General features: G+C 71.3%; 41 protein-coding genes and 1 pseudogene (1 of these 42 running past the window's edge). 15 read left to right on the top strand and 27 right to left on the bottom strand.

Features of this window, described 5'->3' with window-relative positions:
- A partial coding sequence (locus tag ACFVH5_RS21090; protein WP_385835163.1) for an alpha-1,4-glucan--maltose-1-phosphate maltosyltransferase occupies positions 1-2,009 on the bottom strand: 2,009 nt, incomplete at its 3' end.
- A 68-nt stretch (positions 2,010-2,077) separates the two neighbouring features.
- Positions 2,078-2,368 (bottom strand): DUF5133 domain-containing protein, encoded by a 291-nt coding sequence (locus tag ACFVH5_RS21095; protein ID WP_385835198.1) that lies wholly within the window; start codon positions 2,366-2,368, stop codon positions 2,078-2,080.
- A 310-nt stretch (positions 2,369-2,678) separates the two neighbouring features.
- Between ACFVH5_RS21095 and ACFVH5_RS21100 the strand changes: the two genes are divergently transcribed.
- Positions 2,679-3,191 carry a pep a2 gene (locus tag ACFVH5_RS21100; RefSeq protein ID WP_385835164.1) on the top strand — a complete coding sequence of 171 codons (513 nt, stop codon included), beginning with the start codon at positions 2,679-2,681 and terminating at the stop codon, positions 3,189-3,191.
- Positions 3,192-3,334: 143 nt separating this feature from the next.
- On the opposite strand, the gene ACFVH5_RS21105 is transcribed toward ACFVH5_RS21100, so the two are convergent.
- The 5 genes and pseudogenes from ACFVH5_RS21105 to ACFVH5_RS21125 form a co-directional block, all read right to left on the bottom strand.
- Complete coding sequence (locus tag ACFVH5_RS21105; protein ID WP_385835165.1) at positions 3,335-6,358, bottom strand: glycosyl hydrolase; 3,024 nt, start codon at positions 6,356-6,358, stop codon at positions 3,335-3,337.
- Positions 6,359-6,534: 176 nt separating this feature from the next.
- Positions 6,535-7,131 carry a hypothetical protein gene (locus tag ACFVH5_RS21110; RefSeq protein ID WP_385835166.1) on the bottom strand — a complete coding sequence of 199 codons (597 nt, stop codon included), beginning with the start codon at positions 7,129-7,131 and terminating at the stop codon, positions 6,535-6,537.
- 61 nt (positions 7,132-7,192) lie between these two features.
- Positions 7,193-9,106 (bottom strand): AMP-dependent synthetase/ligase, encoded by a 1,914-nt coding sequence (locus ACFVH5_RS21115; RefSeq protein WP_385835167.1) that lies wholly within the window; start codon positions 9,104-9,106, stop codon positions 7,193-7,195.
- A gap of 129 nt (positions 9,107-9,235) precedes the next feature.
- A pseudogene (locus ACFVH5_RS21120) lies at positions 9,236-10,066 on the bottom strand (ThuA domain-containing protein); the annotation flags it as partial.
- 44 nt (positions 10,067-10,110) lie between these two features.
- Entirely contained in the window at positions 10,111-12,306 is a 2,196-nt protein-coding gene (locus tag ACFVH5_RS21125) for an RICIN domain-containing protein (protein ID WP_385835168.1), read from the bottom strand.
- A 361-nt stretch (positions 12,307-12,667) separates the two neighbouring features.
- Here ACFVH5_RS21125 and ACFVH5_RS21130 point away from each other — a divergent pair, with 361 nt between their 5' ends.
- Complete coding sequence (locus ACFVH5_RS21130; RefSeq protein WP_385835169.1) at positions 12,668-13,510, top strand: alpha/beta fold hydrolase; 843 nt, start codon at positions 12,668-12,670, stop codon at positions 13,508-13,510.
- Between the two features lie 52 nt (positions 13,511-13,562).
- Here ACFVH5_RS21130 and ACFVH5_RS21135 read toward each other — a convergent pair whose 3' ends face one another.
- Positions 13,563-14,372, bottom strand: coding sequence for an NPP1 family protein (locus ACFVH5_RS21135; RefSeq protein WP_385835170.1), 810 nt, complete (start codon positions 14,370-14,372; stop codon positions 13,563-13,565).
- A 172-nt stretch (positions 14,373-14,544) separates the two neighbouring features.
- Here ACFVH5_RS21135 and ACFVH5_RS21140 point away from each other — a divergent pair, with 172 nt between their 5' ends.
- Both ACFVH5_RS21140 and ACFVH5_RS21145 read left to right on the top strand, forming a co-directional pair.
- Entirely contained in the window at positions 14,545-16,341 is a 1,797-nt protein-coding gene (locus tag ACFVH5_RS21140; protein WP_385835171.1) for a glycosyltransferase family 39 protein, read from the top strand.
- Between the two features lie 109 nt (positions 16,342-16,450).
- Positions 16,451-17,365: an endonuclease/exonuclease/phosphatase family protein gene (locus tag ACFVH5_RS21145; RefSeq protein ID WP_385835172.1), complete on the top strand. Its 915-nt coding sequence runs from the start codon at positions 16,451-16,453 to the stop codon at positions 17,363-17,365.
- Here the strand turns inward: ACFVH5_RS21145 and ACFVH5_RS21150 are convergent.
- Entirely contained in the window at positions 17,335-19,083 is a 1,749-nt protein-coding gene (locus ACFVH5_RS21150) for an acyltransferase (protein ID WP_385835173.1), read from the bottom strand. The two genes, ACFVH5_RS21145 and ACFVH5_RS21150, sit on opposite strands and share 31 nt — an antisense overlap.
- Before the next feature lie 175 nt (positions 19,084-19,258).
- On the opposite strand from ACFVH5_RS21150, the gene ACFVH5_RS21155 reads away from it, so the two are divergent.
- Positions 19,259-19,903 (top strand): DUF6629 family protein, encoded by a 645-nt coding sequence (locus ACFVH5_RS21155; protein WP_385835174.1) that lies wholly within the window; start codon positions 19,259-19,261, stop codon positions 19,901-19,903.
- Between the two features lie 601 nt (positions 19,904-20,504).
- Here ACFVH5_RS21155 and ACFVH5_RS21160 read toward each other — a convergent pair.
- From ACFVH5_RS21160 to ACFVH5_RS21180, 5 genes are all read right to left on the bottom strand, one after another.
- Positions 20,505-22,772 (bottom strand): M4 family metallopeptidase, encoded by a 2,268-nt coding sequence (locus tag ACFVH5_RS21160; RefSeq protein ID WP_385835199.1) that lies wholly within the window; start codon positions 22,770-22,772, stop codon positions 20,505-20,507.
- A gap of 385 nt (positions 22,773-23,157) precedes the next feature.
- On the bottom strand, positions 23,158-24,162 hold the full coding sequence (locus ACFVH5_RS21165; RefSeq protein ID WP_385835175.1) for a helix-turn-helix domain-containing protein: 1,005 nt from the start codon (positions 24,160-24,162) through the stop codon (positions 23,158-23,160).
- Positions 24,163-24,282: 120 nt separating this feature from the next.
- Positions 24,283-28,107 (bottom strand): S8 family serine peptidase, encoded by a 3,825-nt coding sequence (locus tag ACFVH5_RS21170; RefSeq protein WP_385835176.1) that lies wholly within the window; start codon positions 28,105-28,107, stop codon positions 24,283-24,285.
- A 145-nt stretch (positions 28,108-28,252) separates the two neighbouring features.
- Positions 28,253-29,203, bottom strand: coding sequence for a TauD/TfdA dioxygenase family protein (locus tag ACFVH5_RS21175; RefSeq protein ID WP_385835177.1), 951 nt, complete (start codon positions 29,201-29,203; stop codon positions 28,253-28,255).
- Positions 29,204-29,250: 47 nt separating this feature from the next.
- The gene (locus tag ACFVH5_RS21180) at positions 29,251-29,955 is read right to left on the bottom strand and encodes a TetR/AcrR family transcriptional regulator (RefSeq protein WP_385835178.1); all 705 of its coding nucleotides are present in this window, start codon (positions 29,953-29,955) and stop codon (positions 29,251-29,253) included.
- 203 nt (positions 29,956-30,158) lie between these two features.
- Between ACFVH5_RS21180 and ACFVH5_RS21185 the strand changes: the two genes are divergently transcribed.
- Entirely contained in the window at positions 30,159-31,685 is a 1,527-nt protein-coding gene (locus ACFVH5_RS21185; RefSeq protein ID WP_385835179.1) for an APC family permease, read from the top strand.
- Positions 31,686-31,715: 30 nt separating this feature from the next.
- Entirely contained in the window at positions 31,716-33,374 is a 1,659-nt protein-coding gene (locus ACFVH5_RS21190) for an amidohydrolase (RefSeq protein ID WP_385835180.1), read from the top strand.
- Positions 33,375-33,419: 45 nt separating this feature from the next.
- On the opposite strand, the gene ACFVH5_RS21195 is transcribed toward ACFVH5_RS21190, so the two are convergent.
- On the bottom strand, positions 33,420-33,893 hold the full coding sequence (locus tag ACFVH5_RS21195) for a carboxymuconolactone decarboxylase family protein (protein WP_385835181.1): 474 nt from the start codon (positions 33,891-33,893) through the stop codon (positions 33,420-33,422).
- Between the two features lie 194 nt (positions 33,894-34,087).
- Positions 34,088-34,570: a MarR family winged helix-turn-helix transcriptional regulator gene (locus tag ACFVH5_RS21200; protein ID WP_385835182.1), complete on the bottom strand. Its 483-nt coding sequence runs from the start codon at positions 34,568-34,570 to the stop codon at positions 34,088-34,090.
- Positions 34,571-34,775: 205 nt separating this feature from the next.
- Between ACFVH5_RS21200 and ACFVH5_RS21205 the strand changes: the two genes are divergently transcribed.
- Positions 34,776-35,744 (top strand): alpha/beta hydrolase, encoded by a 969-nt coding sequence (locus ACFVH5_RS21205; protein WP_385835183.1) that lies wholly within the window; start codon positions 34,776-34,778, stop codon positions 35,742-35,744.
- Between the two features lie 218 nt (positions 35,745-35,962).
- The gene (locus ACFVH5_RS21210; RefSeq protein ID WP_385835184.1) at positions 35,963-36,454 is read left to right on the top strand and encodes a MarR family winged helix-turn-helix transcriptional regulator; all 492 of its coding nucleotides are present in this window, start codon (positions 35,963-35,965) and stop codon (positions 36,452-36,454) included.
- 6 nt (positions 36,455-36,460) lie between these two features.
- Here ACFVH5_RS21210 and ACFVH5_RS21215 read toward each other — a convergent pair whose 3' ends face one another.
- The 5 genes from ACFVH5_RS21215 to ACFVH5_RS21235 form a co-directional block, all read right to left on the bottom strand.
- Positions 36,461-38,218 carry a PP2C family protein-serine/threonine phosphatase gene (locus ACFVH5_RS21215; protein WP_385835200.1) on the bottom strand — a complete coding sequence of 586 codons (1,758 nt, stop codon included), beginning with the start codon at positions 38,216-38,218 and terminating at the stop codon, positions 36,461-36,463.
- Positions 38,219-38,520: 302 nt separating this feature from the next.
- Positions 38,521-38,904 (bottom strand): STAS domain-containing protein, encoded by a 384-nt coding sequence (locus ACFVH5_RS21220; RefSeq protein ID WP_385835185.1) that lies wholly within the window; start codon positions 38,902-38,904, stop codon positions 38,521-38,523.
- 245 nt (positions 38,905-39,149) lie between these two features.
- Positions 39,150-41,672 carry a SpoIIE family protein phosphatase gene (locus ACFVH5_RS21225; RefSeq protein WP_385835186.1) on the bottom strand — a complete coding sequence of 841 codons (2,523 nt, stop codon included), beginning with the start codon at positions 41,670-41,672 and terminating at the stop codon, positions 39,150-39,152.
- 91 nt (positions 41,673-41,763) lie between these two features.
- Positions 41,764-45,765 (bottom strand): HAMP domain-containing protein, encoded by a 4,002-nt coding sequence (locus tag ACFVH5_RS21230; RefSeq protein ID WP_385835187.1) that lies wholly within the window; start codon positions 45,763-45,765, stop codon positions 41,764-41,766.
- A 490-nt stretch (positions 45,766-46,255) separates the two neighbouring features.
- Positions 46,256-47,134: an RNA polymerase sigma factor SigF gene (locus ACFVH5_RS21235; protein ID WP_385835188.1), complete on the bottom strand. Its 879-nt coding sequence runs from the start codon at positions 47,132-47,134 to the stop codon at positions 46,256-46,258.
- Between the two features lie 493 nt (positions 47,135-47,627).
- Between ACFVH5_RS21235 and ACFVH5_RS21240 the strand changes: the two genes are divergently transcribed.
- The 3 genes from ACFVH5_RS21240 (at position 47,628) to ACFVH5_RS21250 (ending at position 50,102) form a co-directional block, all read left to right on the top strand.
- On the top strand, positions 47,628-48,491 hold the full coding sequence (locus ACFVH5_RS21240) for a SigB/SigF/SigG family RNA polymerase sigma factor (protein WP_385835201.1): 864 nt from the start codon (positions 47,628-47,630) through the stop codon (positions 48,489-48,491).
- A 95-nt stretch (positions 48,492-48,586) separates the two neighbouring features.
- On the top strand, positions 48,587-48,865 hold the full coding sequence (locus ACFVH5_RS21245) for a DUF5133 domain-containing protein (RefSeq protein WP_385835189.1): 279 nt from the start codon (positions 48,587-48,589) through the stop codon (positions 48,863-48,865).
- A 292-nt stretch (positions 48,866-49,157) separates the two neighbouring features.
- Entirely contained in the window at positions 49,158-50,102 is a 945-nt protein-coding gene (locus ACFVH5_RS21250) for an anti-sigma factor RsbA family regulatory protein (RefSeq protein ID WP_385835190.1), read from the top strand.
- A gap of 88 nt (positions 50,103-50,190) precedes the next feature.
- Here ACFVH5_RS21250 and ACFVH5_RS21255 read toward each other — a convergent pair whose 3' ends face one another.
- Positions 50,191-50,763: a Dps family protein gene (locus ACFVH5_RS21255; RefSeq protein ID WP_384808306.1), complete on the bottom strand. Its 573-nt coding sequence runs from the start codon at positions 50,761-50,763 to the stop codon at positions 50,191-50,193.
- 75 nt (positions 50,764-50,838) lie between these two features.
- Entirely contained in the window at positions 50,839-51,006 is a 168-nt protein-coding gene (locus ACFVH5_RS21260) for a DUF5670 family protein (RefSeq protein WP_385835191.1), read from the bottom strand.
- A gap of 275 nt (positions 51,007-51,281) precedes the next feature.
- Between ACFVH5_RS21260 and ACFVH5_RS21265 the strand changes: the two genes are divergently transcribed.
- Both ACFVH5_RS21265 and ACFVH5_RS21270 read left to right on the top strand, forming a co-directional pair.
- Positions 51,282-51,653, top strand: a complete 372-nt coding sequence (locus ACFVH5_RS21265) for a PRC-barrel domain containing protein (RefSeq protein ID WP_385835192.1) — start codon at positions 51,282-51,284, stop codon at positions 51,651-51,653.
- Positions 51,654-51,886: 233 nt separating this feature from the next.
- Positions 51,887-52,405, top strand: a complete 519-nt coding sequence (locus ACFVH5_RS21270; protein ID WP_385835193.1) for an ATP-binding protein — start codon at positions 51,887-51,889, stop codon at positions 52,403-52,405.
- Positions 52,406-52,492: 87 nt separating this feature from the next.
- Here the strand turns inward: ACFVH5_RS21270 and ACFVH5_RS21275 are convergent, their stop codons facing one another.
- Complete coding sequence (locus ACFVH5_RS21275; protein ID WP_385835194.1) at positions 52,493-52,927, bottom strand: ATP-binding protein; 435 nt, start codon at positions 52,925-52,927, stop codon at positions 52,493-52,495.
- A gap of 287 nt (positions 52,928-53,214) precedes the next feature.
- On the opposite strand from ACFVH5_RS21275, the gene ACFVH5_RS21280 reads away from it, so the two are divergent.
- Positions 53,215-53,391, top strand: a complete 177-nt coding sequence (locus ACFVH5_RS21280; protein ID WP_210893339.1) for a hypothetical protein — start codon at positions 53,215-53,217, stop codon at positions 53,389-53,391.
- Positions 53,392-53,506: 115 nt separating this feature from the next.
- Here ACFVH5_RS21280 and ACFVH5_RS21285 read toward each other — a convergent pair whose 3' ends face one another.
- The 3 genes from ACFVH5_RS21285 to ACFVH5_RS21295 all read right to left on the bottom strand — a co-directional run.
- The gene (locus ACFVH5_RS21285) at positions 53,507-55,249 is read right to left on the bottom strand and encodes a dolichyl-phosphate-mannose--protein mannosyltransferase (RefSeq protein WP_385835195.1); all 1,743 of its coding nucleotides are present in this window, start codon (positions 55,247-55,249) and stop codon (positions 53,507-53,509) included.
- Between the two features lie 99 nt (positions 55,250-55,348).
- Complete coding sequence (locus ACFVH5_RS21290; protein ID WP_385835196.1) at positions 55,349-57,403, bottom strand: RICIN domain-containing protein; 2,055 nt, start codon at positions 57,401-57,403, stop codon at positions 55,349-55,351.
- 86 nt (positions 57,404-57,489) lie between these two features.
- A protein-coding gene (locus ACFVH5_RS21295; protein WP_385835197.1) for a beta-galactosidase crosses the window boundary here: on the bottom strand, positions 57,490-57,671 show its 3' portion. The gene runs 1,861 nt beyond the window's last position; 182 of the gene's 2,043 nt are visible here — the last part of the coding sequence; its start codon lies beyond the right edge, outside the window — the gene reads right to left on this strand; the stop codon is at positions 57,490-57,492.

A 57,671-nucleotide genomic window follows, 5' to 3' on the forward strand; every position in this document is an offset into this window, starting at 1 on the left:
AGGACGGTCAGTACGTGCGCGGCCCGGTGGCCGGGCGTGAGGCGTACGTAGTTGGTCCTGCCCCAGGGGTAGATCTCGCCGGTCAGCTCGTCGCGGACCGGAAGTGAGGCGTGCCAGTCGAGGCCGAGTCGTGGCATGTCCAACGAGATGGTGGCTTCCTGGGTGTGGTGGGGGTCGAGGTTCACGACCACCAGAACCGTGTCCGTGCCGTCGCGCTTGCTGTACGCGATCACGGCGTCGTTGTCGGCCTGGTGGAAGTGGACGTTCCGGAGCCGGCGCAGCGCGGGGTGCTCCCGCCGGATCCTGTTCAGCGAACCGATGAGCGGTGCGAGGGACGTGCCCGCCCGCTCGGCGGATTCCCAGTCCCGCGGTCGCAGCTGGTATTTCTCCGAGTCGAGATAGTCCTCGGTACCGGCTCGCGCCGCGGTGTTCTCGCACAGCTCGTATCCCGCGTACATCCCCCAGGTGGGCGAGAGCGTCGCCGCCAGCACGGCCCGGATCTCGAAAGCGGGCCGGCCGCCGTGCTGAAGGAACTCCGGGAGGATGTCGGGGGTGTTGACGAAGAAGTTGGGCCTCATGTACGCGGCGGCGTCACCGGAGAGTTCGGTGAGGTATTCGGTCAGTTCCTCTTTGGTGTTGCGCCACGTGAAATAGGTATAGGACTGCTGGAAACCGATCGCGCCGAGCGTGTGCATCATCGCCGGGCGGGTGAACGCCTCGGCCAGGAAGATCACATCGGGATCGGTGCGATTGATCTCCCCGATCACCTCTTCCCAGAACATGACCGGCTTCGTATGCGGATTGTCCACGCGGAAGATCCGTACGCCGTGGCTCATCCAGAACCGCAGAATGCCGAGGGTCTCCTCGACGAGGCCCGGCATGTCCTCGTCGAAGGCGATCGGATAGATGTCCTGGTACTTCTTCGGCGGGTTCTCCGCATAGGCGATCGTGCCGTCCGCCCGGTGCTGGAACCATTCCGGGTGCTTCTCCACCCACGGGTGGTCGGGGGAGCACTGGAGCGCGAAGTCCAGGGCGACTTCGAGCTGAAGGGCGGTCGCGGCGCGTACGAAAGCGTCGAAGTCGTCGATCGTGCCGAGGTCGGGGTGGATGGCGTCGTGCCCGCCCTCCGGCGAGCCGATCGCCCACGGGACGCCGACATCCTGGCGATTCGCCGAGAGGTTGTTGTTGGGGCCCTTGCGGAAGGTCGTACCGATGGGGTGGATCGGCGGCAGATAGACGACGTCGAAACCCATGCCGGCGATCGCGGGCAGCCGCTCGGCCGCCGTTCTGAACGTACCGCTGACCGGCGGTTTCCCGGGCTCGATGATCGCGCCCTCCGAGCGCGGGAAGAACTCGTACCAGGAGCCGAACAGCGCCCGCTCCCGTTCCACCAACAGGGGGAGCGGGGCCGACCGCGTGATCCGCTCCCGCAGGGGGTGCCCGGCGAGTGCCGTGTCCACGTCCGGGGTCAGGGCGGCGGCGAGACGGGCGGACGGCGGCCGGGCATCGTCGCGAAGGGCGTCCGCGGCGGCCAGGACCGCCGCTCGGCCGGCGTCACGCGGCACCCCGGAGGCGGCCCGCTCGTAGACCTCGGCCCCCTCCTCCAGGACCAGGCCCACGTCGATGCCGGCCGGGATCTTTATGCGCGCCGACCGGCGCCAGGCGGAGACCGGGTCCGACCACGCCTCCACCCAGTAGGTCCACTCGCCCACCGCCGTGGGCGTGACGTCGGCACCCCAGCGGTCCGTACCGGGGGCCAGTTCCCGCAGCGGAGTCCACGGGCCGGTGCGCCCGTCGGGGCCGCACAGCACGACGTTCGCGGCGACCACGTCATGGCCCTCGCCGAACAGGGTGGCGCTGACCTGGAAGGTCTCGCCCACCACCGCCTTCGCGGGGCGGTTGCCGCGGTCGACGGCCGGACGGACGTCGACGACGGGGACGCGGCCGATCTGAACGACGGTCGTGCGGCCGATCGGGGGGACGTGGCCGCCGGCCGGGTTCTCGGTCATGTGATTCATCTCCGTCGTCGATGTCCTGGTCCAGGTCCGTGGTCATCCACGGGTCGGAGGGCTCTTTCCTAGGTCGCGGGGCTCACCACGAGCTGGTCGGAACGCCCCGGAAGCGCGCCGATCGGCGGGCTGTGACCGGCCCGTTCGCGGCGCCGCGCCGAAGTGGCCGACAGATAGCGCTCGGCCGCGTGCACCGCCTCACGTGCGCAGCGTTTGCCCATGAGGACGCAGAGCGTGTAGCCCGTGTCCTCGAAATTGCCTCGCGCGCCGTGGTCGGCGGGGGCCGCGAGCATCATGCGTTCCCAGGCCCGGTACAGCTCCAGCAGCCTGGCGACCTCGTCCTTGGCAGGCAGCAGCATCGCACTGGTCACCTTCCATTCCCTCGGATGCGCACGGTTCGCCCGGATGTGCGTGATGGCCGTGCACGCGGAGGCGCCGACCGACTGCGGCGGCCGACACCTTCACTCATGGTGCACGTGCGGACACACAACGTCCTGTTGTCGCTTCAACGACATTGGGCCGTCGCTCGGGTTGCACGAATGGAGTACCGCTCGCACTCTGGGAATGACTCAGAAGCGATCACTGCTCACGCTCTGCATTCGGAGCTTCGGCCCGCCGGGGTGAGGAGGAGGGAGAGCTTCGCCGGTTGCCGGTGAGGAGCCAACGACGATGAAGACCGTAGTCCCCTGCTACTACCACCTCGACGTGGAGGTCAGTCCGGAGCGGGTCGATCAGGTCGGGCGCATTCTGGCCGCCCACCTCCGGTACTGGAACCTGGAGAACCTCGTCGAGCCCGTCTGTCACTGCGCGGAGCTGCTGTTGCGGACGATCGACGCGCACGCGACGGACAAGAACACCACGCTGGAGATGTGGTGGAACGGCCAGCACCTCATCACCGCGATCGCGGACATCGACGGGAAGTCCCACCCGGAGGCCGCGACGCGGGGCTGGCTGGCGCACGTCGCCGCGCTGAGCGACGGCTGGGGGTGCTGTGCCACGGGCAGTGGCGGACGGATCGTCTGGTTCTCCCGCCGGGCCCGTGCCATGGAACGCTCCCCGCTGGTCCCGACCGCACCCGCGCCCAGCCTGCGCGAATCCCGGCGCGCGCCCCGCGAACTGCCGGTACGGGAACTGGCGGCGCCGGCGCCCGAAGGGCCGCTCGTGGGCGCGGCGACGGACTGACGACGACGGAGTGACGAGGGCCGCGTGACGACGACTGTTCGGCCCGTGACCACCCGGGCGGTCGCGGGCCGAACGGTTCGCCGTCCGCAGGGCCCGGCCGACCGGACGCCGCAGGCACGGCGCCCGGTCGGCCCAGGACCCGATCAGGCGATCCGGGCCTCCCCGTACGGGACCAGCCGGACCGGGCCCAGCAGCCCGTACGCCGCCCGGGTCAGACCGCCGTACACCGCGGGGTCGCTGATGCGCAGGCGGTTGGCGAGGGGGGTGGCCACCTCCACCTCGATGGTGTTCGTGCCGCGTTCGAGCAGATCACCGAGGTCCACCACGGGGTGGATCTGATCGACCGGGTCGAGCCGGTGGCCGTTGACCGTCACCCGGCAGGTGTCCGTGACCGCGCCCAGCTCCAGACGCGCGCCGTGTCCGCCGGTCCAACCGCGGCCGAGGGTGAAGGCGGTGCGGTAGCGGCCGATGCCCGAGACATCCGCCAGCTCGGGGATCTGCGACCAGGGCACCAGCGCGTCCAGCGTCACCTCGTGCTCGACGACGGTCGTCCTGGTGGCCGAGGCACCCGGCCGCCAGTCCTGGACGCGCAGGTTCCACGACGTCAGTTCCCTCGGCCCCGGGATGTCCTTCAGCGTGGCGCTGACGGCCCGTCCCTTGGAGAGGGAGGTGCGGTACGTACCCGCGGCCGTGGCACGCACGGTGAGACCGGCGTCGGTGAAGCGCACCTCCTCGGCCTCACTGTCGACGGCGTACGGGCGGGAGCCGTTGCGGTCACCGAAGAGCCCCGGCCTGCCGATCGCCACGATCAGGGTTTCCGCGGGCTGGAGCGTGACCAGTACGGTCACCGCGTCGCCGTCCTCCGTGTAGCGGGCGACGCGCTCCGCCTTCCCGGTCCACGGGTCCAGCAGGTACGGCACCCCCTTGGCCGTGGTGCGGTGCAGGGTGACCTCGTGGTCGATCGCGGCGACCGCGGGCTTGACCGTCTCGGCGTGCTTGCCGTTGCACAGGTAGTAGTAGTCGACCCCGTCGGCCACCCGATGGGCGTTGAGGAGCGTGGAGGCATTTGCGTACGTGACGTCGGGCCGCACTCCGAGCGCGGTGAGCGCGTCGCCGACGAGGGTCTTGTCGGTGACCGTGCGGACCAGCGGCCGGGCCAGCAACTCCCGTACGACGGAACGCAGTTCGTCGCTCTCGCCGGTGTCCGGGACGCCGGGCGGCACCACCGTGTCCCAGGCGCCGAGCAGCACGATCGGCAGCCCGGCGCGGCTGAACCGCAGCAGGGCGCGCGCGTCGCGCAGGGCGAGCGTCACCGTGGACCCGTAGAAGAAGTCGCCCTCGACGAACAGGGCCTTGTACGCGGGGCCGTCCGGTGCGAGGCGTCCCTTGCGCACGACGGCGGAGGGCAGGTCGAGGAGCGGGCCGCTGAGGAACTGGTGGCTCCAGCCCAGCGTGATGCCCGTCGCGGTGAACCAGGACGCGCCGATGCCGGTGGCCGTGTAGCCGGTCTGCCGGAACACCGCCACGTCCGCCCTGGCCCTGCCGGTCTGCAGCACCTGGTGCACCCGGCCGAGGTAGCCGGAGACGTCCGGGACGTGCTTCCAGGTGGGGTGCCTGGGACCCCAGGACTCGCCGTATCCGGCAACCCCCTTGTACGGGGTGAAGGCCGCGTAGCCCGGCCAGTTGACGCCGGGGAACTCGGCGTAGGAGAAGCCGTGGACGACGGTCTGGTTGACTCCGGCGGCGTAGGCGCCGCCCATGGTGCGCAGGAACTTCTGCCAGGTGGTGCTGTACGCGCCGCCCGCGTAGGCGCCGGCCTCGCACGAGAGCACCGTGTTGCCGGCCATGTCACGGCCACCGGCCAGGCAGCGGTAGTCGTCGAGGTTCTTGAAGCCCAGCGACTCGCCCTCGGGGATGTCGAGGATGGCGGCCGAGGCGATGGCGTCGGTCTGCAACCCGTAAGGCTGGGACCGCAGTTGGAGGCCGAGCGAGTGGGCCCAGGTGCGCAGCGCCGTGACGTGGTGCCTGTTGAAGAGGGTGGAGACCGTCTCCCAGAAGTCGTGCCTGATCTGGCGGGTGACGGCGGCCTCGAAGGCGTACACCTGGTTGCTGTTGTCCAGGACCAGGGCGGGCAGCAGTGGCAGCAGGGAGCGGCCGGTGTGGTCGCGGAACGCGTCGGGCAGGGCCGGTGTCCACTGGAGTCCGTCGGTCTCCAGCTCGATGGAGTCCTCGAAGAGCGCGCCGCCGGACACCTTCAGCAGGCGGCGGACGGACTTCGTGAGGATGTGCTTCTCCCAGAAGTCGGTCACCGCGCGCGTGCCGGCCGCGCTGAAGTGGTCGACGACGTAGGCGGGCGGGTCGGTGTGCGGTCCGGCCTCCGGGGTCTGGCCGGAGCCGCGCACCCAGTACGAGATCACGACCCAGGTGCCGTCGTCGGGCGCGGTCCAGTTCAGGGTGCCGTCGGCGACGGTGGAGGTGAGGTCGCGGACCGAGTCCAGGTCGAGGCCGGTCTCCTTGCGGGTGGAGTTCGCGGTGTTCACCCGGGCCGCCTGCACCAGGAGCAGCCGCTGCGCGGTCACCCCCGACGCGGCCTCGTGCACGGGCTTCGGGACGGGGCCCGAGAACGCGGCGCCCGGGGCCAGGGTGGCCGCTCCGTGGGCCAGTTCCTTGACGGCCGCGTCGCTGTCGGGGGTGATGCCGGGGACGGCGGCGGGCCAGCTGGGCCCGACGGTGAGGTCGACGGTCAGACCGCGCCGGGCGGCCTGGCTCAGCGCGGCCTCGACTCCCGCGACCCAGGCGGCGGTTCCCCAGCCGTGCCGGGCCGTGTCCAGCGAGGAGGTGTCGCTGACGCTGTGGTGGACGGCGGCTATCTCGGCGCCGCCGAAGCCCGCGTCGGCGATCTGGTCGATCTCCCGTCTGATCTCGTCCGGCTGCACCAGGCCGTCGGGCCACCACCAGCGGAACTTCGGGCGCACCGCGCGGCCCGGCTCGGCGAAACGCGGGGCGGAGGAGCCGGTGGCTCCCGCGGTGGCGGCCGAGGTCGCGGCCGAGGCGCTGCCGGGCGCCGCCCAGTCGATGACGCCGGCGGCGGCGGCCGTGGCCGCCGCGGCGGCGAGGACGGTACGGCGGGGGAGCCCCGTCCGGGGAACTGCGGTGTGGTCGTTCATGGTTCTTGTCCACTCTTGGAGGGCAGCACAAAGAAGACCCCTGAGGGGCCAGGGAGAGTTGAATCGTTTTAATCGCTACGACGCTGCGAAAGTAAGTCGCTCGATCAAGAGGCGTCAAGAAGCGCGCACGACACAAATTTCTGCGCGGCCGGGCCGGACAACCCGTCGGAAGCTTGCTACCGGCGGATGTTCTGCACCTCGCCGAAGCCGTCCGTCGGGCTCCAGCGCAGCCGCGTCAGCCACTCGGTGGACGATCGCGTGAACAGCAGGTCCTCGGTGCCGGCCACGGGCGCGGCCTTCTCCCAGCCGTCGAAGTCCTTGGTCGCCCTGGTGTCCCAGGTCGCCGCGTTCCGCGTACCGACCGCGGCGACCGACTCCGTCGGCGGTTCGCCGTCCGCGCAGTACACGCCCCAGTTCGCGATCGCCGTGACCGTGTCGCGGAAGGCCCTGAGCGTGATGCTCCGGCAGGCGTCGCCCTCGGTCGCGTACACCAGCCGGGGCTTGCTCCACGGTCCGCCCGCGGTGTCCTGGTGCTGCTCCATGAGGCCGCGCCCGGCCGCGTAGTACATGCCCAGGCGCCCGCCGTCGGCCCAGGGGACGTCCTCGACGAAGCGGGCGTGCGACGGGGCGGGGGAGGCGCCGCCGGTGTCCCCCGTGCCCTCGCCCCCGCCTCCCCGCTCCGTGCTCCCGCAGGCGGCGGCGCACGTCAGCAGTGCGACCGCAGCGGCCGTCGCCGCCCGGAGCTGCCAGTGGGCACCCTGTACGCGTCGCATGTGTCTCCCCGGGCTCGCCGTGCGGGCAGGGTCCATGGGATCACGACCTGGCGGCACCCGATCACCCGAAGACGTTGTCCGTCTCGTCCCAGCTGAAGGGATCGGTGGTGGGCGCGGGCGGCAGAGCCCGGGGCGTGCGCGACGACGACTGGTACATCGCCTCGATCTCGGCCGCGTACCGCACCGCGATGGCGTCCCTGCGGAGCTTCATCGACGGCGTGAGCAGCCCGTTGGCCAGGTCGAACGCCTCGGGCAGCACCCGGTAGACCCGGATGGACTCCGAGCGCGACACGGTCGAGTTGGCCGCGCCGACGGCGCGGTTGATCTCCTCCCGCAGCGCGTGCTCCTCGCGCAGCTCGCGGTCGTGGACGTCGCCCGGCACCGCGTGCACCGAGCGCCAGTGGGCGAGGTACTCGGGATCGAGGGTGATCAGGGCCCCCACACAGGGCCGGTTGTCACCCACGACGACCGCCTGGTGGACCAGCGGATGGACCCGCAGGCGTTCCTCCAGGGCCGCGGGGGCGACACTCTTGCCGCCGCTCGTGATGACGATGTCCTTCTTGCGGCCGGTGATGCTCAGATAGCCCTCGTTGTCGAGCTGCCCGATGTCCCCGGTGGCCAGCCAGCCGTTGTGGAGCGCGGCCCGGTTGGCCTCCTCGTCGTTGACATAGCCCTGGAACACCGAGGGTCCCCGGACGAGGATCTCCCCGTCGTCGGCCACATGGATCTCCGTGTCGGGCAGCGGCTGTCCCACGGTGCCGAACTTCTCGCGGCCGACGGGCTGGGCCGTGATGCCGCCGCTCGTCTCCGTGAGCCCGTACCCGTCATGGACGAAGATCCCGATCCCCGAGTAGAACAGGGCCAGTTCACGGTTGAGGGGGGAGCCGCCCGAGACGGCCCCGCACACCCTGCCGCCCAGGGCCGCGCGCAGCTTGCGGAACACCGTCTTGTCGTAGACGGCGTGCTGCAGCCGCAGATCGAGGCCGGGTCCGGCGCCCGTGCCCAGCCGCTGCCGCTCGGACGCCGCGGCGAAGTCCTGCGCGGTCCGTACGGCACGCTCGAACAGGGCGCCCTTGCCCGCCGCTTCGGCCTTGCGGAGGAAATTCTTGTACAGCTTCTCGAAGACGTACGGGACGGCGTAGAGATAGGTGGGCCGGAACGACAGCAGGGCCTCGGCCAGGGTCTCCGCACGCAGGTCGGGCTCGTGGCCCATCAGGATGCCGCCGCGCATGCACAGCCCCTGGATCATGAGGCCGTACACGTGGGAGAAGGGCAGGAAGGCCAGCACGGCGGGCTGCTGCCCGGGCGGCGCCGCGGTGTGTCCCCAGCCGGCCAGCAGGGTGTCGCACGGGCTCGCCAGGCTGCTGTGGCTCAGCGCGCAGCCCTTGGGGTGTCCCGTCGTGCCCGAGGTGTACGCGATGACGGCCGTCGAGTCGGGCAGCACGATCCTGCGCATCGACTCGACGGTGGTGACCGGCACCCCCAGACCCGCCTCGGCCAGGTCCGCCAGCGCCCCGGCGTCGAGCTGCCAGACGTGCCGCAGGGCCGGCAGCGTGGCGCACACCGAGCCGACCGTCATGATGCCCTGCTCGTCCTCCACCACCACGGCGACGCAGCCCGCGTCCCGGAGGATCCACGCGACCTGCTCGTGCGAGGAGGTCGGATAGATCGGGACGATCTCGGCGCCCACCGTCCACAGGGCGTAGCTGAGCACCGTCCACTCGTAGCGGGTGCGTGCCATGACGGCCACACGGTGGCCCGGGAAGATCCCGGCCGCGATGAAGCCCCGTGCCACGTCCAGCACCTGGTCCCGCAGCTCGATCGCGGTGACCTGCGACCAGGCTGCGGGAGAGGTGTCGGAGCGGCGTGCCAGTTGCGGCAGGAAGGGATCGCGTTCGGCTGTCTCGAAGAGACTGTCCGCGAGCCCGCCCTGCATCAGGGGCGAGGTCTGTCTGGATACTTCCAAGGGGTGCATGTGCCGCTCCAGAATCTCCTCAGAGCGCCCCTCCGATGGAGTCCGGAATCGAGGGCGTTCGAAATCTAGCCCACGACGGCGGGAGTTGGGTCACGAACGGACGATCGACCTGTCCTGATCTCGTTGCGCTGCGCCACCGAGCCACTTCAGTCCGTCGAGCAGAAAACGGTTCTGGGAGGCGCTGGCGAAGGTCGACGACAGCGGGGTGTTCGTCGCGTAGTCCATCGCGTTGTGACCGACGTTCGCGTAGAGCATCCGGTACTTCGTGTTGGTCCACAGAACCGGGTAGTAACCGCTGTACCAGGTCTGGTTCGGATCAGTGCCCACCGGGAAGCTGCTCTGGTCGATGGAGGCCAGGATCCTGATGTCCGGATTGCGCCGTAGGTCGTTCGACCAGCTGTACCACTCGTTGACGGACGACGCGAAGGTGGCGGGCAGGTTGCCGGTGGAGGGATGGGTGCGGTCCTCCACCCGCAGAGTGGCCGACGTCGGCCCCCAGGTGTTCGACTTGAAATTGCCGCTGCCGAGGAACTGCTGGTGGTACCAGGGCCATTGCTGCGCCTCGGTCGTGAAGGCGGAGACGTGGAAGCCCAGCCAGCCGCCGCCCGCGCGCATGTACCGCTCGAAGCCGGACCGCTGGGCGGCGCTCTGCGGCAGATCGTCGAGGAAGAGGACGACCTGGTACGCGTCGACGCCCCCGTTGGACAGCAGGTTCCAGTTGGTGCTCGCCGTGTAGGTGAACCCGTTCTCGGCGGCGCGGGCGGGGAACCACTGGTTGGCCTCGCGGGTGAAGCTGATGTGCGCGGCGTCCCACGTACCGCTGTAGAGGGCGAGCACCTTGAAGGGTGCCGCCTTCGGGGCCGCGTGGGCGGGCGGCGCCGCCAGTCCCAGCAGGGTCGCCAGCAGGACGAGCACCTGCAGGGCGATGCGGACCGGCCCGGACGTTCTGATGCCGTTCATGATGTGCCCCTTCCTGTACGTCGACTCGTTGTGGATGTGAGCCGTCACGGGTGGCTGACGAGGTTGGCGACGTTGGTCGCGGAGTTGGACGGCCCGCCGCGGTCGTTGACGACGTGGCGGATCGTGCCGGTGCCGCCGAGCGAGACCGTCACCATGCTGCGGAAGCGCACGTTCGCCGCGTTCGGTGCCTCGATGGCGTGTTCGGCGGTGACGGCCGGGTTCACGTTGAAGTAGCAGTAGCTGCCGAAGCCGTACACCTGGTGGCTGGTCACCGAGTTGGCGACCTTGTAGGCGGCGTAGCCCTGCGTGGAGCCGTTCATCCAGGCCGCCTGGTTGGGCGGGTCGTAGGGCATCTCGTTCTGGTAGAAGTACGTGCGCCCGCCGTTGCCGTTCCAGATGGTCTGGTGCTTCTGGTAGTGCTCGACGAACAGGCCGTACATGGTGACGTCGTCGCCGTTGACCACGAGCCCGGTGTCGGCGGTGTTGGTGTTCCAGCCGACGCCGTTGCCGTGGTCGGCGCGCCAGATCCACAGATGGTCGCCGATGACGTCGTCGCTGTTGACCGTGAGACTGGTGGTGGCCTTGCCGACGGCCGCGCCGCCGACCCGGAAGAACACGTCGTGCAGGGAGCTGGGGTTGGCAGCGTGGTCGGCGGACGAGCCGCCCGGGCCCATCTCCAGGAGCTGCGCCGAGTTGGTGGTCCCCGCGTCGAAGAGGATCCCGGCGAGCTTGATGCCGTCCACGTCCGCGACCGTCATCGCGGTCACGCCGTTGTCCGGGATGAACGTGGCGAGGCCGAGGCCCAGTACGACGGTGTCGGGGCGGGTCACCTTCAGGGTCTGGTTCAGGTGGTAGACGCCCGGGGTGACCAGCAGGTTCTTGCCCTGCGCGAGGGCGTCGTTGAGCTGCGCCGCGGTCGCGCCGGGCTTCACGACGAAGAAGTCCGACAGGGGCAGCGAGGTGCCCGCCGGGGTGCCGGCCGCCCAGGTGGTGCCGCGCGAGTCGGTGCGCACGGCGGGGACGAAGACCTTGTACGCGCCGGCCGCGTCGACGTAGAGGAAGGGCTTCTCACGGGAGACGGGTGTGCGGTCGACCGTGGTGTACGGGGGACTGGGGAAGGAGTTCGCGGGGGCGTTCTGCGCGCCGACGAAGACCATGTTCCAGTTCGAGCCCGTCCAGCTCGACCAGTCGGTGTTCCGCGACAGCCACTGCTGCTGCGATCCCGACCTGACCTGACCGTCGATCTTCGTGTCGGCCATGAAGCCGCCGCTCGACCAGCCGCCGTCGTCGAGCTGGAGGTTGCCGCGCAGATGCATCCGGCGGTACGGGGCCGCCTGCGAGACGGCCCAGCGGTCGGTGCCGGAGGCCGGTGTCACGGACAGGTTCTCCGCCGAACGCCAGAAGTTCTGGGTGGCGTTGCCCTGGAACCAGTCGGCCTCGGCGTGCACCGCGCCCCGGATGTTGACGTCGTCGGGGGAGAGGCCCAGACCCGCGACCTGGGTGTAGAAGCCGACGTTGGCGTCCGCGTCGTAGGTGCCCGGCTTGAAGAGGAAGGCCTTGCGGGCCGTGCCGAACTGGTTGGTCTCCTGCTGGGCGAAGGCCGCGTTCAGGCTGTTCTGGACTGTGGCGGCCGGGGTGGACGGGTCGAACACGGTGACGTTCGGGCCCAGGTCCGGTGTGCCGGGCGGCTGTTGGGCGTCCACGGCGTCGACGCGGAAGGACTGGGCCGCGGAGCCGTTGCAGGTCCACTGCTGGAGCTGGACGCCGTCGGCGGTCGACGCGCTCGGCACGTCGAGGCACTTGCCGCTGTTCCGGTTCACGAAGTGATAGGTCGTCCCGCCGGCGTCCGCGACGGGCTGCCACTGCTGGTTCGTCCCGCCGCCGTACGTCCACAGCTGCACGGCCGCGCCGTCGGCGACCGAGACGTCGGCCACGTCCCAGGTCTTGGTGGCGTCGGCGCGGTTGTCGACCCGTACCCGCCCGTCGGAGGTGTCGCGCAGCTGCCACTGCTGGGCCTGGCTGCTGTTGCACGCGTACTGCTGGACGGCGGTGCCGTCGGCCGTTCCGGCGCCCCGGGCGTCGACGCACTTGCCGCTGCCCGCGTTGACGACGGTGGCCCAGCCGGTGGGGAGGGCCGCGGCGGCCTGCTCGGCCCGCGGCGCGGGCGGGGCCGCCGCCACGGCGCCCGCCGCCGACGCCACCAGGGCGAGAGTGGTGAGCAGGGTGGGTATCCGGGACATCCGGGGTATCCGGCGGCCCGGTGATCTCGGCGATCCGACCGGTGATCCTGTCGATCCGAACACGGATTCTCCTGTGCGTGGGGGGTGGGGGGTGAGAAGACGACGTACATGAATGTGTTCACGGACATGAACGATGAGCGCATTCGTGGAATCTCGGCGATCGGTGAACCTAAAGGTCTGAACCAAGCGCGTCAAGATGTGAAGCAAAGACGGCCGACAATCGCCCGGACTCCGCAAGGAATTGAAGGCGGCCCGGTCTCTGGAGGGGCGGTCCGCGGTACCCGTCAGTACGATGAAGGAGATCGTCGCGCCGCCCCGGGGTCGGTGTGCGAGGGGGCCGACCGACGTCAGGAGGGCCGCCGTGAGCACGATCGCGGTGAAGGCCGCCCAGCTGAGGAGCGGACTCGTCCTCCCGTACGCGGAGGCGGGGTACCCGGAGGGCGCCCCCGTCGTCTTCGTGCACGGCCTCGCGGACTCCTGGTGGGCGTTCGAGCCGCTGCTCAGACAGCTCCCCGCCGCCCTGCACGGATACGCCCCCACCCAGCGCGGCCACGGCGACGCCGAACGGCCCCTCGACGGCTACGGCCCGGAGGACTTCGCGGGGGACCTGGTGGAATTCCTCGACGCGGCGGGCATCCGCCGGGCCGTCCTGGTCGGCGCGTCGAGCGGCGGTGTGGCCGCGCGGCTGGTCGCGGGCAGTCATCCCGACCGGGTGGCGGGTCTGGTGCTGGCGGGCGTCCCGGCCGTCCTCGCCGACAAGCCTGCCGCCGTCGCGCTGGGGGAGCAGGTCAAAAGCCTGGTCGACCCCGTGCCGCGTGCCTTCGTCGACGAACTGCTCGCCGGTCTCACGGCCCGCCCGCTCGGGCGCGGACTCCTCGCGACGATCGCCGAGGAGAATCTGAAGGTGCCCGCGCGGGTGTGGCAGGAGACCCTGCGCGGCCTGCTGGAGACGGACCTGGCGGCCACCCTGAAGGGAATCCTCGTCCCCACGCTCGTGCTCTGGGGCGACGCCGACGGCATCCTGCCGCGCTCCGACCAGCAGCGGATCCTCGACACACTCTTCGACGCCAGGCTCGTCGTGTACGAGGGCGCGGGGCATGCCCTGTACTGGGAGGAGCCCGAACGGCTCGTCCAGGACGTCGCCGCCTTCGCCGCGGAGGTGCTGCCCGGCCGTCCCGACGGCCGGACAGCACCTCGTACCTGACGTGCGATCAGCACCTGTTCAGGTGCCGGCGCTGCTCAGGTCCTGACGCCGGTCACGCGTTGGGGTCGAACGCGATCCCCGACGGCTTCGCCGACGAGAGATGCGAGTTGAACGTGCTGTCCTTGATGCCGAGCGTCGCACTCCCGAAGTTGTACGAGGTCAGCGTGTCGCGCAGGCTGCCCGGGTAGCCGTTCCAGCCGACCAGCGGGGGCCGCTGCCAGGTCCCCTTGTGGTTCTCCGGCGGCTCGTCGCCCGCGGTCGCGGCACGGAAGCAGTGCGTGCTGATCCCGTCCTTGTGATAGACGACCTTGGCGTGCGTCCCGTCCCAGCGGATCGCCGAGCGGTTGTGGACCGTGAACGAGCCGTGGTTGGACGTCGAGACGTACTGCGCCTCGTTGTTCTGCACCCAGACCACGACGTGCTCCCAGTCGTGCCGGTGTCCGCCGAGCCCGCTGCCGGCCACCGCCTGGTCCTTCTCGAAGTAGGACCCGTAGACGATCGCGCACCAGCCGTTGTTGCACTTGGAGCGCGAGTAGGTGTTGACGCTGTCCAGGTCGGACGCGTCACGGCACTGGCCGTTCAGGGCGCCGCTCGGGTTGAGCCCGCCGTTGACCGTCCCGTCGGGGCCGATGGCCGACGTGGCGTAGCAGCCGTCCGTGTCGTAGTCGTAGGTGGGCTGGAACGTCGAGTCCAGCGCGTCCGCGTTGGCGGGCAGCGCGGGGGGCGGCGCCGCCAGGGCGGTGGCCGGGAATACGAGGACCAGAGCCGCGGCGCCCGCCAGTACGCCGAGCGACTTCCGGCCCAGACGCCGGGATCCGCGGAACTTCGATGCCGGTCTGACGTTCACAGGTGTCCTCCTCATCGGCCCCGTGCAGGCCAACGCCCTTTGTGACATGTGCAGTTCAGAGTCGCGGATTTTCACTCGCATGCCAAGAGGCCCCAGAGGTCACAACGGTTACGGAGCGCCCAACAGTTGTCGCTCAACCGGCCCAAGAACGTCACACACGTGGAGGGTTGATGGAAAGCTGTGCCGCATGAGCGCGCCGCAGATCACCCGCCCGGCGGGTGACGGGCACACCGCCCCCCGTCCGCCCGAACCGGCGGCCGAGGGCGAACGGCCAGGCTGCTCCGGTGGGTTGCGGTGGTATGTCGGGCTCGCGCGGCACCGGAGATGGCCGTACGTGCTGGCCGTCGTCGCGCTCCTCGCCCAGATGGCCGTCGCGATGGTCACCACCGCCGTCGAGCAGACCCCCACCATCGACGAACCCGTGTACGTGGCCTCGGCCGAGGTGTACCTCAAGGAACGCAGCTTCCGCTACAACCCCGAACACCCGCCCCTGGGCAAGCTGATCATCGCGTCCGGCCTGGTGTTCACCGACGCGCGGCTCGACCCGGACTTCGTCGGAAGCCAGACGGCACTCGGACGGCACGTCCTGTACGAGTCGGGCAACGACCCCGCCCGCCTGATGCTGTACGCACGCCTTCCGGTGATCGTCCTGACGCTGCTGTTCGGTCTTGTCGTCCTCGCCTTCGCCCGTGACCTCACCGGCCCGCCCGGCGGCCTCGTGGCCCTGGCCCTGTACGCGTTCTCCCCGGACGTCATCGCCAACGGCTCACTGGCCACGCTCGACGTGCCCGCGACCGGGTTCCTGCTCACGGCCCTGTGGCTACTGTGGCGGGCGCGGCGGCGACCGCTCCTGTGCCTCCCGCTCGCCGGGGTGGCCCTGGGCGCGGCGGCGGCCACCAAGATGAGCGTGCTGCCGGTGATCCCGGTCCTGATGCTGCTGGGCGTCCTGTCGTTCCGGCACGCCCACCGGACCCCGGAACCCGGCACGACACCCCGGACCCCCGAACCCGGCGCGCGTCCCCCGCTCCCGGCACTCGACGCCCGCGCCCGGGGCAGGCTCCTCGCGTACGGCGCGGCGGCGGCCGTCGGCATGGCACTGATCGCGGTCGCCGTCGTCTGGGCCACCTATCTCGTCGTCGACCCGCGGATGCGCTGGGCGGCCCCCGACAACGTGCCGGACATCCGCGGAACACGCGGCCGGATCGCGGCCTGGCTGCCGTTCCCCGAGGCCTACCGGGACGGCATGCGCATCCAGTTCGGCTTCGAGTACGACATCTGGCAGGGCTTCCTGTTCGGGCGGCTCTACGAGGGCTCGCTCTGGTACTACCTGCCGGCCGCGCTCCTGGTGAAGACCCCCCTCGGCGCGCTCGCCCTGTGGACCGCCGGCTCGGTCGCGATGCTCGCCGTACGCGCACTGCGCCCGGCCGTTCCCTACGTGCTCGTCCCCGCCGCCGTACTCCTCGCCATCTCCATGCACGGCGCCCGGGATCTCGGCGTGCGCTACGCCGTGTTCATGCCGATGCTCCTGGCGGTCGCCGCCGCCGGAGCGGCGCTCTCGCGGTGGCGACCGGCCCACTGGGCGACGGCGGTGCTGGTCTGCTTCGTGGCGGTCAGCTCGTTGCGCACCTACCCGTACTACCTGCCGTACTCCAACGAGGCGTTCGGCGGACCCTCGAAGACGCATCTGCGGCTGCACGACTCGAACGTCGACTGGGGCCAGGACCTGGGCCGCCTCGCGGACCACCTCGACCGGCACCGCCCCGGTGAGCGGGTGTGGCTGGTCTACAAGGGCGCGGGTGTGCCCTCGTACTACGGCATCGACGCCTCCGATCCGCTCAAGGCCCCCCTCGGTGAGGTGCACGGACTGCTGGTGGTGTCCGACTCCGCGGTGGCGAAGGCGGACGGGCGGCTGGCCGCGCTGCTCGACACCAGTACGCCGGTCGACGAGGTCGGGCACTCGATCACCGTGTTCCGGCGCCGCTGACCCCGGCCGTCACGGACTGTCACGCGGCGGACCGTCACAGGAGGACTGTTCAGTCACAACTGCCGCTCGCGCCCGACCGGTTCGGCCGCGGCGAGGGTACGGTCGCGTCATGACGACGCGTCGTACGGGTCCCGGGAGGAGACGCGGCGCGGCCAGGACGATCGTGACGGCCCTCCTGTGCGTACTGGTGGCACTGCCCGCGAGAAGCGGCGCCGCACCGGAGGCGGCGGCCTCCGCACCCGACACCACCCGGGACCTCTACGTCGGCACGTTCAACATCTACGGGAACATCGGTCACCGGGGCGACGCCGGCGACTGGATCAGGGACGAGGCCGACGCCATCCGGGACCTCACCCTCGGTGACACCGACCGGTGGCTGTTCATCGGCCTCCAGGAAGTCTGCAAGACCCAAGGGGAACGCTTCGCACGGGAGTTGGGCCTGCGCAGCGCCTTCGTCGACACCGGTACGCGATGTGCCGACGGCCAGCCGTACGGGAACACCCTCCTGTTCCACTCGGCCGCCAAGGTCCTGCCCCCGGCACTGCTGCCCAACCCGGACGGCAGAGGCGGCGAGCGGGGCATCGTCTGCGCGGTCGTCCGTGCCGCGGGCCGGCCGCACCCGGCGGGGCCACCGGTCACGGCGTGCAGCACGCACCTGACGGTCGGCGGCGCGAAGGACGGGGAACGGCGGGCGCAGACCGAGTTCATCCACGACGAGTGGAAGCCCGACGGCATCCACCGGCTCGGCGCCGCCGGCCCGGTCGTCCTGGCGGGCGACCTGAACGCACCGCCCGACGCGCCGGAACTCGACGTCCTGTACAGCGGCGACGCGAAAGAGGCGAGCGGCCTCCGTGAGACCGGACCCACGTACCTCCGGCCGACCTACGACGACGGCCGCAAGATCGACTACCTGTTCACCTGGGGCCGGGGCGCGTCAGGACGCTGGCACTGCACCGGCACGCGCCGGACGGTCAACTCGGACCACAGCTTCTACTACAGCGTGTTGTCGACGAGGACCGGATGACCCGGCAGCCCCGGCGCGGGTGAGCGGGCGGCCCCGGGGCGGTGCACACCACGCGGCCGGTACCCCAGCCGGTCCGCCACCCCCACCAGGTCGGCCAGCAGCCACACGATGGCCAGCCACATCTCGGTGCCCTGGAGACCCGGCTCCCGGCCGGGTCCCGAACCGCCCTCGCCCGGCGGGCCGAAACCGAAGCCCGTCCCGTCCCGCCACTCTCCCAGCGCGTGCGCCAGCTGCTCCCCGGCCCACGCCTGCGCCTCGGCGGCCCGGTGCCCGCTCTGCCGGCCGGCGAGCCACAGCGGGTGGGCCACGTCCAGCACGTTGCACGCGTTCCGGCGGCCCGCGGCGAACCAGCGCGGATCCCCGCCATGGTCGAGCACCGTGTCCACCACCCGCGCCGGGTACGGCAGTTGGAGTCCGAACTGGGCGAACGAGCCGCGCGTGAGCCGGTAGTGGCCGTTCACGAGCTGCAGCCGGCCCTCGGCCGGCGGGGCCGCCCCGCCCCACATCCCGGTCCACGGATCCACCCGGGTGCCCAGCCAGCCGAACAGCGCCTCCAAGGTGCCGGGTTCGCCCGCCGCGGCGCCGAGCCCGAGGTTGTGGTGCGCGCCGGTCGCCCAGCAGTCGACCCAGGCACCGGCCGTCCACGCCCGCGTCTTCCACGGCAGCGACTCCAGGCGGGCGACCAGTTGGCCCGCCGTCATACACTCCACGGGGCGGACCGGGTGGGCGAAGCGGGAGCCCAGCAGCTCCAGCGCGTACCCCACGGACAGCACGTGGTACTCGGCCGCGCCGTCGTCGATCCAGCCGTCCGCCGCGCGGGCGGGCAGCACACCGGGGCCGCCGTCGTCGGAGAGTTCGGGCACCATTCCCTCGGCCGGGTCCTGCAGCGCGCGCAGCCGCTCCGTGTGCTCGGCGGCGGACAGCTGCGGCGGAGGCGAGCCGAGCAGCAGATCGGCGATCTCCACCGCGTCGCAGTGGGCCCGGACGGTCAGCGGCACGCCCGGCCGGTCGCGGTACCGGCCCGCGTCGGCGTCCCAGGCGCGTGCGAGGAGGCCGGCGGCCTGCGAGCGGGCCCGGTCGGCGAACCGGGCGACCTGGTCCCCGAGGCCGCCACCTCCCTCCGCCGTCCCGCGCCGGGCGGGGCCGGACTCACGCCGGTCGCGCAGCCTGCGGGCCGGATTGCCCGCGGTGACCGACCAGGGCGGCAGATCCTTCGTCACCACCGCTCCCGCGCCCACCACACAGTGGTCGCCGATGGTCACCCCGTCCAGGACGACGACGTTCGACCCGATCCACACGTCGTCGCCGACGGTGATGCCCTTGCTGGTGAGGGGCTGCCGGTGCACGGGGCGGTCGGGCCCGAACCCGTGGTTGAAGCCGAGCAGCGAACTGTGCGCGCCGATCCGCACCCCGTCCCCCAGCGCGATCCGGCCCCGCACGGTCGCGTACGGGTTGACCGTGCAGTCGGAGCCGGTGGTGACCTCGCCCGTGACGTAGGCGTGCCCGGCGATGTACGAGTTCTCGCCGAGCCGCAGGGTGTCGGTGAAGACGCCGGCGACGGGTGAGACGAAGCAGTGCGGGCCGATGCTCGCGCCGCCGTCCGTCAGCCGCTCTTGGTGGGCGGTCTGGGCGTCCCGCTGCGCGGCGGAGGCGCGAGGGTTGAAGTCCCAGGGGCAGTGGTCGAAGTAGGAGTCGTCGAGGGCGCTTTCCGAATCCATCACACCTGATCATAGAGAGCGCTTACCGCCCCGGCAATGTCTCCGGATGCCGGGGAGGGGTCCGAATGGATGCATCAGGCATGGTGTCCGGCGGCGCGGACCGTAGCGTGAGCATGGCCAGCCCGAATCCGGTGAGACGGACCCCACGCATTCGACACGAACCCCTGGTGGCGCGATGTGCTTCAGTGCGACGGCCGATCTCGTGGCGGGCTGCGGCATCGCCGCCGTCGGAGTGGCCTGCGTGGCGCGGACCCGCCGGGCGGCCGATCTGCCGATGGCCGCGCTGCCCCTGATCCTGGGCGGCCATCAGATCGTCGAGTCCCTGGTCTGGCGCTCCGGCGGCGGTTCGGGCCCCGCCACCGTGGCCTGGGCGGCGATCGCCCTGCCACTGCTCGCGGTATGGGTGCCGGTGGCCGTGCTGTGCGTGGCGCCGCCGAACGCGCGGCGGCGGCTGATGATCCCGCTCGTCGCGGGACTCGTCACCGCGGCCGTGCTCTCGTACTGCCTCGCCACGCACGGGGTGAGGGCGGAGATCCGCGGCCACACCGTCGGCTACGCCGTCTCCCTGCCCGCCTCGGAGCTGCTCGTGGCGGGCTATCTGCTGGCCACGATCGGCTCGCTGCTCCTCTCCGGCGACCGGCATCTGCGCGTCCTGGGCGTCCTGGTGACCGTGGGGGCGGCGACCTGCTGGGCGCTGTGGAAGACGGAGTTCGTCTCGACGTGGTGCGCGTTCGCAGCGGTGTGCTCGCTGGTGCTGTACGGGTGGGTGCGCGGACGGTCCGTGACATCTGGGCTTCCCCGGGTGTCCGTGGGCCGATGACGCCGGGTGCGCCCCCGGTGGGGGCCGTCCGCGCAGTTCCCCGCGCCCCCAAAAACGGGGCTGCGCCCCAGCTTTTCCCCCTCAAGGGGCGCGGGGAACGGCGCGAGCAACCCCCACCGGCCTGCGGATTCATGCAGCGGGCGGGGCCCTGTCAGGGGCGCGGGGAATGGCGCGAGGAACCCCCACCGGCCTGCGGATTCATGCAGCGGGCGGGGCCCTGTCAGGGGCGCGGGGAAATGGCGCGAGGAACCCCCACCGGCCTGCGGATTCATGCAGCGGGCCGGGCCCTGTCAGGGGCGCGGGGAATGGCGCGAGCAACCCCCACCGGCCCGCGGATTCATGGAACGGGCCGGGCCCCGTAAGGGGCGCGGGGAACTGCGCGACAAGCCCCCACCGGGGCCGCAGTCGACACTCGGCCCGCTGCTCGCGGCGGACGCGGCGGCCGTCGACGGCGAGGTGACCACCCCGCGTGACGCCGACGCGCGCGCTCGCGCCTCTGGCCGTGCCCCGGGGAGGCGGCTCTCGACCGTGCCCCGGGGCATGAGCGCAACCCATGCCCCGGAACGCGATCACTGGGGCACCGCGTCCCGCGGGGCCGGGCTCAGAACGTGATGCTCCAGCTGTCCAGGTAGCCCGGGTCCACGGTGAAGATGCCCGGCGTGTTGTCCGTGACGCGCAGTCTCCACGTGCCGTAGGCCGGCAGTGCCGACGCGTCGACCGTGAACGTCGCGTGCAGTTCGGAACCGGTGTCCCACACGAAGTCCTTCACCAGCAGTGCCGTGCCGTCCTCACCGATCAGGTGGACGACCTGACCGCCGATGAAGTCGTGCACCAGGTCGACGGTGACCTTGAGGTCGCTGGAGGCGTTGCCCTCGCGGCCGGTGACGACGATCGGCGACTCGACGGTCCGCCAGTTGGGGATGTCGAAGCGGTCGGGGTTGACGAAGTGGTCGCCGCCGGAGGCCAGGACCGTCCAGGTGAAGGACAGGGTGCGGGTCTCCGCGGCGGAGTTCCTGATCGCGACGGCGGCGGGGAAGGAGCCGGCCGCCGTCGGGGTGCCGGAGACGAGCCCGGTGACGGGGTCGATGGACAGGCCGTCCGGCAGGCCGGTGGCGGAGTAGGTCAGCGCGCCGGGCCGGGTGCTCGTCGCGTCGAACGCACGGCTGACCGGCTGGCCCACCGCGGAGTCCCTGGTGGAGGGCGTCGCCGCGGCGATGTGGTTGACGTACCGCGGGCCGACGTTGACGGCGGCCCAGGCGTTCCCGACGGCCTCGTACGCGTCGCTCGTCGTGCCGAACAGGTCGGCCGCCGCCTGGAGCGTGGCGGTGCGGGCCCCCGCGTAGTCGGTGGTGCTGGTCATGTAGCGGGTCAGGGCCCGGTACCAGACGTTGGTGGCGTTGTGCAGGCCCAGGCCCGCGACCGGCAGTCCGTCGTAGGTGGGGCTGTCGTAGGTGAGGCCCTCGACGGTCTTCTCGCCGCTGCCCTCGGCGAGCAGGTAGAAGAAGTGGTTGCCCACGCCGGAGCTGAAGTGCGGGTCGAGCTTGCGGGTCTGCGCGGTCCAGTGGTCCTGCGAGGTGCCCTTCGCGGAGGCGTCCTTGGAGGGCTGGTCCATGTACCGCAGGGGCTTTCCGGTGCCGCGTACGTCGGCCAGCTCGCCGATCCGGTAGTCGGGTACGTCCTCGGCGTTGTCGGCGAAGAACTCCACGGCGGTGCCCATGATGTCGCTGGTGGCCTCGTTGAGGCCGCCCGACTCACCGGAGTAGACGAGGTCCGCGGTCGCGGACGTGACGCCGTGGGTCATCTCGTGGGCGGCGATGTCGAGTTCGGTGAGCGGCCGGGCGTCGTCCAGGCCGTCGCCGTACGTCATGCAGAAGCAGAGGTCGTCCCAGAAGGCGTTGGCGTACCCCTTGCCGTAGTGCACCCGGGAGCGGGCGCCCACGCCGTCGTCGGCTATGCCGTTGCGGCCGAACCGGTCGTGGTAGAAGTCCCAGGTCTTCTGCGCCCCGTAGGCGGCGTCCACGGCGGCCGTCTGCCGGTCGGCGGGTGTCCCGTCGCCCCAGACATCGTTGTCATCGGTCAGTGGTGTGCCGTTGCCGCCCGCGCTGATGTCGTACGTCGTGTGGCCGCCGCGCTGCGGATCGGTGAGCCGGTAGAGGTCGCCGTCGCGCACGGACCCCACCTGCACGGTCCCGCTGTACTGGCTCACCCCTTCACCGGCGTGCACCTGCTCGAAGCTTCCCAGCCGCGCACCGCTCCCGGCGTCGGTCACCACCCGCAGGCTGCTCGGAGTCCCGTCCTCCTGGACGCCGTTGACGACGCTCTCCCAGGCGAGCACGGGTTCGGCGGCGCCCTCGCCCGCCCAGACGACGAGCCGCGGCGCCCCTTCGGCCGCCGCCTCGTCGGTCTTCGCCGACCCGGCAGCCGCCAGCGCCGACTTCTGGGCCTTCGCGGCCGGTACGGAGGCCTTGGTCGTCGGTACCGAGATCGTCGCCGGCGACGATCTGGAGACGCTGCGGGCCGTGCCGCGCTCGTGGACCACCAGGTCGCCGCCGAGGACGGGCAGCCCGGCGAACGTACGCTCGTAGCGGGTGTGCACGGTTCCGTCGGCGTCCTTGACGACGTCCTTCGGTATCAGCTTCTCCCGCTCACCCAGCTTCAGCGAACGGGCCGTGGCCGTACGGGAGTCGGCCGCTGCGGTGAGCAGCTTCCCGCGCTGCGCGGGGGAGAGTCCGAGCGTCTCGGCCCCGGGTCTGGGCTCCGCCTCGATCTGCCGGGGAGCCTTGTCGGCGGGGGCGGCCTCGGGTTCGGTGCTCCAGGCGGGGAGCGCCGAACCGAGAAGCGCGCCCAGCGCGGTGACCGCGATCGCCATCGTGCGTGAGCGCGTGAGGGTGCGACGGCGGAATGGGGCGCGACCAGGGGGCGGGGTTGTCGTCCCGGTCGTACGGAGGCTGTCCGTCACTGCTGCAACTCCTTTTTTCGGGCCGTCACATGACGGCACGTCAGATCAGCGCCGAGGGCAGGGCTCCCCGGCGGGAGAGGGGGGTGAGAGACGACCGTGCGGTCACTGGATCGTTTCAGCGGGAAGGGTGACTGTCACCACTGCGGAGATCATTGTCCGGAATACGGTCGGCTGGCGTCGGCCTTGGGCGTCGCCGCGCGCAGTGGATCACATGGGCCTTTACGTGCCGGCAACACGGCTTTCATCAGCCACTTTGGCCACTTCTCGCCCTACGCGCCGCTCGGGCGGACGTCCGTCACAGCCAGCCCCGGCGTGCGGCCTGCCAGGCCAGTTGCATCCGGGTCGCCGCGCCGGCCAGTTCCATCATGCGCTGGATGTGACGCTGCACCGTGCGGCGGCTCAGGCCCAGTTGGGTGGCCACCGCCTTGTCGGTGACCCCGGCCACCAGCAGGGCGAGCAGCCGCCGGTCGACCGTGGACAGCGGATCGGGAGCGCCGACCCCGTCCGTCCCGGCGACCGTGCCCGAGTCGTCGACGTCCAGCGGAACGGCGTCCTCCCAGTAGCGCTCGAACAGGGCGACGAGAGCGGCGAGGAGATTGCTGTCCCGCACGAGTGCGGCGGTGGGCTCGTCCGGGTTGCCCTGGGGTCCGCCGGGGACCAGCGGGCAGACCGCGATGGCCCGGTCCGCGACCGCGAGCCGCAGCGGCAGATGAGGCACCGCACGGGCGGTCTCCCCGGCGCGCACCCCCGCAACAACGTTGTCAACGGCTCCCGCGTCGTCGAAGAACGCCTTCTCGTACAGCACCCGGTAGCGCACGCCGCGCGCCAGCGCCTCGAACTCCGAACTGTTGCTGCCCGAGGGCATCGCCACGTACTGGGCCTTGCAGAACCACAGCATCTCGTCCTGGGCGCTCGCCTGGATCTGCCGCAGGTGCTGGCGCAGCGCCTCGGCTCCCGTGATGACCTCGATCAGTTCGCCCGCGTCCCGCCGTCGCATCGTGTCGCGGTACACCTGCAGCAGGCTCGTGGCCTCCGCGCGGGCGAGATCGAGCGCGTCGGCGTTCCGCTTCAGCCGGGGTATCAGCGCCACGTCCGGGGGAGTGGCCCTGAAGTGCCGGGGCAGTACGTCGGTGTGGCTCGCCATGCCCTTGACCGCCAGCGCGTCGAGCACCGCCTCGGCCTCCGCCGGGCTCAGTCCGGTGCGCGCGGCGACATCACCCGCCGACGCCTGGCCCGCCGTCACCAGATGCCGGTAGACGGACTCCTCGGCGTCCGACACCCCTGCAGCCTCCAGCGTCATGGCGCCCTCCCCGAGACCGACCGGCTTCACTGATCGGACACCGTACTCCACGGGTGTTACAGGCGGTGAGGGTGAGCGGGGCGGTGTTCGCTCCGCTCACCCCCTGACACGTGCGAGCGGTTATCCGCGGTGCAGGTAGGCGCGCTGCACCGTCTGCCGCACGGAGTCGCCCGCCGCGTCGCGAGCCGTCACTCTCAGTGTCACGTAGGCGTCACCGCGTACCCGCGAGGGCTTCTTGACGGCGGCCTCGAACGTGTTGTGCCCGCGGTCCCTCACCGTCGCCCGGCTCCAGCTCGCGCCGTCGTCGTACGACGCCTCCACCTGGACGCTCACCCCGCGCGGTACGGCGAGCCCGTCCTGGGCGCGGACCGACAGTCCGACCGAGTGCGTACGGCCGGAGCGGACGGCGTTGTACGCGTCGACCGGGACGTCGTAGTCGAGCTGGAGCAGCGGCAGCGCCGTCGCCGCGCCCGTGCTGCCCGAGCGGAACGCCCAGGACGTCTCGGTGCCGGTCCCGTACGCCCACTCGCCGGACACCCGCGAGGTCGTGAGGTCCAGCCGGTAGCCGGCCGTACCGGAGGGGACCTCGAAGTCCGCGTACCCGCCGTCGGCCTCCGCGATCTGCCGGCCGTCGCGGTAGAGCACGGCGGCGGCCGAGTCGCCCTGCGCCGCCTTCGCCCCGCCCGAGGTCCCGATGCCGCCGCCCCCTTCGAGCAGCCGCGACCGGTGACCTGCCTGCGAATCGGTGAACTCCGGTATCCGCAGGCTCAGTACGTCACCCGAGCGCACGGACGGAGCCGTGGTGCCGCGCGGGATCGACGGCCGGACGACGGCCCCCTGCCAGGTGTCGCTCGCCCGCTCGCCCGCCCGGTAGGTGCGCGCGGCGTCCGTCATGCCGACGACCAGCGGGGTGTCCACGTCGAACGTCGTCTCGTGGTGCACGTAGTGCTTCCACTGCGTGTCACCGGAACTCACGTACTCGGTCCGGTCGAAGCCGGTCGGCACATAGCGCGTGTACTGCAGCCAGGCGGTGTCCTGGTACGGCCGCCGTGCGAAGCGCTGCTCGGCTGCCCACCGCGCGCCGCCGTTGTCGGCGTACCTGGCCTTCACCACCGCGCTGTTGCGCTCGGACACGGCGTGCACCACCTTGTCGGGGACGCGCTGCGACGACACCTGCATGACGTCGTACAGGTACGGGCTGCGGGCCGTGCCGGTGAAGTTCACCGTCGTCCGCCCCTTGCCGATCCGCTTCAGGAGGGCGGCTCCCGCCTTCGCGCCGATCCGGACGGTCGGTACGCCCCAGCGGTCGCCCTCCGGATGCCAGCGGGTCCACGCGATGTCGCTGAAGTGGACCAGCACGATGCCGCGCACCCCCGCCGCTGCCGCCTTCTCCGCCAACTCCCGCTCATTGACGTTCTGTTCGTTGGTGAGGACCGCGAGCTTCCCGCGAGCCCCCGCGAAGACCGGCGCGGCGGCGTCACCCGCGGCGACCGCGGTCAGGCGCGCTCCCTTGCCGGAGGTCGCCTTCTCGTCGAAGAGCGGCGAGGAGGGCATGTAGTAGGCGTCCGGCGTCTCCCCGGCGCCCTTGCCGCCCGACACCGCCATGTCGAGGAGCGGTGCGACGAGCTGCCAGCGCGAGGCGAACTCGAAGGTGCCGTCGGTGACCGCGGACGTCGGACTCACGTACAGCCGCTTGCCGAGGTCGAAGTACATCGTGCCCTGGATCAGGCTGTGCCCGTCGATCTTCCGGTACGTCTGGTAGCTGAGGATGCCGCGCTGCTCGGCCGGCCGGGGCGTACGGATGTCGACCAGGGTCGTCCTGCGCTCGTCGAGCGTGACGGACATGTCCTTGGTGACCTTCACCTCGGGCAGGACCACGTGCCGCAGTTCCTGTCCGTCGGCGACCGTGTCCAGGGACGAGTGGTCCAACTGGTAGGTGCCCTCCTCGACGTCGGCGACGGCCGGCTCCGTGCCGCTGCCCGGGTCGGTGTAGCCCACGAAGCCGTCGGTGCCCCAGATCGTCGGCAGCGCCTGGATCTGCCTGCCCTTGAGGTCGACGGTCCTGACGGTGAGCCGGTGGACCGGCCCCTGCACGGCCAGGCTCACCGTGGTGTGCACGGTGGTCTTCCCGTCGGCGGAGGCCGCGGTCACGTACCCGTAGTAGTCGCCCCGTTCGACCCGGGCCGGATCGACCGTCAGCGGAACCTCGGCGGTGGCACCCGCGGGCACGCGCACCGAACCGGAGCCCAGCTTCACCGCCCCTTCCGCCGGCGTACGGCCGCCCGCGGTGGCCAGCCGGACGCCGAGCGCCAGCGTGACAGCGGCACCCGAGGTGTTGGTGTACTTCACCTTCGTAGTACGGGTCTCTCCGCCACCTGTCTGGAACGGACCGAGGGCCACGGTCCCCGTGGCGGTGACGGGACCCAGCGCCGCCGCGGCCACGTCGATGAGCCCGCCGCCCTGCTCGGTGACCTCCTGACCCGCGGCCGTGCGGGCCGTGCTGACCAGCGCGTCCTTCAACTGCGCCGCGCTCCAGCCGGGATGCCGCTGGGCGAGCAGCGCTGCGGCGCCCGCCACGTGCGGGGCCGCCATCGACGTACCGGAGGCCGCCACATGCTGTGCGTCGACCGGGTCGCCCATGGTCGTGCCGGCCGCGCGGGCCGCCACGATACCGACGCCGGGAGCCGTCACATCGGGCTTGACCGCGTCGTCACCGGAGCGCGGGCCGCGGCTGGAGAACGGGGCGAGGGCGCCGGCCCGGTCGACCGCGCCGACGGTGAGCGCCGCGTCCGCGGCGCCCGGCGAACCGATGGTGCTCATGCCCTGCTCACCGCTGTTGCCCGCCGCGACGACGAACAACGTGCCGGTGCGCTCGGTGAGTTCGTTCAGCGCGAGACTCATCGGGTCCGTGCCGTCGCTCGGACTGTCCGAGCCCAGGCTCATGTTGACGACCTTGGCACCCGAGGACGCCGCCCACTCCATGCCGGCGATCACCTGGGACTCGCTGCCGTAGCCGTCGTCGCCGAGCACCTTGCCGACGAGCAGATCGGCGCCCGGCGCGACACCCTTGCCGCCCTTGCCGCCGGCGGAAGCTGCTCCGCTGCCGCCGACGATGGACGCGACATGCGTGCCGTGCCCGAAGGCGTCCCCGGTACCGGAACTCCCGGAGAAGTCCTTGGCCTCGGAGACGCGTCCGGCGAGGTCGGGGTGGGATTGGTCCGCGCCGGTGTCCAGGACGGCGACCTTGACGGACTCGCCCCGCTGACCGGCCTGCCACACGGCGGGCGCGCCGATCTGCGGGACGCTGCGGTCCAGCGTCGCGTTCACCCGGCCGTCGAGCCACACCCGGGGGGCGTCCGCGGCCCGTGCCGTGCTCAGCGTGCCCTCGTCCCGCGCCAGTTGCTTCCAGAACCGGCCGAGGTCGTCCTCGGCGACCCGCACCGACCGCGCCCCGATGCTGTCCAGGCGGCGGACCGGCGACCCGTCCTCGGCGAGCGAGGTCAGCCGCCGGACGGCCGACTCGGCCGCGCCCTCCGCGCCCGCCACGATCAGCGGAAGCGTGTCGCTGTGCGCCTCGTCGTACCGCTGGGCGAGGAGCGCGCCCACGTCGAACAGCCCCCGGTCCAGGCGTCCCGCGGAGACCAGCTCCCCGGCGTCGGACGGCAGGACCGTCAGCCGTCCGTCCTGCTCGTAGGTCCGGAAGAGGATGTGCCGCCGCCCGGGTCCGGGCGTGACCGAGGCGGTCCGCCGTCCCTCGGAGTCGGCGCCCACGGTCACCCGGTCACCGGTGATGAGGCGTACGGTGCCGAGGCTCTTCGGCGCGGGAATGTCGGCCGCCGCCGTCGCCGTGGGCCCCGTACCGCTGCGAGCGGCCACCGGCGCCACCGCGCCGGCAGCCAGGGCGAGTCCTGTCGATATCGCCGCCACCAGGCGAATCCGTCTCATCAGTGCCGTGCCTTCCGTCGTACGCACAGAGAAGTTCATGCGCTGGACAGAATCCGGTGGCACGGAATGTCATGTCACTCGATTCCGGTGGCACAGGTGGGACATGTCGCAACCACGACACCCGGGCGACCGTCCCGAAGGCCCGTCACCAGACCCCCGGTTCGCTCCCCACGACGGACGTCGAGGGCCTGCCGTCCACCCCGACGGGGACCTCCCCCGCGAGCATCACCCGGTGCATGACCCGCGGATGGTCGACCTGTGTGGTGTCGCTCGGGGCCAGGTGGATGGTGGCCCGGTTGTCCCAGAAGGCCACGCTCCCCGGCTCCCAGCGGAACCGCACCGTGTACTCGGGGCGTGTCGCCTGCCCCACCAGCATCTCCAGCAGGGGCGCGCTCTCCATCCGGGAGAGGCCGAGGATCTGCTCCACGTAGTAGCCGTTGACGGACAGCACACGCTCGCCCGTCTCGGGATGCACCCGCACCAGCGGATGCTCGGTGGCGATCTGCCGGTCCAGCAGATGGCGTGCGTACGCGTCCTCGCCGGGCCGGGTCTGATAGCCGACCCCGAGGCGGTGCTCGGCACGCAGTCCGTCGAGGAAGCCGCGCAGCGGGGCCGAGAGACCGGCGTAGGCGGCGGCCAGATTCGACCAGGTGGTGTCGCCGCCGTACGGGGGCACGGTCTCGGCGCGCAGGATCGTCGCCGCCGGCGGATCGACGCGGGCGCCGTGGTCGCAGTGCCAGCCGCGCAGCAGCGAGTGGCGGCGCCTGCGCAGCCACTCGTCGTGCTCCATGCCGTACCGCCCGCCGAGTTCGAGCCGGTCGGCCGTCGTCTCGATCTCCGGGACGTCCGCGGGCGACGCGCTGCCGCGCCTGCGCAGCAGGACCGGTTCGCCGAACCGGCGGGCGAACGCCACGTGCGAGGCGTGGTCCAGGCGCTGCCCGCGGAAGAACACCACCTTCCAGCGCAGCATCGCCGCCCGGATCGCGGCGACCGCCGTGTCGTCCAGGTCCTCCGCCAGATCGACGCCGATGATCTCGGCGCCGATGTGGCCGGCGGCCGGCCGGACCTCGATCCGCGTACCTCTGTCCGTCGTCATACCTGCTCCGTTCCGTACGGACGACCCTGATCGTGCCGGTGACCCTGTCATGTCCGCGGGGGAAGGGCAGCGGCCCGCGCCGCCAGGGAGTCGAGCAGCAGGTCCACCGCCAGTTCGAAAGAGCTCCCGGCCATGGCGTACAACTCGTCCCGTACCTCGCCCAGCGCCGGATAGGACTCCGGGTCGACCGACCGGTAGGCCGACGTCCACGCCTGCTCGTCGGCCTCGCGCCGCTCCCGGGGGAGTGCCTGGCACGCGGCGTCCAGCGCCGCGTGGCCGAGGACCGTGTCGATGAAGGCCAGATAGAGCCGCACGGCGTGGGCGGGCGGGAAACCGGCGGACAGCAGCAGACCCACGCCGGTCTCCACGGCACGGATTTCGTTCTCCCGACGCGTGATGCGGTACGAGGCCATGGCGGCGGCCCGCGGATGGGTGAGGTATCCGTCGCGCACCCGCAGCGCCATCTCGCGCAGCGAGGCCACCCAGTCGGGGCCCGGCACGAACCCGGTCATGGCATCCCCGATGATCCGGTCGGAGACGGCCAGCAGCAGATCGTCGGTGTTGCGGAAATAGCGGTAGAGCGCGCTCGGATCGCAGCCGAGGGCCGCCCCGAGGCGGCGCACGCTCAGCGCCTCCGGACCGTGTTCGCCGATGAGACGCAGCGCGGTCTCGGTGATCAGTTCCTTGGAGAGCAGGACACCTGCCGCGGTGGGGCGGCGCCGCCGGCGTTCCTGTGGGGCGCGGGTGGGCATGACGGGTGATTCCTCTCGCGCCGGGAGACCGCGGTACGGGCGCCACCGCTGCACCTGCCGAGGGAACGCCGCGGCTTCAGTGAACGACCGGCCGCCGCCTTATGTCAACGGCATTGACGCAAAGTGTGCGGACGCTGTTCCATCCATCGCACCCCCACACGGCTCTTCCTCCCCGTCCCTCTCCCTCCCCGTGAGGAGCCCTGATGTCTCTCACTCCAGGCCGGACCACCCCGGGCCACCCGGCCCCGGACCGTCCGCCGACGGAACTGCGCCGCTCCCTCGGCGTCCTCGACGGTGTCGCCATCGCCGCCTCCAGCACCGCGGCCACCACCAGCATCGCCATCGGCATGGGCGCCATCGGCACGATCGTCGGGCTCCAGGCCCCGGCCCTCCTGCTGCTGGCCTTCCTGCCCGTCCTCGGCATCGCCACCGCCTTCGCCCGCCTCAACCGCTCGGAGCCCAACTGCGGCAACGGCTACACCTGGGTCGGCAAGTCGCTGGGCCCCTGGCCCGGCTTCCTGGCCGGCTGGGTGACACTCGTCGGCTCGGTCGTCTTCCTCGGCTACACCAGCGCGGTGACCGGCTCGGTCGTGCTGATCTTCGCCAACAAGGCGGGCCTGGACTCCCTCGCCGGGATCGCCCTCGACCCGACGTCCACCGCCGCGAGCACGGTCGTCGGACTGGTGGTCCTCGCCGGAGTCACCGTCCTCGCGATCACCGGGGTGCGGGCCGCGACCCGGCTCCAGTTCGGCCTGCTGGTCTTCGAGTACGCCGTCCTGCTGGTCTTCTGCACCTGGGCCCTGGTCACCGGCCACCAGGACTTCTCCTGGTCGTGGTTCAACCCCTTCGAGATATCCAGCGGCACGGCCTTCGCCCAGGGCATGGTCCTCGCGGTGTTCTTCTTCTGGGGCTGGGACGCGGCCTTCAGCGTCACCGAGGAGACCCGCAGCCCCGGCGACTCGGCGCGTGGCGGCTTCATCGCCCTGTTCGCCATGCTCGGGCTCTTCGTCTTCGCCTCGGTCGCCTTCCAGCGGGAGATGAGCCTGCCCGAACTCATCGCCAACGGCCCGCAGGCCCTCCCGTACCTCGGCGCCAAGCTCGCCGCCGAACCCTGGGCCGGCCTGCCGCTGCTCGCCCTGATGTTCTCCGCCGTCGCCTCCGTCCAGTCCTCCGTCATCCCCACCGCCCGCGGCCTCCTCGCCATGGGCCGCGACCGCACGATGGGCCCGCTGTGGACCCGCATCCACCCCAAGTACGGCACCCCCGCCGCCGGAACCGTGGTCGTCATGTCGATCGCGACCGCCATCGCCCTGCTCGCCATGGCCATCCCCAAGCTGAGCGACATGCTGCTCGCCGCGGTCAACGCCATCGGCCTGGTCGTCGCCCTCTACTACGGCCTCACCGCGCTCGCCTGTGCCGTCCGCTTCCGCGCCGCCCGCCGCGCCGGCCCGCGGGAGGCCCTGCTCGCCGTCGGCGTCCCGGCCGCCTCCGGGCTGATCCTGCTCGGCCTCGGCGGCTATCTCGCCTACTCCTACCTGACCATGAGCGACCACATCGAACTCAGCCCCGACAACGGCTGGTTCATGCTCTCCCTGCCCGTCACCATCGTGCTGAGCGGCCTCGTCATGGCGGCCGTCGCCAAGTACGTCCGCCGCTCCCCGTACTTCACCACCGGACGCGGCACGGACGCCGATGCCCTCTCCCTTCCGATGGACCACACAGCCGTCTGAGCCCCTTCACCCCACCGGAGCGCTGAACCCATGTCCCACCCCCAGGCCGCCGACCTCGTCCTCACCGGCGGGCCCGTGCACACCGTCGACGCGGCGCGCAGCCGGGCCACCGCCGTGGCCGTGCGCGGCGGACGGATCGTCGCCGTCGGCCACCACGAGGTCCATGCACTGATCGGACCCGGCACCGAGGTCGTCGACCTCGCCGGACGGCTCCTGCTGCCCGGCTTCCAGGACGCCCACGTCCACCCCCTGGGCGCGGGCACCGAACTGGGCCTGTGCCACCTCAACGACACCGTCGACCCGCGGGAGTACCTGCGACGGGTGAAGGCCTACGCCGACGACCACCCCGACGCCGAGTGGATCACCGGCGGCGGCTGGTCCATGGAGGCCTTCCCCGGCGGCACGCCCACCGCGGCGCTGCTCGACTCGGTCGTTCCCGACCGGCCGGTGTTCCTGCCCAACCGAGACCACCACGGTGTGTGGGTCAACTCCCTCGCCCTGCGACGGGCCGGGATCGACGCCCGCACCCCCGACCCGGCCGACGGACGCATCGAGCGGGACGCCGAAGGCAACCCCACCGGCATGCTCCAGGAGGGCGCGGCACACCTCGTGGGCCGCCTGCTGCCCGCCCCCACGCCCGACGAGCAACTCGCCGCGCTGCTCCGGGCCCAGGCCGTGCTGCACTCGTACGGTGTCACGGCCTGGCAGGACGCCATCGTCGGCACGTACGCGAACATGACCGATCCGACGCCCGCCTATCACGCGGCGGCCGACCGCGGTCTGCTCACCGCCCGGGTCGTCGGCGCGCTGTGGTGGGACCGGGCCAGGGGCGCCGAGCAGATTCCCGAACTCGTCGCCCGCCGGGCGGAGTCGAGCCGCGGGCGGTTCCGTGCCACCAGCGTCAAGGTCATGCAGGACGGCATCGCGGAGAACCACACCGCCGCGCTGCTCGGCCCGTACCTGACCCGCTGCGGGTGCGCCTCCGACAACTCCGGCATCAGCTTCGTCGAGCCGGCCGAGCTGAAGAAGTACGTCACCGAACTCGACGCGCTCGACTTCCAGGTGCACTTCCACGCGCTCGGCGACCGGGCCGTACGGGAGGCGCTGGACGCCGTGGAGGCGGCCCGCACGGCCAACGGGTGGCGCGACACCCGCCACCACCTCGCACACCTCCAGGTCGTGCACCCCGAGGACGTACCGCGCTTCCGGGCGCTCGGGGCGAGTGCCAACCTGCAGGCGCTGTGGGCCGCGCACGAACCGCAGATGGACGACCTCACCATCCCGTTCCTCGGTCCCGAACGGGCCGCGTGGCAGTACCCGTTCGGGGACCTCCTGCGGGCCGGGGCGACCCTCGCCGCGGGCAGCGACTGGCCGGTCAGCAGCCCCGACCCCCTCGCCGCGATCCACGTCGCCGTCAACCGGATCGCCCCCGACGCGCCCGCGGGCACCCCGGCCTTCCTCCCCGGCCAGCGGCTCGACCTGGGAGCCGCGCTCGCCGCGTACACCGGGGGCAGCGCCCACGCCAACCACCTCGACGACAGCACCGGCCGTATCGGCGTGGGCGCGCTGGCCGATCTGGTGGTCCTGGACCGCGACCCCTTCGCCGGACCCCCCGAGGAGATCGCCGCCACCCGCGTCCTGCAGACCTTCGTCGACGGCCGCCGGGTGTACGCGGCGGCCGACGCGTGAGCCGGTGCGTGACCGGCGTGCGGCCGGCGCGGTGGTGCCTGTGGGCTAGCCGAACTGGCCGACGCGGTAGTCCCCGGCGGGCTGCTGGACGATGACGTTCGCCCGGTTGAAGGCGTTGATGAGGGAGATCAGGAACACCAGGCCGCCCAGCTGCTGCTCGTCGTAGTGCTTGGCGGCGTTCTCCCAGGCCTCGTCCGTGACCCCGCCGGCCGCGTCGGCGATACGGGTGCCCTGCTCGGCCAGTTCCAGCGCGGCGCGCTCGGCCTCGGTGAAGACCTTGGCCTCGCGCCAGGCCGCGACGAGGTTGAGCCGGGTCGCGCTCTCGCCGGCCGCGGTGGCCTCCTTGGTGTGCATGTCGGTGCAGAAACCGCAGCCGTTGATCTGGCTCGCGCGGATCTTCACCAGCTCCTGCGTCAGGGTCGGCAGTCCCGAGTCCGAGACGACCTTTCCCGCGGCGGAGAGGTGCTTGACGAACGTGGCCGCGGCCGGGCTGCCCATGAGGTTCAGTCGGGCTTCCATGATGTGCTCCTCAGTCGTTGTAGGGAGTTGCACAGTCATGACGGCAGCGGGGGTGCGGGGTGTGACATGGGGGTGGGGAATGTGACGCGCGTCTCGGGGCTGCGCCCCCTGCCCCCTTGGCTGCGGGTTCGGTGGGGGCTGGTCGCGCAGTTCCCCGCGCCCCCGGCAGGCGGGGCTGCGCCCCTGCCCGCCCCCTAAGCGGTGCTGACGTTTGTCGTCAGGAGGCGGAGCAGGTGTTTTGCCGTGGCGTCCTGTTCGGGGGTCAGGGCCATTGCGTCGCCCATCGCCAGGGGGACCGTGTTCGCCTTGTCCTGGAGGCGCATGCCGGCCTCGGTGAGGTGCAGGGCGACCGAACGCTCGTCCTCCGCCCGGCGTTCGCGCCGCAGCAGCCCGTTCGCCTCCAGGCGCTTGAGGAGCGGCGACAGGGTGCTGGACTCCAGCTGGAGCGCCGTGCCCAGGTCGCGTACGGAGATCGCGTCCTGCTCCCACAGCGCGAGCATCACCAGGTACTGCGGATAGGTCAGTCCCAGCTCGTCCAGCAAGGGGCGGTAGCGGGCGGTGACCGCCCGGGAGGCCGCGTACAGGGCGAAGCAGAGCTGGTCCTCCAGCAGGAGTGAACCCCCCTGCGGCGATACGGGCGCAGCGCCCTGCGTCGATTCGGCTCCGGCGGTGCTCACGGCGTACCTCCGTACTCGGTGATCTACCTCGATCTGCCTCGGTGATCCACACCCTATCGCTGAGCGCGCCATCGAGTCCTCCCGATCGTATCGTGCCCTAATGAGTTGTGCACGACTAAAGCGTGGGCTACTGTTCTGGAAGTGCCCCGCTCCCGGCGAAGCCCGCGAGGAGCGTGCTCACGCCACCAGATCCGAGGAGATCGTCATGACCGACACCACCGGTGTCCGCCCCGTCCTGGAGCCCGCCGCCGCGGCGTTCGCCGAGGCGACCGCCAACCCGCCCTACCTCTTCGACCTCGGCCCGGCCGAAGGCCGCAAGGCCGTCGACGAGGTCCAGTCCGGCGAGATCGCCGAGCCGGCGATCGACGAAGAGTGGATCACCGTCCCCGGCGGCCCCACCGGCGAGGTCCGCACCCGGATCGTCCGCCCCGCGGGAGCGACCGGCACCCTCCCGGTCATCGTCTACATCCACGGCGCCGGCTGGGTCTTCGGAAACGCCCACACCCACGACCGCCTGGTGCGCGAACTGGCCGTCGGCGCAGGCGCGGCGGTCGTCTTCCCCGAGTACGACCTCTCGCCCGAGGCCCGCTACCCGGTCGCCATCGAGCAGAATTACACCGTCGCCCAGTGGGTCGCCACCACCGGCGCCGACCACGGGCTCGACGCCTCCCGCATCGCGGTGGTGGGCGACTCCGTCGGCGGCAACATGGCCGCGGCCCTGACGCTCATGGCCAAGGAGCGCGGCGACGTCGCGCTCGTCCAGCAGGTGCTGTTCTACCCGGTCACCGACGCCTCCTTCGACACCGGCTCCTACCACCGGTTCGCCGAGGGCTACTTCCTGCGCCGCGACGGCATGCAGTGGTTCTGGGACCAGTACACGACCGACGAGAAGCAGCGCGCCGAGATCACCGCGTCCCCGCTGCGCGCCACCACCGAGCAGCTCACCGGACTGCCGCCGGCCCTCGTCATCACCGGCGAGGCCGACGTCCTGCGCGACGAGGGCGAGGCCTACGCCAACAAGCTGCGCGAGGCCGGCGTGCCCGTCACCGCCGTCCGCTACCAGGGCGTCATCCACGACTTCGTGATGCTCAACGCCCTGCGCGAGACCCACGCCGCCGAGGCCGCCATCAGCCAGGCGATCGCCGTGCTCAAGGGCGCCCTGGCCACCGGCTGATCGCGACGGCCACCGGAGACGGCCCGGTCCTCCTCCTCCCGAACCACGCACGCGGGAGGGGGAGGACCGGGCCGTTCGCGGTCACGGGGCGTCCCGGTCGGACGGGCGTCGGGGGAGCGCGGGCCGTGTACGGTCGGTCGGTTCGGGTAGGGCCGACGTACACGACCACTGCCCTGGCAGGAGCCGACCCCGACGACCGAACTGAAAGAGAAGTGCGTGTGACCACTCCCGTGCCGGATCGCCCACAGCGCGCCGGCCACCCGCCGGACACGCTCGCCGATCACGTCCTCGACGCGGTGGAGAGTCTGGTGACGCTGTGGTTCGGGGCGGCGGCCGACGCCCCGCCCCGTCCGCCCACCCGGCAACTGCTCGCGCTGCAGACGGTACGAAGACTGCCGGACCTCAATCTCACCGCCCTGGCCGAGCACCTGGGCATCGCGCTGCCCACCGCGAGCCGGCTGTGCGGCCGCCTCGAAGCCGCCGGGCTGCTGCGCCGGACCGTCCAGCCGCACAGCCGCCGTGAGGTGCAGCTCGTGATCACCTCGCAGGGGCGGCGGCTCCTGGCCGACGTCACCGAGCACCGCTCCCTGAGCCTCACCGGGGTGTTCGCGGTGATGACCCCGGGGGAGCGGGCCTCGCTGCAGCAGGGCCTGCACGCCTTCCACCGGGCCCACACCCTCGTACGCCCGCAGCCGCCACAGCTCGGCTGAGACGGTTCAGAACGCCAGCCTGGTGGGGGTCCGCGCCAACTCGGCCGCCCGGCTGTGCAGATGGCACAGCAGCAGACACACGTCGTCGTCCCGCTCGGAATCGGCCAGCAGCGGACGCAGCAGACTGTCCGCCGAGGCGTCCAGGTCGGCGTCGAGGTCCGCGGAACGGAAGGTGCCGAGCGCCGCGGCGAGCCGTTCGATGCCCGGGTCGATGCCCTGGGCGCGGCGCTCGACCAGACCGTCCGTGTAGAGCGCCAGGGTCGAACCCGGTGTGAGCGTCACGGTGTGGTCCTTGATCACCTGCTGCAGCGGGATGCCGAGCATCGCGCCCGGCTTGGCGTCCAGCGTGTGGACCTGCCCGTCGGGGGTGCGCAGCACGGGCGGCGGATGGCCCGCGGCGGCCCAGGTGAGCGTCGGGTCGTCGGGGTGGAAGCGGGCGATGACGGCGGTGGCGTACAGATCGGGCTGCAGGTGGTGCAGGAAGATGTGCAGCTTGGTGAGGAGCTGGCCCGGCGTGCCGCCGTCGACGGCGTACGCGCGCAGTGCGGTGCGCAGCTGGCTCATCATGACGGCCGCGTGCAGTCCGTGCCCGGTCACGTCGCCGATGACGGTGATGAGGCTGCCGTCGGGCTGGCGGAAGGCGTCGTACCAGTCGCCGCCGATGTTCAGACCGTGGGTGGCCGGCAGATAGCGCGCGGCCAGATGCAGTCCCGGGGTGGTGGGCAGGTCCGTGAGCAGAGCCCGCTGCAGGGTCTCCGCGATGTCCCGGTTGTGCTCGAAGCGCCGGGCGTTGTCGATCGCCACGCCGGCCCGGCGGGTGAGTTCGATCAGCATGACGACGTCGTCGGCGTCCCACCGCGCGGTCGGCGGCGTGAGGATCAGGACACCCTGCGGGGTCCGCCGGGTCCCCAGCGGGATGCACAACAGGGGCGCCGCGGGAAGCGGCGCCGAGGAGGGATGGTCGTCGACACCGGGCAGGTCGCCCGGATGGTCGGCGGCGTACTGCGGGCGCCCGGTGCGGGCCGCGACCACGGCGGCGGCCGGACGCGGCGCGTTCACCCGGTCCTCCTCGTCCCCGTCGAAGAGCCATACGTCGACACTGCCGGCGTACTCCGGAACCAGCAGGCTCTCCAGCCGGCGGATCACCTCGTCGTGGTTGAGCGAGGCCGTCAGCACCGCGCTGGCGTCGGCCAGGAACGTCAGTCTTCGGCGGGCGGTCTCCGCCTCACTGCGCGCCTTGCGCTCGGCGATCAGGAGGTCGCGCTGGGCCCGGCCGGCCGCGTCCAGCTCGGCGTGCAGGGCCAGTACGCCCTGGTTGGTCTGATCCAGTTCCTCCCGGTGGAAGGTGACCAGGTCCTCCTGCTCGCCGAGTCTCTCCAGCACCAGGGCCGTGTCCTCGTCGGCGCCCAGCAGCGCCTCGGCCAGCGTCCCGTGCTCGTCCGCCACGGGCCCGGGGTCCGCCGTGGGCGCGCCCTCGGCGCGGGCGACCGTCAGGTGCCACGGCGGCCGTCCTTCGTCGTCCGTGTCGTCGCACGAGGTCACGACGGCCCGCAGCAGATCGTCGCCGGACGGTTCCGTGGCCGCCTCCAGCTCCAGTCGCCAGGTGCCGCCCCGCGTGAGGCACTGCCGCAGCTCTGCGCCGAGTGAGGCCGTCAGCCGGGTCCGCTCCAGGTCGGACACCCCGTGCGCGGCGGCCAGGCGTGCCGTGTCGACACGGGCCCGGGCGGCGTCGGGGACGGAAGTGATGTGCCAGGTACGAATCATGGTGTGCGGTCCGACGGAGGTGGGGGCCGGTGCGGTGACGTCGATGTCGTCCCCTACGGGCCGGGCGGGGCTGCTCGTGTCGCGCGCCGTCATGGCGGCGGGCACGGCAGGGTGGAAGGACGTGAGGTCCGCGTCCGAGGGCGAGGCCCGTCGGCTCGGCGGTTCGTGGCTCCTCGCGCGGATACGGCGGGCGCCCGGCCCAGCACTGCTCACATTCTTTGCCTTGGTCAAAGGTTGTCGGACAACAACTGTCGTACATGACGGCGCCCCGCCGTCCCCCGAGGGCGGAGCACGGGTGGAGCTCAGGCGGAGTCGCTGTGCTGCTGCTTGTCCACGAGGGCGAGCGAGTCCTCGACGCTGTCGGACACGGGCACGGTGATGCTCACACCGGTGAGGTCGAGGATGCGTCGCACGGGCGGCGTCGGCGCGATGATGTGCACGCTCCCATCGAGCTCCCGCGTCTGCTGGTACGCCCTGATGATGATGTTCATACCGGACGAGTCCATGAAGGGAACGGCCGAGAGGTCCAGCAGGAAGTGACGACGACCGTGCTGGAACTGGTTCGCCAGATGGTGCTGGAGTCCCGTCGCGGTGTCGATGTCCAGATGTCCCTCGACCGTGAGCAGCACGACGTCCTCGCGAGGCAGGGAGACCTCTACGGACAACGGGTTCTGGGCTATGGACACAAGTACCTCCCACAAAGTCATGACGGTCTGGGGCGGCTACCCCCGTACGCGCATTCGATGCCGTCGGCGACGGCACGCGCGACGTGATCAAACTCTCGTCGGCGTCTTCTTGCGGCACGCGCAGGCAGTGGCCTCACCAGCGGGTCTGTGTCTCTCGTCGCGCATGCCCGCGCGTCTACCCCGGCTTCGCCCCCGCATGCGGACCTTTTCGTTCATGGTCGGCGAAGGGACTTCGCCGACCCGTCCTACGAGACGCGGATGCCCACGATGCAGGTGTCGTCGTCGGTGTCCGATCTGCTGTACGTGAGGAGCCGGTCCAGCTGCTGGTCGAGCGTGCACGGCGCCGTACGGACCGTGGTGAGCAGCTGGGTCATGGACTCCTCCATCGTGCGGTCCCGCCGCTCGATCAGGCCGTCCGTGTACATCAGCAGCGTGTCGTCGACCGCCAGTTGCACCTCGTCCTCGCCGTACGCGACATCGGGCACGGCGCCCAGCAGCAGGCCCTTGAGGAGGGGCAGGGACACCGCTTCGGCGTCCCGTACCAGTACGGGGGGCAGATGACCTGCCCTGGCCCAGCGCAACGTACGCGTGTCCGGGTCGTAGATGCCGCAGACCGCGGTGGCCGTGACGGACCCCGACAGATGGTGCGCCACGCTGTTGAGCCACGTCAGCAGCTGGCCCGGGCCCGCCCCGGTCACCGCGAGCCCGCGCAGGGCGTTGCGCAGCACGACCATGCTCGTCGCGGCCTCTATGCCGTGCCCGGCCACGTCACCCACGCACAGCAGCACCAGACCGGACGGCAGGACGACCGCGTCGTACCAGTCGCCGCCCACGAGCTGTTCGGTCTCGGCGGGCCGGTAGCGGACGGCCACGTCGAGCCGGGGTGCCTGCAGCGGGGCATGGGTCGGGGGCATGATGGCGTGCTGCAGCTGCAGCGTCAGCCGGTTGCGTTCGGTCGCCTGCTGCTCGGAGTGCGCGAGCTGGTCGCGCGTGGCGGCCAGCGCGACCTCCGTCCAGTGCTGGGCGGAGATGTCCTGATAGGCGCCGCGCAGGACGAACGGCCGACCGTCGGCGTCGAGCACCGGCTCCGCCACCACCCGGATGTGGCGGGTCACCTCGTCGGGACGCTGGAGCCGGAAGGCCGCCGCCGCCGGACGGCGGTGGTGGAGCAGGGTGCGCAGGAACCGGCCGATGGCGACGGCGTCGTCCGGGTGGGCGTGCAGGGCCAGCTCCTCCAGCGGCACCGGGCCGCTCGACGGGGATCTGCCGTACAGGCTGAAGAGCTGGCCGTTCCAGGTGATCTCGCCCGTGAGCAGGTTCTCCTCGAAGCCGCCGATGCGGCCCAGGCGCTGGGCGTGCTGGAGCAGGCTCGCCAGCCGTGCCGTCTCGTCCTCGACGCGCCAGATCAGCAGCACGCTGTTGCCGTGGCGGCTGATGCTGATGTCGGCCACGGACGCCAGCGTCACCTGGTCGACGAGGGCCGTGAGGTTCATGCGCCGGGCGCGGAACGGCTCCCCGGTGGCGTAGACGCGCTCGACCCGCTGGAAGAGTTCGCTCTCCCCGGCGGCCATCGGGTAGGCCTCAAGGAGCAGGGCGCCGCTGACGAGGCCGCGCGGGCGTCCGGCCGGGTCCAGGAAACGGCTGTTGACGTGATGGATGTGGAAGTCGACGAGCTGCCCGTCGTCCAGGTACGGGACGAGGACCAGCGCGGGATCGTGCAGCCCGTCGGCCAGGTCCACCAGTTCGGCGGCGTCCGGCAGGACACGGGGTTCACTGGCGGTCTCGCCGCCGTGCACGAACGCGTACGTCTCCAGGGTGTGGGCGCACAGTTCCGCCAGCGCCTCGACCTGGCGGATCACCTGGGGCGACTGCGGTTCCAGGGGAGTGGGCCAGACGACTTCGAGGACCCCGTGGACCCGCCCGCCGGTGCCGGCGGGCAGGGCGGCTCTCCCTCCGTCGGGGAAGTGGTGCTGGCCGATGGAAGGAAGACCGGTCTCCGCGAGGGAGCCGATCCACTGCCCGGTGCGCTCGGAGAGACTTGTACGGGCCACCGTCACCACGCCCGGGGGCACATAGCGCCAGCGGCCGGCCTCCGCGGGGGAGAACCCGGCGCTGCCCGCGAGCGTCAGCGAACCGTCGGTCCCCGCGGTCCAGATGGCCACGGCCACCGCGCCCAGCGGGGTCAGCGCGTGATGGAAGAGGGAGTCGGCGACGGCCTGTGTGTCGGGGGCTGCCAGCGCACCGCTCTCGGCCTCCCGCAGCCGTACCGCGGCGGAGCGCACCCTCTCCCTCAGATCCGGGGCCGGGCCCTCGTTGCCCTTCGCGCCGGCCAGGAAGGCGCTGGTCACGTCCGAGAGGCGGTCGCGGGCGGACTGGTTGATGACGTCGACGGCGAGTTCGAGGGGGGCCACCTTCGCCTGCTCGGCCAGCTCGGCGAGCTGGCGGGCGGCCTGGGCGGGACCGCAGCCCAGCCGCTCGACCAGGATGCCCTTGGCGAGTTCGATCAGGGCGCGCCCGTCGGCCTCGGCCTGTGCCGCCCGCACCTCACGGCGCAGCCGCTCCACCGTCGCGGCCAGCTTGCCCACGGGGTAGCTGGTGGTGAGGGCGCTCCGCTCGTCGGCCCGTACGTCCACGTCGGCCCGTACGCCAACGTCCGCGCGTACGTCCGTGTCCGCGTCTTCGTCCGCGTCAACGGTTGCGTTCGCGTCGTCGACGGCGTCGGCGCCGGTCTCGTCTGCTGGATCAGGGTGTTCTTCTGGAAGGCTCATGGTGCGCTTGCTCCTCGGCGGGGATGCCCATGGGGGCGGTTCGCGGGGACCTGCGCCCGGCCGGCGCGCGCACACGGCCGGGCGCGGTCGCTCACGCAGGCAGCCAACGGCGGACGCACGCGATGAGGTCCTCGGTGTCGACCGGCTTGGTGACGTAGTCACTGGCTCCGGAAGCGAGTGACTTCTCGCGGTCGCCGGGCATCGCCTTCGCCGTGACGGCGATGATGGGAAGCCCCGCGTACCGGGGCATCTTGCGGATCTCGGCCGTGGCGGCGTAGCCGTCCATCTCCGGCATCATCACGTCCATCAGGACGAGGGCGATGTCGGGGTGGTTGACCAGCGTCTCGATGCCCTTGCGGCCGTTGTCCGCGTGCAGGACGTGGAATCCATGGAGTTCGAGGATCCCGCTCAGCGCGAAGAGGTTGCGCGCGTCGTCGTCGACCACCAGGACCGTCCGGCCGAGGAAGGCGTCCTCGATCGCCCGGGGCGAGCTGGACTGCGGCTCCTCCGCGCGGGCCAGGGACGGCACGTCCCCCAGTTCCTCGGCGGAGAGGTGGAGCGCGATGCGCTCGCGCAGTTCGTCGAGACTCGACAGGAACTCCAGGGCACGGGTGCCGGAGCGGGCCTGGAGCTCCTGCTCCTGCGCCAGGTCCGCGCGGTGGCCGCTGTGGACGAGCACCGGAACGTTCGCGAGCGCCGAGTCGCCCTGCATCGCGTCCAGGAAGCGGGGCGCCTCACCGCCGGGCATGCCGAGTTCGAGCACGACGCAGTGGCAGGGACCCGCGGCCAGCGCGCTCGCCGCCTCGTGCGCTCCGGAGGCGGTGATGACGTCGACCGTGCCGCGCGGGTCACCGGCGTCCTGGCCGCGGGTGACGTCCGAGACCGCGCTCTCCGCGACAAGGGTCAGCAGTCCGCGCTGCCGCTCCTCGACGACGAGCAGCCGGCGCCGCTGTCGCTTGGCCGGCGTCACCGGGCCCGGGACCGGCGCGTCGGCTGCTGCTTCCTCGGCGGAGGACGTGCCCGGCGGCAGCTCCAGGGCCCGCTCGCCGATGACCAGGTTCTCGTAGTCGGGGCGCGCCACGGGCAGGAACAGCGTGAACGTACTGCCCTGGCCCGGCGTGCTGTCCACGGTCACGGCGCCGCCGAGCAGATGGGCGATCTCGCGGGTGATGGACAGGCCGAGACCGGTGCCACCGTACTTGCGGCTCGTGGTGCCGTCCGCCTGCTGGAAGGCGCCGAAGATCGTCTCCAGATGCTGCTCGGGGATACCGATCCCCGTGTCCTGCACCCGGAAGGCGACGATGGTGCCGCCGCGGAACACCCCGGTGGGCACCTCGTGGTCGGCCGCCGGTTCGATCCGCAGCTCGACACCGCCGTGCTCGGTGAACTTGACCGCGTTCGACAGCAGGTTGCGCAGGACCTGGCGCAGCCGGGAGTCGTCGGTGAGCAGGTCGGCGGGTGCGCCGGGCGCGGTCCGCACGGTGAAGTCGAGGCTCTTCTGGGTCGTCATCGGCCGGAAGGTCGCCTCGACGTACTCCAGGAGCTGGCGCAGCGGCACGACCTCGGGGCTGACGTCCATCTTCCCGGCCTCGACCTTCGACAGGTCGAGGATGTCGTTGATCAGCTGGAGCAGGTCGGAGCCCGCCGAGTGGATGATGCCCGCGTACTCGACCTGCTTCGGCGTGAGGTTGCGGGACGGGTTCTGTGCCAGCAGCTGGGCGAGGATCAGGAGGCTGTTGAGCGGGGTCCGCAGTTCGTGGCTCATGTTCGCCAGGAACTCCGACTTGTACTTGGAGGCCAGCGACAGCTGCTGCGCCCGGGTCTCCAGCTCCTGGCGCGCCTGCTCGATCTGCAGGTTCTTCGCCTCGATGTCGCTGTTCTGCGCGGCCAGCAGGGACGCCTTGTCCTCCAGCTCCTCGTTCGAGCGCTGCAGCTCGTCCTGCTGGACCTGCAACTCCTCGGAGCGGGCCTGCAGTTCGGCGGTCAGCCGCTGGGACTCGTCGAGCAGTTCATCGGTACGGGCGTTGGCCACGATGGTGTTGACGTTGACGCCGATGGTCTCCATCAGCTGTCCCAGGAAGTCCAGGTGGATCTGGGTGAAGCGGGTGACCGAGGCCAGCTCGATGACGCCGAGCACCTGGTCCTCGACCATGATGGGCAGCACCACCAGGGCGGTCGGCACCGTCCGGCCGAGCCCCGAGGAGATCGACACGTAGTTCGGCGGCAGCTCGTCGACGGTGATGGCGCGCCGGCTGCGCGCGGCCTGGCCGACCAGCGAGCGCCCGAAGGGGATGCGGTCGGGCCGGTCGTCCTCGTCGGGATATCCGTACGAGCCGACGAGCCGCAGTTCGCTGCCGTTCCCGGTCTCCTCCGCGAGGTAGAACGCGCCGTACTGGGCGGAGGCGAGGGGCGCGAGCTCGTCCATGATGAGCTCGGCGACCACGGACAGGTCCCGGTGGCCCTGCATGAGGCCGGAGGCCCGTGCCAGGTTGGTCTTGAGCCAGTCCTGCTCCTGGTTGGCCCGCGTGGTCTCGCGCAGCGACTCCACCATGGAGTTGATGTTGTCCTTGAGCTCGGCGACCTCGCCCGAGGCCTCGACGGTGATCGAGCGGGTCAGATCGCCCTCGGCGACGGCACTGGTGACCTCGGCGATCGCACGGACCTGCCGGGTCAGGTTGCCCGCGAGTTCGTTGACGTTCTCCGTCAGGCGCTTCCAGGTGCCGGACACGCCCTCCACCTCGGCCTGGCCGCCGAGGCGTCCCTCGCTGCCGACCTCGCGGGCGACGCGGGTGACCTCCGCGGCGAAGGCGGAGAGCTGGTCGACCATCGTGTTGATGGTGGTCTTGAGTTCGAGGATCTCGCCGCGGGCGTCGACGTCGATCTTCTTGGACAGGTCGCCCTTGGCCACCGCCGTCGTCACCAGGGCGATGTTGCGCACCTGGCCGGTGAGGTTGTTGGCCATCGAGTTGACGTTGTCGGTGAGGTCCTTCCAGGTGCCCGCCACGTTCGGCACCTGGGCCTGGCCGCCGAGGCGTCCCTCGGTGCCGACCTCGCGGGCGACACGGGTGACCTCGTCGGCGAACGCGGACAGCGTGTCGACCATCGTGTTGATGACGTCCGCGAGGGCGGCGACCTCGCCCTTGGCCTCGACGGTGATCTTCTGGCTGAGGTCGCCGCGGGCGACGGCCGTGGCGACCTGGGCGATCGAGCGGACCTGGCCCGTCAGGTTCGACGCCATCACGTTGACGTTGTCCGTGAGGTCCTTCCAGGTTCCCGAGACCCCGCGGACGGTGGCCTGTCCGCCCAGGTTGCCCGCGGTGCCGACCTCACGGGCCACCCTGGTCACCTCGTCGGCGAAGGCGGACAGTTGGTCCACCATCGTGTTGAGGGTCTCCTTCAGGGCGAGGATCTCGCCGCGGGCGTCCACGGTGATCTTCTGGGACAGGTCGCCCCTGGCCACCGCGGTCGCCACCTGGGCGACGTTGCGGACCTGCGCGGTGAGGTTGCCCGCCATGAGGTTGACCGAGTCGGTGAGGTCGCGCCAGACACCGCCGACGCCGGGCACCTGGGCCTGACCGCCGAGCCGTCCCTCGCTGCCGACCTCGCGGGCCACGCGGGTGACCTCGTCGGCGAACGCGGACAGCTGGTCGACCATCGTGTTGACGGTCTCCTTGAGCTGGAGGATCTCGCCCCGCGCCGGCACGTCGATCTTCTGCGACAGGTCGCCCTTGGCCACCGCGGTGGCCACCTGGGCGATGTCACGCACCTGGGTGGTGAGGTTGCCCGACATCGCGTTGACCGAGTCGGTGAGATCGGCCCAGGTCCCGGAGACGCCCGGCACCTCCGCCTGGCCGCCGAGGGTGCCTTCGGTGCCGACCTCGCGCGCGACGCGGGTGACCTCGGACGTGAACACGGACAGCTGGTCGACCATGCCGTTGAAGACGGTGGCGATGTCGCGCAGAAGGCCGTCCCCGTCGTCCGGCAGACGGGTCCCGAAGTCGCCGTCCCGTACGGCCGTGAGGCCGGCCAGCAGCTGTCGCAGCTCCTGGTCGCCCGGCGTGCGGTCGACTGTTTCGGTCGTCTGGCTGGTCATGCGCACCCTCGTTCCATGCCTCTTAGGTCCCTGTGCAACCTGTGCGAAAGGGACTCGGAACTACAGGCCCACTGCCGGACCACATCCTCGACGGACATCCTGTTGCACGGGACCGCCCGACGAGGAAATACGCCGCAGGCTAACCCGTAAGTGAGGTTGTGAACAAAGTGTGGTGCCAAAATCGCCAAGCCGAGGACAGGGCGGGACCAAGGCGGGGACAAGCCGAGGCCAGAGGGGTGTCCGGGAGGCGTGAGGGCGCTGTGGCGAGGGTGACGCGGGAGCCCTGATCCGACGGATCGCCGGCCTCGAACGGCGGGCTTCCCGACCGGGCGGGTCTCATGATCGGCGGGTCTCGCCCGGTGGCCCCGCGACCGGTCGGCCGCACGACAGAGCCCGCCGTCACGGTCCGGCGAGCGGGGGCTCGTGGGAACCGCGGCGGCGGGCTCTGTCACCGGCGGGGGGATGCCGGTCAGGGGTGGACTTGGGGGCGTCAGGCCACCGACGGGTCGAGCAGCCCGGCGCGGAGCCGCTTGATGATGCGGCTGATCAGGCGCGACACGTGCATCTGGGAGATACCGAGCAGTTCGCCGATCTCGGCCTGGGTGCGCTCCTCGACGAACCGCAGGTGGATGATGCGGCGCTCACGCTCGTCGAGCTCGGCGACCAGCGGCGCCAGCGAGTTCAGGTCCTCCACCAGTTCGAGCGACCGGTCGTCCTCGCCGATGAAGTCCGCCAGGACGGACTCGCCGTGCGAGCCGCTGTCGGAGGTCAGAGCCGCGTCGAGCGACGAGGAGTTGTAGCAGTTCGCCGCCTTGCGGGCCTCGATGACCTCCGCCTCGGGCAGCGACATGAGGTGGGACAGCTCGGCGGTCGTGGGGGCACGGCCCAGCCGGGTCCGCAGTTCCTCCGTGGCCTTCGCCAGCTCGACCCGCGCCTCCTGCAGACGCCGCGGCACATGGACGGCCCAGCTCGTGTCACGGAAGAAGCGCTTGATCTCGCCGACGATGTAGGGAACGGCGAAGGAGGTGAACTCCACCTCGCGCGACAGCTCGAACCGGTCGATGGCCTTGATCAGCCCGATGGTGCCGACCTGGACGATGTCCTCCATCGAGTCGCCCCGGCCGCGGAACCTGGAGGCCGCGTACCGGACGAGGGAGAGGTTCATCTCGATCAGGGTGTTGCGGGCGTACTGGTATTCCTGGGTGCCTTCCTCCAGGACGGCCAGACGGTCGAAGAACTGCCGCGACAACTCCCGCGCGTCCTTCGGCCTGACGCGCGACGGGTCCTCGATGAGAGGAAGTTCCGCCTCCTGCGTCGTCCTGGTCCCCTGCGCCGTGGCCGTTGCCCCGCCTGCCGTCACGGCTGCCATGCTGCCCACCCCACTCACCGTCGATGTTGATGACATACGCCGTGTGCCCTGCTTCTCGCGGCTCATGCCACCCAATACGGAAAGAGATCAGGACCACCGAGGATCTGGCCAGAAGTCGACGCTCCGACATGGTCGGTCCTCGTCGGAGAACTCTCGCACGGGCCGGCCGTCGACGGTACGTACGGGTGGGCCGCGGGCCGTCCCGTGTGCGGAACGGCGTTTCCCACGGCACTGTGACGGACGCTCACGGCAGCGTCGATTTCGAGACCGGGTGTTTCTTCCCCGCAGGCAGGGGCAAGCGGAATTTCGTGCTTCGGACCGGAGGCACGCCCGCGGGAACGGCTGAGCCGACTGCGGTGGCCCTCCGGCATCCCCGGAAGTCATCGTCCCTGCGGCAATCCCTCGCACGCCACCTGTTCAGGAGCGAATCCGCATGAGCATCGACTTGTCGATAAACAGCCCGGAGGAGTCCGTACCTGCCGAGGCGCGGTCCATGTCCACAGCGGCGACCACCGCGTCGGGTCCCTCGGCCCGGACCGCTGCCACGAGGCACCCGCACGACGACGCTCCTGACTCGGCGACCGACTTCGCCCGGCTGGCCGCCCTGGAGGAGGGACCCGAGCGGGACGCGGTCCGCGACGAGTTGGCGAAGGCCTGGCTGCCCATGGCCCACCGCATCGCCGGCCGGTTCCGCGACCGGGGCGAGAACATAGAGGACCTGCGCCAGGTCGCGGCCGTCGGCCTGGTGAAGGCGATAGACCGGTTCGACCCCTCCCGCGGGGCCTTCGAGAGCTACGCGGTGCCCACCATCACCGGTGAGGTGAAACGGCACTTCCGGGACCGCATGTGGGCACTGAGGGTGCCGCGCCGGGTCCAGGAACTGCGCAACAAGGTACGGGTCGCCCGGCGCGATCTCACGATGAACCCCGGTGCGCCCGAGCCGACGACGGCCGAGATCGCGGCGCACGCCGGGCTGACGGAGGACGAGGTCGGCGCGGGGATGGAGGCGATGGAGAGCTTCAGTACCCTGTCCCTGGACGCCGAACTGTCGTCCGCCGACGACAACTACAGCCTCGCGGACACCCTGGGCGATCTCGACTCCTCGTACGACATGGTCGTCGACCGTGAGGCCGCGAAGGAGGGACTGCGGCGGCTGCCGGAGCGCGAGCGGAACATCCTGTACATGCGCTTCTTCGAGGACATGACGCAGAACCGCATAGCCGACCAGCTCGGCATCTCCCAGATGCACGTCTCACGGCTCATCACCCGCAGCTGCGCACGGGTGAGGGACGAGGCGCTGGGCGCCCAGGCCCGCCCCGGCCGCGGGGGCGCCGACGGCAGGACGGGTGCCGCGTGACGCGGCACGACGGTCACGGCGGCGGACGCGGCGCCCCGCCCGGCAGTCCCGAGCCCGCGGTGGACCCGAGACCGGGTGATCAGGGAGCGAACCGGATGCTGATGCCCGATCCCGGGACCCTGCGCAAGCTCGTGGGGGAGTACGAGGCACTCGTGGCGCGGCAGGCCGGGAGCGGCGCGGTGAAGGCGGACCGGCGGGCGCAGGACCTCGCCTACACCCTCTGCGTCTCGACCGGCACCCGTGACGTGAACCTGGCTCTGAGGAAGGCGCGCAGCCACATCGCCGCCGCGCAGGGACCCGTGGCGCCGATCCCCCTGCGGCCCACCGGGCCCGGGGCCACCGAGCCCCATGACACGGGCGAGGCCGTCGCGTAGCGCCTCTTCGGGCCGGTCGCACACGGGTGCGGCCGGCCCGCCGTGTGCCCGGGGAACACCCGAGTGACGAGGGAACGTCCGTGCGACGGCGTAGGGTGGGCCCCGGGGTGAGACCGGTGGACCTGAGGGACAGCACGGACAGCTCGTCGTCGATGCGACCGTCGGACGACGGCCGACCGACGCGAACCGTCCGGCAGGCGGCACACCCGGCGCTCGCCGCCCACCCCGTCCGGACCCCGCGGCCGAGCCGCCGGAAGGACCGGGCCGCGCTGCCCCCGACAGGAGCGCCGACGTGACGACGACGGCCACCGAGCCGACGACCGGCGCGCCCTTCGGGCACCCCGCGCTCTTCTACCGCGACGACCAGGAGTACCTGGCGGGCACGGTTCCCTTCATCCGGGAAGGGCTCGCGGCCAAGGAGCCCGTGGCGGTGGCCGCCCCCGCCGCGCGGCTCGAACTGATCACGGCGGCACTGGGCCCGGTGGCGGAGACCGTGCACCTCGTCGACATGACCCTGGCCGGCCGCAACCCCGGCCGCATCATCCCCTCGGTCCTGCGAGCCTTCGCCGATGCCCGGCCGGGCGTCCGCGTCCGTATCATCGGCGAGCCGATCTGGCCCGGCCGCACCCCCGTGGAGTACCCCGCCTGCATCCAGCACGAGGCCCTCATCAACGAGGCGTTCAGCGGCCGGGAAGTGACCATCCTGTGCCCGTACGACGCCCGTTCCCTGCCGCAGGACGTGCTCGACGACGCCCACGCCACCCACCCCGTCCTCATCACCGGGGGACGTGAGTGGCCCAGTGAGACGTACGACCCCGAAAAGGTGCTCGCGCGCTGCAACGAACCGCTGTCCCCCCGGCCCGGCGCGGAGACCTTCCGCTACGACGCGGACGCACTGCCCGCCGCCCGTGACTTCGCACTCGCTCAGGCGCGGAAGCGGGGGATGAGCGCGGACCGGCTGCAGGATCTGGCCCTGGTCGTCGCCGAACTGACCACGAACAGTGTGGTGCACGCGGGTGGCACGGGGACGCTGTGCCTGTGGGCGGAGAACGAGCAGATCGTCTGCCAGGTACAGGACTTCGGCCGGCTGGCCGACCCGCTCGCGGGCCGTCGTCCCGCGCACCCCGGCCAGATCGGCGGTCGGGGCCTGCTGCTCGTGCACTACCTCTCGGACCTGGTGCGCCTGCACACCGACGACACCGGCACCACGATCCGCAGCTACGTCTCACGCGTCTGAAGCACACGCAAGCATCCCAAGCACGCGCAAGCACGCGAAGGGGCCCGGATCCGCAACGGATCCGGGCCCCTTCGCGTCGCGGGCCCCGCTACCGGGCCCCGTCCTCGTGTGCCGAGCGCGCGGCCTCGGTCTCGGTGCGGGCGCCCGCCGTGGCGAGGTCACCACCGGAGCTCTCGAGATGCGCGCGCACGAACCACTGGAACTGTTCGAGGGAACGCAGCTGCTCGATGAGCAGGTCCTCCGTCACCGGGTCGAACTTACCGACCTCGGCCAGTGCCGCGCGATGGCTCTCGACGATGCCCGTGTAGACCAGGTCGAGGGCGCCGAGATGGGCGATCGCGTCCGCTCGCCCGACGTCGTAGTCGTCCCAGGTCCGCTCGGCGACGAGGGCGCCGGGTGTCCCCAGGGGCACCCCGCCCAGCGCCGAGACCCGCTCGGCGGTGTCGTCGGCCATGACGCGGACCCGGTCGACCTGAGGGTCGAGCATTTCGTGAATGGCGATGAAATGCGGGCCGACCACATTCCAGTGAATGTGCTTCAGTGTGAGCGAGAGGTCATTGAGTGCGTGCAGCCGCAGCCGGAGCAGTTCGATAACCCTCCCGCCGTCCTGGACGCTGAGTCCGGGGACGGTGTACTTGGGTTCAGTTCGAGACGACGTCATTCCTCATTCCTCCCTGGGAATTCATGGTGCGGAGTGGTGGGGGCGACAGCCGGTGTCTGAAGGCTCACGGCCCTCCTACCAGCGGTACCAGCGTCCACGGCGGCCACCGGAGGTGGGCCGCACGACGAAACCGAGCAGCCAGACGACCAGCACGACGACCGCGATCCACCACAGCGCCTTGAGCGCGAAACCCGCACCGAAAAGAAGAAGGGCGAGCAGAAGAACAAGAATGATGGGAACCATTGTTATCAACCTCCAGGACTTCTGGTTCCCTGCTTTCCCGGGGGTACGCCTGCTCTTTTCGAAGGCGGCACGCTTTTCCCTGTGCAGGCCTTCGCACGGACGTTCGCGGATCCGTGCGGTGGACGGCCGGTGCGGGCCCGATCGGGCCGCTGCGCGGAAACCGCTGGGAATGGGGTCCGGGCGGCAGGGTATTGGCTGCCACAGGAGGACGGCGGCCGGCGCACACCGGCCGCGGTGTTCCGTTCGCAACTCGACCATGGGAAGGAAGCAGCGACGTGACCACCGACAGAATCTGGTCGTACACACCGGCCAGCGGATACGCGGAGGGACTGCTGCTCACGGGGTTCACGGTCGCCGCGTCCGACGGGACCTTCGGGCACGTGGACCGGCAGGTGGACGAATCCGGGATGCGGCATCTGATCGTCGACACCGGCGGCTGGTTGTTCGGCAGAAGCGTCCTGGTCCCCGTGGGCCTGGTCACCTCCATCGACCCGGAGGCCCAGGAGATCAAGGTGGCGTGCACCGAGGACGAGATCAGGGCAGCGCCCCGGTTCACGACCGACCGCGAGACGCTGGACCCCGACTATCTCGCCGGTGTCGGCCACTACTACCGGAGCCTGCCCCCACGGCAGGCGACCACGACCTGAGCCGGCGCGACGCGTCCGCTGCAATGGATGGGGATTCAGGGGGAAGGCGGACTCCGTAGGGGCGCGGAGCGAGGAGACAGCCATGATGCCGATCACGACCGCGCAGCCACTCGTCCCCGCGACGAGGCGCAGGTGATGGCGATGCCGGGGACGGTGACCGGTCCGTGAAGCCGCTCGACGGCTCCGGGCCGGCACCGGGCATCGAAGAACCGGAGTGCAGGGACACGACGCATATGGACCGAACCGACACGACCGCCATCGCGGCCGGGGCCAGTCCGCCCGACGCGATGACATGGGCCCCGGCCGGCGCACCGGCCACGACCGCGGCGGTGACCACGACCGCGGCGACGGCCCCGGCTCCCGCCCCGGCCCCCATCACGACCGCGGCGATGGCCCGCGCGTACGCCCGGAGCGTGGTGCTCGAACAGTGGAACAACGCCGACCGCACGGCGACGGAGGCGGCGCTCATCGATCTCTCGCTGGTCGTCTCGGAGCTGGCCGCGAACGCCGTCCGGCACGGGGGAGGGCTGGCCGGTTTCGAGGTGACGCCCACACGTCAGGGCGTACGGCTGGCCGTGCACGACAACAGCGACGTCGTCCCGGCCGCCGCGTTCGGCCCGGGAAGCCTGCCGACCAAGCACCACGGCAACGGTTACGGCTGGCCGGTCATCATCCGGCTGGCGCGTGACATCGCCGTCGATCTGCGGCCGGGCGGCGGCAAGACCGTCAGCGTGCTCGTCCCGCTCGTCTGACGGACGCGGACGACCGCGGCACGCCGACGGCCCCGGACGATTCCGGTCCGAGGCCGTCCTGGGACGGTTCCTGCCGAGCGGCGGTCCTCACCACGGCAGGAACACGTGGATGTCCTTGCCCTTGTCGGTCACCACCACGCTCACCTGGTCGCACAGCGTGTGGATCAGATGCCACCCGACACCGCCGTCACCCCGGCCGGGATGGAACGGGCGCGGCGCGGGCGGTGTGGTGCTGGTGTCCCGCATGGTCACGTGCACGCCGTCGAACGTACGCCGCAGCCGCAGCTCGAAGGGGCCCGGCGCGTACTGCACCACATTGGCCGCCAGCTCCGTGACGACCAGCAGGATGTCGTCCCAGTGCTCGGGTGCGGCCGGTGGCGAGAGGCGTGTGAGCGCAAGGAGGAACTCCTCCGCGGCGAGTCGTGCGCCCGTCACATTGGGCAGCTCGCCCGGGAAGGTGGTCGTCCGGGTGTACATCTCCTCAGAAGGCAGTTTGTCGTCCCAACGCGGCTCGGTCGCCATTGCGCCTTCCCCAGCCCACTCCCCACAGGGCTGTGCTGATCCTGTGCTTCCACCGCTGCTGCTTCCCGAGGGCGAGGGGTCTACTCGTCCGGGTCCGGTGGGGATGGTAGGTGAACCGGAACGCAGTGGTCTCTGATGATTCCTGTGTGATCGGCGAGTACCACGATCGGACGGACTCATGGGTGCTTGTCCGCCACTGATTCACGGGTCTGTTTCGGCCGGGCGGGGGCACAAGGAGTTGCGGGACGGGAGCCGCTCCCGTCCCGCAACCGGAAAGAGGAGAATCCGTGCTCGGCATAGCAGCTGCAGTCCTGTTCTTCATCGCGTTTCTGATCAACGCCGCGGACATCGCGACCAATGACACTTTCACCTCGACGAACGTGATGCTCATCGGTCTGACGGTGCTGGCGCTCCACGTCGCCGGGGTCGGCACCGGGTGGGGGAGCAGGAGCCGCAGGCGGTGAGGTGCGAGTCACCGCCAAGGCTCGCACACAGCATGAGAACGGACCGCATGGTGACCTCCTGTCGCCGTGCGGTCCGCGCGTCGTGGACCGCCTGACCGCCCGAATGTTCCACCGGTCATATCCAGGTGTCGAACCACATCCTGGAGTGCCAGCCGGAGTACGGGATCGTCGCACCCGTGTAGATGGGGAAGAAGTAGACGAAGTTCCAGACGATCAGCAGCACCACGGCGCCCGCGGCGACCGTCCCCAGCGTGCGCCGTCTGCCGCCCGCCCCCGGCGGTCCCACGAGGGCGCCCGCCGCCATCGCGACCGCCAGGCACAGATACGGCACGAAGACGACCGCGTAGAAGGCGAAGATCGTACGGTCCTGGTACTGGAACCACGGCAGATAGCCGGCGGCCACCGCGCACAGGACTGCCCCCGCCCGCCAGTCGCGGCGCAGGGCCCACCGGAAGAGCAGATACAGCAGGGCGAGACACGCGGACCACCACAGCAGCGGGGTGCCCAGCGCGAGGACCGTCTGGGAACAGCCCGAGGCCGTGCGGCAGCCGTCCTGGACGAAGTCCGTCTCGTACGCGTAGGCCACCGGACGGCCCTGCACGAGCCAACTCCAGGGATTCGACTCGTACGGGTGCGGCGAGCTCAGCCCCACGTTGAAGTCGTAGACCCGGCTCTCGTAGTGCCACAGGCTGCGCAGGGCGGCCGGTATCCACGACCACGGGCCACCGCGGCCCTCCGCCCAGTGCCGCCCCCAGCCGCCGTCGGACAGGAACCAGCCGGTCCAGGTGGCGAGATAGCCGGCCACGGCCACCGGCACCACGGAGAGCACCGACCAGCCGGCGTCCTTGCGCAGAACGGCGAGGTACGGCCGACGGGCCCCGGCGACGCGGCGTGAGCCGACGTCCCACAGCAGGGTCATGGCCATGAAGAACGCCAGGAAGTAGAGGCCGTTCCACTTGCAGGCGGCGGCCAGGCCGAGGAGCAGCCCGGCCGCGACACGCCACGGCCGTACGCCCGTGCCGACCCGTTCGGCCGTGTCCGCGTCGGGGCCCGCGAAGCCGTCCTCGTCCACGGGCAGACCCGCCGCGAGCCGGGCCCGCGCCCGGTCCCGGTCGATGAGCAGGGCCCCGAACGCCGCCAGCACGAAGAACATGACGACGAGGTCGAGCAGCGCCATGCGGCTCATCACGAAGTGCAGGCCGTCCAGGGCCATCAGCAGTCCGGCCAGACAGCCCAGCGTCGTCGAACGGAACAGCCTGCGGCCCGTCCGGCACAGCATCAGCACCGACAGCGTGCCGAGCAGCGCCACCATGAAACGCCAGCCGAACGGATCGAGGCCGAACATCCACTCGCCGACGGCGATCACCCACTTGCCCAGCGGCGGATGTGCGACGAAGGCCCCGGCGTCGGAGAGCGGGATCACCTGGGGGTCCGCGAGGACCTTCGGGTCGGCGACCTTGCGGTCCGGCCAGGTGCCCTCGTAACCGAGCCGGAGCAGTGACCACGCGTCCTTGGCGTAGTACGTCTCGTCGAAGACGAGGCGCCGGGGGCGGCCCAGATGCCAGAAGCGGATGGCTCCCGCGAGGGAGGCCACCAGGAGCGGGCCCAGCCAGCCCATGGCCCTGGCGAGCCGGTGGGCCGCCACCGGGCCGAGACCGAGGGCTTCGCCCAAGCGGGTGCCCGGCTCCGGGAACGGCGGGACGAGGAGATCCCGGGTGTCGGTGCGCGGGGGCGCCACGAACCCGAAGCGGCGCAACCGCTCCGCCCAGGCACCGGGTTCCGGCTTCACGGTCTTCGTACGCGCGTCGGCGTCGGAGCCGGCTGCGAAGCCCGGCTCCGACGCGGTGTCACTGATCACGGGGTCATCGTAGGGAACGGGATCACGGACAACGCGGCGGCTAGGGCCTGTCTGTCAGTTCCCGTCGTCGCCCGGCAGACGGGAACTGACAGACAGGCCCTAGGCGGCCGGGTTGGCCACCTCCGTGACCTTCCAGCGCTGGTTGGCGCCGGAGTTGGGTGTCCACAGCGTCACGGCCGCACCCTCGTTCGTGGCCTGGCCGCCGACTTCGAGGAGCCGTCCGGTGGCCGCGTTGACGAGGGTCCAGGTGCCGTCGCCGGTCGACGACATGACCCACTGGGTGGCCCTGTCGCGCGGGCCGGTGTCGGCCTCCAGCACCGGGGCGCCGTCACGGACGGCCAGCCGCTTGCCCTCCACCGGGTTGCTGAACACGTACCGCTGCCGGTTGCCGGTGTCGCCGGAGATCTGGCGCAGCTTCCACTGCTGACCCGGCGCGTCGGCCGTCGCGCCCCTGATGACGAGGCCCGTGCCGTTGTCGGCGACGGTGAGGGCCTTGCCGCTCTGGACGCCGGTCAGCTCGTAGGAGCGGCCCCTGCGCAGTTCGGCGGCGTCCTTCGCGACCCCCGAGACACCCTTGACCAGGAAGGAGGTCACGGACTGGGCGGGCACGGTGACGGTGGCCCTGCGGTCGCTCACCTCGACGGCCCTGCGCTTCTCCAGCTTGCCGTCGGCGCTGGTCACCACGGGGGTGACGGTGGCGTTGCGGCCGACCTTGCCGAACTTGGAGAGGTCGACCGTGACCGTACGGGACTCGGTGGTGCTGTTGACGTGGACGACCGTCGCTCCGTCGCCCTTCTTGGAGACGGCGGCGGCGCTCGACGTGTCGTCCGTCTTGATCAGCCGGTCACCGGGCTTGATGTAGTGCGTGAAGTTGCGGGCCGTGTCGAACTTCGTGTTCGTGTAGATGGGGCACGACTTCAGGGTGTCCGCGGAGGTGCAGCTGAACGAGAGCTGGATGCTGCCCCAGTTGCCGCCCTTGGCGGACTCGCCGCCCGGCTTCATGTTGTCGTAGTCCTCGACGGGCTGCCAGAACACCCAGGCCCTGGGCTCCAGTTCGCGCAGATCATCGACGATGCGCTGGGCGAGGCCCAGGCCCGGCCGCATGTCCGTGAAGCTCTGCCCGTCGCCCCAGTCGCCCTCGACCTCGCTCTGCCACAGCGGTTTGTCGGCCGCCTTCGCGAGGTCCCGTACGGTGGTGCGCTGGCCGGTTCCGTAGGTGTGGACGTTCAGTTGGCCGACCAGGTCCCGTACTTCCTGCGGGTAGGTGTTCCAGTTCGTCGCGAAGATGGACGGGTTGGTCTCGTCCATCGCCGAGATCTCCGCCTTGGCCTTCGCCTTCTTCAGCGCGGGCGCCAGGGCGGCGATCACCTTCTGCTGGAGCTCGGGGCCGATGTGCGCCCCTTCCTGACGGCCGCCGACGGGCTCGCCGTCGGCGCCCAGCCGGGTGCTCCAGTAGGTGGTGTTGGGCTCGTTGAACGGGTCGACGGTGTCGACCTCGATGCCCTCGGCCTTCTCAAGACGCCTGGTCGCGCCCGCGAGGTAGGCGGCGAAGTCGTCGACCGACTCCGTCCTGAGCTGGTCCTCGGCGGCGTTGAAGCCGCCCGACACGTAGCCGCTCTTCGTCATGAACCACGGCGGGGAGTTGCTGAACGTCTCCCAGTGGTCGATGTCGTCCTTGATCCGGTCGACCCACCAGCGCTGGGTGGCGTCGGCGTCCTCGTTCCAGTCGGCCGGGTCGTCGGCGCTCCACCAGTCGGTGTCCTCCCGGGTGGTGCCCGCCGGAGCCTGCCACCAGCCCTCCACCGCACCGCCGGCCCGCAGATAGTCCTTGACGTCCGGGGCGTTGCCACCGCCGATGTTGTACCGGGCGATGTTCAGCGCCAGTCCGTCGTCCCCGAAGAGAAGCTTCGCGAGTCTCTCGCGTATCTCCTTCGGATAGCCGCCGGTCACGTTGGCGAACCAGACGAGGCTGGTGCCCCACCCCTCGAACTTCTGCTGCTCGTACGAGGGGTCGGGCCGGACGGTGACCGACGGGATGTCCGCCGCCGGGGCCTGCGCGGTGGACGGGGGCGCCAGGGTGAGGGCGGCCCCGGTGGCCAGCGCGGTGAGTCCGGCGGCTCCGAGGAGACGTCTGCTGCGGGTACGGCGTGCCATCGTGTGCTCCCAACTGAGGTGTGGTCGCTGCGCGGTGGATTTCAACGGTGCGGGGGAGGGGCGCGGGGAGGGCGGAGCGGGTGCGGTCATGCGGTGGGCTGGTGCAGTACGGCGATGCCCCTCGGGCCCAGGACGAGACCGCCGCCGGTGCCGGTGGTGCCGACCAGGACCTCTCCGGCGAGACCCGTCAGGGCCACGTCCTCGTCGGTGCGGTTGACGAGGAAGAGGAAGCGGCCGTCGGGACCGCGGCGCACGGTCGACTCGACCG

Origin of the sequence: Streptomyces sp. NPDC127119, assembly GCF_042677425.1 — a bacterium.
Lineage (GTDB): Bacteria > Actinomycetota > Actinomycetes > Streptomycetales > Streptomycetaceae > Streptomyces.

Bases quoted from the DNA above. Each gene is read 5' to 3' on its own strand.
- ACFVH5_RS21135 (WP_385835170.1), bottom strand. From the start codon at position 14,372: ATGAGGAGGACACCTGTGAACGTCAGACCGGCATCGAAGTTCCGCGGA.
- ACFVH5_RS21240 (WP_385835201.1), top strand. From the start codon at position 47,628: ATGTCCACAGCGGCGACCACCGCGTCGGGTCCCTCGGCCCGGACCGCT.
- ACFVH5_RS21175 (WP_385835177.1), bottom strand. From the start codon at position 29,203: ATGACGACGGACAGAGGTACGCGGATCGAGGTCCGGCCGGCCGCCGGC.
- ACFVH5_RS21125 (WP_385835168.1), bottom strand. From the start codon at position 12,306: ATGTCCCGGATACCCACCCTGCTCACCACTCTCGCCCTGGTGGCGTCG.
- ACFVH5_RS21095 (WP_385835198.1), bottom strand. From the start codon at position 2,368: ATGCTGCTGCCTGCCAAGGACGAGGTCGCCAGGCTGCTGGAGCTGTAC.
- ACFVH5_RS21110 (WP_385835166.1), bottom strand. From the start codon at position 7,131: ATGCGACGCGTACAGGGTGCCCACTGGCAGCTCCGGGCGGCGACGGCC.
- ACFVH5_RS21195 (WP_385835181.1), bottom strand. From the start codon at position 33,893: ATGGAAGCCCGACTGAACCTCATGGGCAGCCCGGCCGCGGCCACGTTC.
- ACFVH5_RS21270 (WP_385835193.1), top strand. From the start codon at position 51,887: ATGGACCGAACCGACACGACCGCCATCGCGGCCGGGGCCAGTCCGCCC.
- ACFVH5_RS21155 (WP_385835174.1), top strand. From the start codon at position 19,259: ATGTGCTTCAGTGCGACGGCCGATCTCGTGGCGGGCTGCGGCATCGCC.
- ACFVH5_RS21190 (WP_385835180.1), top strand. From the start codon at position 31,716: ATGTCCCACCCCCAGGCCGCCGACCTCGTCCTCACCGGCGGGCCCGTG.
- ACFVH5_RS21115 (WP_385835167.1), bottom strand. From the start codon at position 9,106: ATGCACCCCTTGGAAGTATCCAGACAGACCTCGCCCCTGATGCAGGGC.
- ACFVH5_RS21260 (WP_385835191.1), bottom strand. From the start codon at position 51,006: ATGGTTCCCATCATTCTTGTTCTTCTGCTCGCCCTTCTTCTTTTCGGT.
- ACFVH5_RS21100 (WP_385835164.1), top strand. From the start codon at position 2,679: ATGAAGACCGTAGTCCCCTGCTACTACCACCTCGACGTGGAGGTCAGT.
- ACFVH5_RS21150 (WP_385835173.1), bottom strand. From the start codon at position 19,083: ATGGATTCGGAAAGCGCCCTCGACGACTCCTACTTCGACCACTGCCCC.
- ACFVH5_RS21255 (WP_384808306.1), bottom strand. From the start codon at position 50,763: ATGACGTCGTCTCGAACTGAACCCAAGTACACCGTCCCCGGACTCAGC.
- ACFVH5_RS21205 (WP_385835183.1), top strand. From the start codon at position 34,776: ATGACCGACACCACCGGTGTCCGCCCCGTCCTGGAGCCCGCCGCCGCG.
- ACFVH5_RS21230 (WP_385835187.1), bottom strand. From the start codon at position 45,765: ATGACCAGCCAGACGACCGAAACAGTCGACCGCACGCCGGGCGACCAG.
- ACFVH5_RS21165 (WP_385835175.1), bottom strand. From the start codon at position 24,162: ATGACGCTGGAGGCTGCAGGGGTGTCGGACGCCGAGGAGTCCGTCTAC.
- ACFVH5_RS21160 (WP_385835199.1), bottom strand. From the start codon at position 22,772: ATGGCGATCGCGGTCACCGCGCTGGGCGCGCTTCTCGGTTCGGCGCTC.
- ACFVH5_RS21275 (WP_385835194.1), bottom strand. From the start codon at position 52,927: ATGGCGACCGAGCCGCGTTGGGACGACAAACTGCCTTCTGAGGAGATG.
- ACFVH5_RS21180 (WP_385835178.1), bottom strand. From the start codon at position 29,955: ATGCCCACCCGCGCCCCACAGGAACGCCGGCGGCGCCGCCCCACCGCG.
- ACFVH5_RS21245 (WP_385835189.1), top strand. From the start codon at position 48,587: ATGCTGATGCCCGATCCCGGGACCCTGCGCAAGCTCGTGGGGGAGTAC.
- ACFVH5_RS21225 (WP_385835186.1), bottom strand. From the start codon at position 41,672: ATGAGCCTTCCAGAAGAACACCCTGATCCAGCAGACGAGACCGGCGCC.
- ACFVH5_RS21290 (WP_385835196.1), bottom strand. From the start codon at position 57,403: ATGGCACGCCGTACCCGCAGCAGACGTCTCCTCGGAGCCGCCGGACTC.
- ACFVH5_RS21235 (WP_385835188.1), bottom strand. From the start codon at position 47,134: ATGGCAGCCGTGACGGCAGGCGGGGCAACGGCCACGGCGCAGGGGACC.
- ACFVH5_RS21170 (WP_385835176.1), bottom strand. From the start codon at position 28,107: ATGAGACGGATTCGCCTGGTGGCGGCGATATCGACAGGACTCGCCCTG.
- ACFVH5_RS21145 (WP_385835172.1), top strand. From the start codon at position 16,451: ATGACGACGCGTCGTACGGGTCCCGGGAGGAGACGCGGCGCGGCCAGG.
- ACFVH5_RS21215 (WP_385835200.1), bottom strand. From the start codon at position 38,218: ATGATTCGTACCTGGCACATCACTTCCGTCCCCGACGCCGCCCGGGCC.
- ACFVH5_RS21140 (WP_385835171.1), top strand. From the start codon at position 14,545: ATGAGCGCGCCGCAGATCACCCGCCCGGCGGGTGACGGGCACACCGCC.
- ACFVH5_RS21105 (WP_385835165.1), bottom strand. From the start codon at position 6,358: ATGAACGACCACACCGCAGTTCCCCGGACGGGGCTCCCCCGCCGTACC.
- ACFVH5_RS21185 (WP_385835179.1), top strand. From the start codon at position 30,159: ATGTCTCTCACTCCAGGCCGGACCACCCCGGGCCACCCGGCCCCGGAC.